Here is a 57487-nt window from a genome sequence, read left to right on the forward strand (position 1 = left end):
GCCTTCAGGGGCAGATAAGTCATGACTTGCGCAAAGACGAGTTGACCCGAGTGCATGCCTGTCCCCAGCAGATGAGATCCGCCGAGCATGCCCCAAGTCCGGAAAACGATTCAAATCGTGGACAAGGGAAAAGTCAGATTTATTTAAATAAATCATGGGGTTACGTTAAGTCTGATGGCAAACGTTGGGACACTAGTGAAAAAGGATCAATTCATGGCACGGCAATATTTCGGGACAGACGGCATTCGCGGCACAGTGGGGCAAAGCCCGATCACCCCCGATTTTATCTTGCGCTTGGCTCACGCGGTCGGCCGTGTCTTGAAGACCCAGGAGGCGCATCCTGTGGTTTTGATCGGTAAAGACACCCGCATTTCCGGTTACATGCTCGAAAGTGCTCTGGAGTCGGGCTTCAACTCGGCAGGGGTAGACGTGGTCTTGCTCGGGCCTGTGCCCACTCCCGCTGTGGCTTATCTGACACGGGCGCAACGCGCTTCCTTAGGCGTCGTCATCAGCGCCAGCCACAACCCGTTTGCAGACAACGGCATCAAATTCTTCAGCGCTCAAGGTCAGAAATTGCCTGACGTCTGGGAGGAAACGGTTGAGGCCCGGTTGCTGGAGGCTCCTGTTTGGGTGGATTCGGCCGCCCTCGGCAAGACCCGGCGTTTGGACGATGCGGCAGGCCGTTACATTGAATTTTGCAAAAGCACTTTCTCCAACGACCTGACCCTCAAGGGACTGAAGATCGTGGTGGACGCGGCCCACGGAGCGGCTTACCAGATCGCGCCCAAGGTCTTTCACGAGTTGGGGGCCGAGGTGGTCGCCATCGGTTGTGCGCCCGATGGCCTGAACATCAACAAGGGCGTCGGTGCGACCCACCCCGATGCGCTGGTGCAGGCCGTCAAGGACCACCGGGCCGATTACGGTGTGGCCCTCGATGGCGATGCTGACCGCCTTCAGCTGGTGGATGCATCGGGGCGCTTGTTCAATGGTGATGAATTGTTGTACCTGATGGTCGCCGACCGTTTGGCTCGGGACGAAGCTGTGCCCGGTGCCGTGGGCACCTTGATGACCAATCTGGCGGTAGAGATTGCCCTGCAAAAACGAGGCGTGCAATTTGTGCGGGCCAAAGTGGGAGACCGTTACGTGTTGGAGGTCTTACACGACAAAGGTTGGTTGCTCGGTGGCGAAGGCTCGGGCCACTTGCTGGCCTTGGACAAGCACACCACGGGAGATGGTCTGGTCAGTGCTTTGCAAGTGCTGCAAGCCTGTGTAAGCAGTGGTCGGACCATGGCGCAGCTGCTCGAAGGGGTCAGTCTCTTTCCGCAAACCTTGATCAATGTGCGCCTTTCGCCCGGTTTTGATTGGCAAGGTCACGCTCCTTTGTGGGCGGCCAAACAAGCCGTCGAGGCCGAGTTGGGCGATTCCGGGCGGGTTTTGATTCGTGCCAGCGGCACCGAACCCTTGGTCCGCGTCATGGTGGAGGCCCGGGATGCGGCGCAGGCGCGTCAATGCGCTGAACGGATTGCGGCGACCTTGGTATGAGGCCCCCTTAACTGTTCAGTTCCACGTTCGATTGGGGCCGGACTTGGATGTGCACGCCCAACTCATGTGGTGGGGCATGTCAAAGTTCTTTGAGGGCGTCTTTTTTAGTAGATCAGCCGGTCCGGCTTGATCTCTTGCAAGATCGTGGTGGCGATTTCTTCGATGGACTTGGTCGTAGTCGACAACCAACGGATGCCTGATCGGCGCATCATGGCTTCACCTTCAGAGACTTCCATACGGCAGTTTTCAAGGCTGGCGTAACGCGAGTTGGGGCGGCGCTCCGTGCGGATTTCTGACAGACGCTCCGGTTGAATGCTCAGGCCAAAGATTTTCGAGCGATGTGGCATCAGCGCAGGCGGCAGCTGTTTGCGCTCAAAGTCCTCCGGGATCAAAGGGTAGTTGGCCGCTTTCAAGCCGTGCTGCATCGCCAAATAAAGGCTGGTGGGGGTTTTGCCGCTGCGACTCACACCCACCAAAATGACATCCGCCGACTCCAGATCGCGATTCGATTGACCGTCGTCGTGCGCCAGCGAAAAATTGATGGCTTCGATCCGGTCGTGGTATTCCTTGCTTTTGCTCACATCTGAAAAACGTCCCACCCGGTGGTGCGACTTGATGCCGAGCTCGGCTTCGAGTGGATTGACAAATGTACCGAACATGTCGAGCAGCATGCCCTGGCAATGTTCTTGAAGCACTTTGAGGACATCCATGTTCACCAGGGTGGTGAACACAATGGGTTTGGTGCCTTCCGTATCGGCGGTGTGGTTGATCTGCCGCACCGCTTGGTGCGCTTTGTCGATGGTGTCTGTAAATGGCAATCGAACATGGCGAGACTTCATGTCGAATTGGGCCAGGATGGCGTTGCCAAAAGTTTCGGCGGTGATGCCTGTGCCGTCAGATACGAAAAATACAGTGCGTTTTGGCATGCTCGTCATTTATTTCAATTGCTGGGGTCAACATGACCCCTAAAATCAGTCAATTATCCACCGCTGTCCGCTCGGGGTTCTATTCAAAGAACAACACAACCCTGGCCTGCACCATGGAGCCGGGTTTTAACTTTGGAGCTTTGCATGTCTGATCTTTTCAGTGAGACCGCTTTGGTCGTTCCCTTTGAGTTGTTGCGCATGTCCGACGTCGAGTCGGTCGGGGGCAAAAACGCCAGCTTGGGGGAGATGATTTCCCAATTGCCTTCGGGCGTGCGTGTGCCCACGGGCTTTGCCACCACCGCTCACGCTTTTCGCCAGTTTTTGGCGTTTGGTGGCCTGACCGCGCGCATCAATGCCCGACTAGATGCCCTGGACACTGAGGACGTGCGCGCCTTGGCCGCAGCGGGTGCCGAAATCCGCGGCATGGTCGAAGCCCAGCCCTTTCCCATTGACTTGGAAAAAGCCATCCGCGATGAGTTTGTGCGCTTGCAGGGCAACAACCCGGAGTCTTCGTTTGCGGTGCGTTCTTCGGCCACTGCCGAAGATTTACCCGATGCCTCATTTGCCGGTCAGCAAGAAACCTTTTTGAACGTGGTCGGTATCGACGATGTTCTTCATAAGATGAAAGAGGTGTTCGCCTCTTTATACAACGACCGCGCCATCAGCTACCGCGTGCACAAAGGCTTTGCCCACGCCGACGTGGCGTTGTCAGCAGGCGTGCAGCGCATGGTGCGCTCTGATTTGGGTGCGGCGGGCGTCATGTTCACCATCGATACCGAGTCGGGCTTCGAAGACGTGGTGTTCATCACCTCCAGCTACGGTTTGGGCGAGACGGTGGTGCAGGGTGCAGTGAACCCTGATGAGTTCTATGTCCACAAGCCGATGCTGGCAGCCGGCAAGCGCAGCGTGATCCGTCGCAACCTGGGCTCCAAGCTCATTGAGATGGTGTTCGCCAGCGCGCAAGAAAAAGCTTCTTCGGGCAAGCTGGTCAAAACCACCGACGTGCCCACCGAGCTGCGCAACCGCTACAGCCTGACCGATGATGAGGTCGAGCAATTGGCCCGCTACGCGGTGGTCATCGAACAGCATTACGGTCGCCCCATGGACATCGAGTGGGGCAAGGATGGCACCGACGGCTTGCTTTATATTTTGCAGGCCCGCCCAGAGACCGTGAAAAGCCAGGCCAAAGGCACGCCCGAGCTGCGCTACAAACTCAAAGGTAAAAGCGCCATCTTGGCTGAGGGCAGGGCGATTGGTCAAAAGATTGGCACCGGCCCGGTTCGCCTGGTTCACCACATCAGTGAGATGGACCAAGTTCAGCCGGGCGATGTGTTGGTGACTGACATGACCGACCCCAACTGGGAACCGGTGATGAAGCGCGCCAGCGCCATCGTGACCAACCGAGGTGGACGAACTTGCCACGCCGCCATCATTGCTCGCGAGCTGGGCATTCCTGCGGTGGTCGGTTGTGGCAATGCCACCGAGCAATTGACCGAAAGCAGTCTGGTCACTGTCAGCTGCGCCGAGGGCGATACCGGGCACATTTACGATGGACTGCTCGAAACCGAAATTAGCGAGATCCAGCGTGGCGTGCTGCCTGAGATCAAAACCAAAATCATGATGAACGTGGGCAATCCCCAACTGGCCTTTGACTTTGCCCAGCTGCCCAATGCCGGCGTGGGCTTGGCCCGTCTGGAGTTCATCATCAACAACAACATTGGCGTGCATCCCAAGGCCATCCTGGATTACCCCGCCATCGATCCAGATCTAAAAAAAGCAGTGGAGTCGGTAGCCCGTGGCCACGCATCCCCCCGCGCTTTTTACGTTGACAAGGTCGCCGAAGGCGTGGCCAGCATCGCCGCGGCCTTCTGGCCCAAGCCGGTCATCGTGCGACTGTCGGACTTCAAGAGCAACGAATACCGCAAGCTGATTGGCGGCAGCCGCTACGAGCCGGAAGAAGAAAACCCGATGCTGGGTTTTCGGGGTGCTGCGCGCTACATCAGCGCAGACTTCGGCGAGGCTTTCGCCATGGAGTGCGAAGCCCTTAGGCGGGTACGAAGCGAGATGGGCCTGACCAATGTGCAGATCATGGTGCCCTTTGTGCGCACCTTGGGGCAAGCCGAGAAGGTCACGCAACTGCTGGCCAGCCAAGGTCTGCGCCGTGGCGAAAACGAGCTCAAGGTGATCATGATGTGCGAGGTGCCGAGCAACGCCATCCTCGCTGAGCAGTTTCTTGAGTTTTTTGATGGTTTCTCGATTGGTTCGAACGACCTGACTCAGCTGACTTTGGGTTTGGACCGCGACTCAGGCATGCCGCTTTTGGCTGCTGATTTTGACGAGCGTGATCCTGCCGTGACGGCCTTGATTTCTCAAGCCATCAAGGCCTGCTTGTCCAAAGGCAAATACATTGGTATTTGCGGTCAAGGCCCATCGGATCATCCGGACTTTGCGCATTGGTTGATGGACCAAGGCATCAGCTCGATCTCGCTGAACCCGGACACTGTCATCGAGACTTGGACAAATCTGGGACGCTGAACCTGAGGTCTCCACATGATTAGGACAAGGCGATGAACCAACCCCTTGACGTCGCCATGTCTTCGGCTTATCGCTGGCGACTGCACCGCAACGTCCTGATTTATGTTGTTTTTCTTCTGAGTTTGATCGGGGTGATGGCCTGGGCTGAGCGTTCAGGCCTGTCGCGCAACTTGATCGGCCCGATCTTTCTGTTCAGTACGGTCATGATCTACGCGCTGATCGGAATCGCGGGCAGAACCACGAACGAGGACGAATATTACGTGGCCGGTCGGCGTATCCCGGCCATGTACAACGGCATGGCCACGGCGGCAGACTGGATGAGCGCGGCCTCGTTCATCAGTCTGGCGGGGGCGCTGTACCTGCAAGGCTTTTCCGGCAGCGGCAACCAGCCTGGTGGCCTGGCCTATGTGATCGGCTGGACCGGCGGTTTTTGTTTGGTGGCTTTGTTGATTGCCCCTCAATTGCGTGCCATGCGCTTGTACACCTTGCCCGACTACTTCGACCAGCGCTATGGCGGTCGATGGCCACGAGTGATTGCGGCACTGGCCTCTGTGCTGTGTTCGTTCACCTATGTGGTTGCCCAGATCTATGGCATTGGTCTGATCGCTTCAAGACTCACCGGTGTGCAATTCGAAATTGGTATTTTGTTGGGCTTGGGCGGTGTTTTGCTGTGCTCTTTTCTGGGAGGGATGCGGGCCATCACCTGGACCCAAGTGGCGCAGTACATCATGCTGCTGTTGGCCTTTCTCATTCCGGTGTCCTGGCTGGCTTACAAACAGCTGGGCAACCCTGTGGCACCTTGGGTCTATGGTGCGCAGTTGTCGGCCATTGCCAGCATCGAAAAGCGCCTGATGGACGACCCGGCCGAGCTGGAAGTGCGCCGCGAATACGCTCAGCGGGCCAAACTCTATGCTGTGCGCTTGCAAGATGTGGACGCTGCCATGGTCGATCTGCGACAGGAATTGGAGGAAAAAATCCGCTTACTCAAAGCGCAGGGGGCTGACTTCGCGATCATTGCCCAAGTCCGCCGAGAGCTGCTGGCTGTGCCGAACGAAGCCTCTGCTGCACGCGAGTTGTGGACCCGTGCGAAGCACGACAACCTGGAGCGTGCGCGGCCTTTGGGCGGCATGCCGCCGCATGCGCAGGCTTTCACCGGGGAACCCGATGGCGGGCTGGCCCAGGAAAAACTGTTCAGTGAGTCGCGCTTGAATTTTTTGGCCCTGGTGTTTTGCCTAATGATTGGCACGGCAGGATTGCCGCATTTGTTGACCCGCTTCTACACCACGTCTTCGGTATCCGAAACGCGCAGTTCAGTGGCCTGGTCCTTGTTTTTCATCGGCCTCATTTACCTGAGCGTGCCCGCTTTGGCTGTTTTGGTGAAGTTCGAGGTGCTCAATACCTTGGTGGGCAGCAGCTTTGCCGACTTGCCCAGTTGGATGGCGCAGTGGGCCAGGTTGGACTCGGCCTTGCTGTCGTTTTCGGACGTCAACGGTGACGGTATTTTGCAACTGGGTGAGCTCAAACTCGGGGCAGACATGATCATGTTGGCCACGCCCGAATTGGGCGGAATGCCGTTTGTGGTGTCTGGGTTGGTGGCAGCCGGCGGGCTGGCCGCCGCTTTGTCGACAGCCGATGGTTTGCTGTTGACGATCAGCAATGCTTTGGTGCGCGACATGCGGCCCAATGGCGTCAATGGCCCCAAGTCTTCGGAAGGGCGTGTGATCCTGTCCAAGTTCGCTTTGCTGGCGGTGGCCATGCTGGCGGCGGTGGTGGCTGCTTTCAAGCCCGCAGAAATCCTGGCTTTGGTGTCGGCCTCTTTTTCGCTGGCTGCATCCGCCTTTTTTCCAGGCATGGTGCTGGGTATGGCCTGGCATCGGGTGCATCGTGCGGCGGTGGTGCTGGGTATGTTGTCGGGTTTGGGGGTGACGATTTTTTACATGGTGGTCAATGCCCCTGGTTTCCGCCATTTTTGGGATTTGGACCCTCATGGCGGCTTGTGGTGGGGTATTCAGCCCTTATCTGCAGGCGTTTTTGGGGTCCCTGTTGGTTTTGTGGTCATGGTGCTGGCCACCTGGCTGATCCCGCAGAGCCTGATGGGCCCAAACCTGCGTTCACAGGCGCCCCAGGCCGATCCGTCCAATAACTATCCGGGACTGTGATGTTCAGGCTATAATTATGGGCTTCGCCTTGCTGCACCCCGACAGACGCTGGGGGCAGCTATTCCAACCATTTGGGTTAACCTCAAGGAGTCTCAATGCGTCATTACGAAATCATTTTGCTGATCCATCCTGATCAGTCCGAACAAGTGCCGGCCATGCTGGAGCGCTACAAAGGCATGATCACTGCCGGCGGTGGCAGCATTCACCGTGTGGAAGACTGGGGCCGCCGTCAGTTGGCCTATCAGATCAACAAACTGGGCAAAGCGCACTACCTGTGCGTGAACATTGAAGCCGACCAAGCCGTGATGGCCGAACTCGAGCACGCCTTCAAGTTCAACGATGCCGTGCTTCGTCACCTGACGGTGCTGAAGAAAAAAGCCGACGCCGGTCCTTCCTCTATGATGAAGACGGTCGAGCGCGAAGAAGCCCGCAAGTCACAACAAGCCGAATTCGCCGCTTGACACGTGCCTGTTGAGGAGTGAACCGTACCGAACTGAAAGCCTGTATTGCCGAGCACGCCGCTTTGCGATATACCCCCGCTGGTTTGCCTGCTCTTGATTTGATTCTGGAGCACGCCTCTGAAGTACAAGAGGCCGGTCAAATGCGCAAAGTCCAGTTGAAACTTCGTGCCTTGGCCATCGGGTCATTGGCCGAAAGACTGGCCAAGCAAGCGGTAGGCAGTGTCTGGACGTTTCAGGGCTTTTTGGCCACCCCTCGACAAGGCAAAAGTGTCGTGTTGCATATTCAAGAGTTTCAGCAAGATTAATTTCAGGAGGCCCCATGGCCACGTTCAAAAAATTCAACAAAGACAAGCGCCCTAAGCGCAACACCCAGTCACTGCTGTTCAAGCGCAAGCGTTTTTGCCGCTTCACGGTGACTGGCGTCGAAGAAATCGACTACAAAGATGTGGACACCTTGCGTGACTTCATCGCCGAAAACGGCAAAATTATCCCTGCGCGCCTGACTGGCACCCGTGCCATTTTTCAGCGCCAGCTCAACACCGCCATCAAGCGTGCACGCTTCTTGGCCATGTTGCCCTACACCGACCAGCACAAAGTCTAAGGAGTCCAACCATGCAAATCATTCTGCTCGAAAAGGTTGTGAACCTGGGTAATCTGGGCGATATCGTCAAGGTCAAAGACGGCTACGCTCGTAACTTTCTGATCCCCCAAGGTCGTGCACGTCGTGCGACCGAAGCCAACAAGGCTGAGTTCGAAGCTCGCCGCGTTGAATTGGAAAAGGCCGCTGCTGCCAAATTGGCCGAAGCCCAGGCCCAAGGCGAGAAATTGTCTGGCCTGGTGGTCAAGTTGTCGCAAAAAGCCGGTGTGGATGGCCGTTTGTTTGGTTCCGTGACCAACCACGACATCGCCGAAGAGCTGAACAAGCAAGGCTACAAACTTGTCAAGTCCCAGATCCGCATGCCTCACGGCCCCATCAAGGTGGTGAGCGACTCCACAGTGTCGGTGGCATTGCACACCGACGTGGTGGTGGACTTGACCGTGACGGTGTACGGCGAAACAGCTTGATTTTCGTTGCGTTCTGAAAAGCCGTCGGGCCTTGTGCCTGGCGGCTTTTTTTATTTGGCATCGTGATCTGACTTTTACAGAACAGCACACCGGATGCACAGAGCTTATCCACAGCCTTATCTCAAACTTGCAGCGTTTTTGCGACTACCATGGTCTTTTGAGGCCTTTTAACCATGTCCGCCGTTTTTGCTTCTTCCTTGAATTCCTTCAACTCTGACCTTACCGGCGATAACCCGGTGGCTAAGCTGCGCGTGCCGCCGCATTCGATTGAAGCCGAGTCCAGTGTTCTGGGCGGCTTGTTGCTGGACAACGGCGCCTGGGACCGTGTGGGGGATTTGCTGGTCGACAACGACTTTTACCGGCACGAACACAAGCTGATTTATGCGGCCATTGGGGCGCTGGTCAATGCTTCCAAACCTGCCGATGTCATCACGGTGAACGAGCAGTTACAAAACCAGGGCAAGGCGGAGGAAATGGGTGGCTTGGGCTACCTGAATTCTCTGGCGCAGTACGTGCCCAGCGCCAGCAATATCCGTCGCTATGCCGAGATCGTGCGCGAGCGCTCGATTCTGCGCAAACTGGTGTCCGCCAGCGACGAGATCGCGACCAACGCCTTCAATCCCCAAGGCAAGGCGATTGACCGTATCCTGGACGAGGCCGAGCAAAAAATCTTCAACATCGGTGAAGAAGGCTCTCGAATGAAGCAGGGCTTTCAGTCGATGGACACGCTGGTGGTGGAGTTGCTCGACCGCGTGCAGGAGATGGCCAATAACCCAAATGACATCACAGGTGTGCCCACCGGTTTTTACGACCTAGACCGCATGACCTCGGGCCTGCAGCCAGGCGACATGGTGGTGTTGGCGGCCCGTCCTTCGATGGGAAAAACCGCGTTTGCAATCAACATTGCCGAGCATGTGGCCTTGAACGAGGGCTTGCCAGTGGCGGTGTTTTCGATGGAAATGGGCGCATCGCAGTTGGCGGTGCGTGTGGTGGGCTCGATTGGTCGCATCGATCAAGGTCATTTGCGCACAGGCAAGCTCAGTGATGACGAGTGGCCACGCTTGACAGAGGCCATTGAAAAACTGCGCACCGTGTCCTTACACATTGACGAAACGCCAGGCCTGACGTCGTCTGAATTGCGGGCCAATGCCCGGCGTCTGGCGCGCCAGTGCGGCAAGCTGGGACTGATTGTGGTGGACTATTTGCAGCTGATGAGTGGTTCGGGCGGTTCGGGCGGTGACAACCGCGCCACCGAACTGGGCGAGATTTCGCGGGGGCTGAAAATGCTGGCCAAAGAGCTGCAGTGCCCGGTAATTGCCTTGTCGCAGTTGAACCGCAGTGTCGAGCAACGCACCGACAAACGCCCCATGATGAGCGATTTGCGTGAGTCTGGTGCCATCGAGCAGGATGCGGACATCATCATGTTCATTTACCGCGACGACTACTACAACAAGGACTCCAAAGACCCGGGCGTGGCTGAAATCATCATCGGCAAGCAGCGTAACGGACCGACAGGCACGGTCCGCCTCACTTTCCTGAAGAACCTGACGCGTTTTGAAAGCCTGGCGTCGGGCCTGAGCGACGATTACTGAGGCCCGAAGGCATCTGGAGGGTCAGAGGGCTTCGCTGGCAAAGTCAGCCAGTCTGGAGCGCTCCCCGCGGGCCAAGGTGATGTGGCCGCCATGCGCCCAACCTTTGAAACGGTCTACTGCGTAAGTCAGGCCGGATGAGCCTTCGGTCAGGTAGGGCGTGTCGATCTGGGCGAGGTTGCCCATGCAGATGATCTTGGTGCCCGGACCTGCGCGGGTGATCAGGGTTTTCATCTGCTTGGGTGTCAAGTTTTGCGCTTCGTCGATGATCACGTACTTGTTCATGAAGGTGCGACCGCGCATGAAGTTCATGCTCTTGATTTTGATGCGGCTTTTGATCAGTTCGTTGGTCGCAGCGCGGCCCCATTCACCGGCGTTGCCTCCCTCGCCCTTGGCCAAAAACTCCAAGTTATCGTCCAGCGCCCCCATCCAGGGGCCCATTTTTTCTTCTTCGGTGCCGGGCAAAAAGCCGATGTCTTCGCCCACGCTCACAGTTGCGCGGGTCATAATGATCTCGGTGTAACGGCGATCATCCAGAACCTGAGTGAGGCCAGCGGCCAGGGCCATCAGGGTTTTGCCAGAGCCAGCGGTGCCCGCCAGCGTCACAAAGTCTACGTCCGGATCGGTCAACAAATTCATCGCGAAGTTCTGTTCTCGATTTCGTGTGGTGACGCCCCACACCGCATTCTTTTGGTGGTTGAAGTCCTTCAGGGTACGCAGCACTGCTGTTTTTCCACGAATTTCAGTGACTCGGGCATACAAGCTGGGTTCCCCGGGCGCCTCGAAATACACGAATTGATTCATGAACAGACTCGGCACGATGGGGCCGCTGATGCGGTAGAAGGTGTGGGTGCCTTGCTGCCAGCTTTCCACCGTTTTCCCATTTTTGAGCCAAAAGTCAGGCGGCAAAGCCATGGAACCTGGGTACAACAGGTCGCCGTCTTCCAGGGTCTTGTCATTTTGGTAGTCCTCTGCCTGGAGCCCCAAAGCTCGGGCCTTGACGCGCATGTTGATGTCCTTGGACACCAGCACCACTTCACGAGGTGCATGCAGTTGGCCCAGTGCCTTGACCACGCCCAGGATCTGGTTGTCGGCTTTGCCCTGCGGCAGTGCTAGGGGCAGGCTCAGGTCGAGCGCCTGAGTCTGGAAAAACAACTGCCCTGAGGCATCCGAGTGGCCTGTGACACTTAAGGGCGAGCCTTGGCTCAGGTCATGCCCTTGTCCTGAGGCCAAAGCGTCGAGCGATCGGCTGGCCTGGCGCGCGTTGCGGGCGACCTCGGTCATGCCTTTTTTGTGGCCGTCGAGCTCTTCCAGCACGATCATCGGCAAAAAGACGTCGTGCTCCTCAAAACGGAACAAGCTCATCGGGTCGTGCATCAGTACATTGGTGTCGAGAACAAAGAGTTTGCTCGGGCCATTGCGGCGTTTGGTTCTGGCCGATACGGGTTTGCTCCCCCGACGGGCTGACGCACCTGAAGCGGGCCTGGACTCGGCCTTCGACATGTTTTCGGGTGCAGTGTCTGAAGGGGGCTGTGCCTTCAAAGGGGGCATAGGCGTCATTGATATGGCTTCGTTCTTACGTGGTTTTGAGGTACGTTTTACCGAGCTGGCTTCGGGTGTCTCGCTGGCCAATCCCCTTTTCGTTTCGATTTGCACCATGACTGGTACATCGGTTTGCGTCTCGCTGCTTTCAAAGGCTGTGTGGGTCAAGCGGCTGGCGCGGTGTATGGGAGCGGGGGGCAATGGCATGAACAAAGGCCTTTAGATGATTGAAAATACGGACACCAGAAAAAAGCCGCCAGGAAACCCAGGCGGCTTGATGTAAGTGATGTAGAGGGACTGCGTTTTAGCGTCATGAAATCATTATGCATGAGACCTGTGACAACACAGGCTGGAGACATCAAACCACAGCAGTGGCTTTTTTCAGGTCCTTGACGGCCTGCAACACTTCTTCGACATGGCCGGGTACTTTTAGGCCGCGCCACTCTTGCTTTAGAGTGCCGTCGGTCCCGATCAAGAAGGTGCTGCGCTCAATGCCTTTGACCTTTTTGCCGTACATGATCTTGTTTTTCACCACACCAAACATGTGGCACATCTTTTCTTCTGTGTCGGCGATCAACTCGAAGGGCAGCTCCAGCTTGGCTTTGAAATCGTCGTGCGATTTCATGTTGTCGCGGGACACGCCAAGGACCAAGGCGCCGGCCTTTACGAAATCTTTGTATTTGTCGCGAAACTGCATGGCTTCGGTGGTGCACCCAGGGGTGTTGTCTTTGGGATAGAAAAACAAAACAACGGTTTGACCAACGTGGGAGATGTTTGAAACTTTTAGACCGCTGGTGGCATTGGCTTCAAATTCGGGAAGGGGTTTGTTGAGAACGATCGCCATTGAACTTTATCTCGCTTGACTGGTTGAGCGGGTGCCACCATTGCATGGTGTCAATTTCGCTAAAGGCCTTTGGCCTCGACAGCCTTCTATTTTACCCTGAACAGCCATTTGCATTTGTACGCAAGGAGCAGTGAAAAAAACAACGAAAGAATGCATGCTTTAGGACTCTATCAAAAGCAGGGCGACCACCTTGCGTCCTTCACTGGCCAGGATGTTGTAGGTGCGACATGCCGCTGCAGTGTCCATGGTTTCTACGCCGATGCCACGCATGATCAAGTCCTGCAGCCATTGCGGCTTGGCAAAGCGCAGTGTTTGTCCGCTGCCGAACAAGACGAGCTCGGCACCGCTTTGGGCCCATGGGCTGAAGTCGCTTGAGCCAAGTGCTTCGAAATGGCCCGTCGCCCAGGTGGAAGACGACAAATTGGGCAGGCTGCTCACGGCCAAGGACTGTGTATGCCGCACCCCATTGACTTCGATCCAAGCCCTGTCGTAAGCATTGATGGTTGGGGCATTGGATTTGTCGGGCTGGAGTTTCATGGGGTGGGACAAGTGAGGGGAAGCGCAATTAAAGGCCAAGCTCTGAAAACTGTGCCGGAGAGGCCGAAGAAATGTGGTCAAATTATAGGTTTTCCCTTATCCACACTGCCTTTGGAGGCACTTTGAAGCCCATTCAGAAATCTGCCAAGCTCGCCAACGTTTGTTATGACATTCGCGGACCCATCATGGACCGAGCGCGTCAGATGGAAGAAGACGGCCACAAGATCATCAAACTGAACATCGGCAACCTGGCGGTTTTTGGTTTTGATGCACCCGAAGAGATTCAGCAGGACATGATCCGAAACCTGCCCAATTCGGCGGGATATTCGGACAGCAAAGGCATTTTTGCCGCACGAAAAGCGGTGATGCACGAGACCCAAAAGCAAGGCATCTTGGGCGTTACGTTGGACGACATTTACTTGGGAAACGGGGCCAGCGAATTGATCGTGATGGCCACCAACGGATTGCTCGACGATGGTGACGAGTTGCTCCTGCCTTCACCTGATTACCCGCTGTGGACGGCGGCGGCCAGTTTGTCTGGGGGCTCACCTGTACATTACCGTTGCGATGAAGCCAATGGCTGGATGCCCAATTTGGACGATATCCGTGCCAAGGTCACACCGCGCACCAAAGGCATTGTGGTCATTAACCCCAACAACCCCACAGGCGCCTTGTACTCCGAAGAGCTGCTCAAGGGCATCGTGGCGATTGCCCGCGAGCATGGTTTGGTGATCTTTGCCGATGAGGTGTACGACAAGGTTTTGTACGACGGCGTCAAGCACACGCCCTTGGCCAGTTTGTCGCAAGACGTGGTGACATTGACCTTCAACTCCTTGTCCAAAAGCTACCGCTCGTGCGGTTACCGTGCGGGGTGGATGGTGATTTCGGGCGACAAGAAAAGAGCCCGTGATTACATCGAGGGCCTGAACATGCTTTCCAATATGCGTTTGTGCGCCAACGTGCCGGGCCAGTGGGCCATTCAAACAGCCTTGGGTGGACACCAGAGCATCAATGAATTGGTGGGCGAGGGCGGTCGCCTGCGCAAGCAGCGCGATTTGGCGCACCAACTGATCACGGCGATCCCGGGTGTCAGCTGCGTCAAACCCCGTGCTGCTTTGTACATGTTCCCCAAGCTCGACCCCAAAATCTACCCGGTGCAGGATGACCAGGATTTCTTTTTGCAACTCCTCGAAGAAACCAAGGTCATGCTGGTCCAGGGTACGGGCTTCAACTGGCCCGATGCCGACCATTTCCGGATCGTGTTTTTGCCCCATGAAGACGACTTGCGCGAGGCCATTGCCCGCGTCGCCCGTTTTTTAGAAGGGGCACGCCAACGTTTTGGCACCGATGTCGTGTTGGCCTGAATTCAATCCCTGCCCGAGCCATTCGGGCGCATTGCAGTAAAGAAGATAAAAATGAATCCGATCAAAGTGGGCCTCTTGGGCATGGGCACTGTAGGCAGCGGCACTTTCAATGTGCTCAAGCGCAACCAGGAAGAAATCCAGCGCCGTGCAGGCCGTGGCATTGAAATCACCATGGTGGCCGATCTGGACGTGGCGCGGGCCCAAGCCCTGGTGGGCGAAGGCGTTCAGGTGGTAGGCGATGCCCGCGCGGTGATTGCCAACCCCGAGATCGATATCGTCATTGAGTTGATTGGTGGTTACGGCATTGCCAAAGCACTGGTGATGGAGGCCATTGCCGCAGGCAAGCATGTGGTTACTGCCAACAAGGCCTTGCTGGCGGTGCACGGCACCGAAATTTTTGCAGCCGCTCAGGCCAAGGGCGTGATGGTGGCTTTCGAAGCGGCCGTGGCAGGCGGCATTCCGATCATCAAGGCGCTGCGCGAAGGCTTGACGGCCAACAGCATCCAGTGGGTGGCGGGCATCATCAACGGCACGACTAACTTCATCTTGTCCGAGATGCGCGACAAGGGCCTGGACTTTGGTGTGGTGCTCAAGGAAGCCCAGCGACTGGGTTACGCCGAAGCCGATCCGACCTTTGACATCGAAGGTGTGGATGCCGCGCACAAAGTGACCCTGATGAGCGCGATCGCCTTTGGCATTCCGGTGCAGTTTGACAAAGCCTATGTCGAAGGCATCACCAAGTTGGGCGCAGCCGACATCAAGTACGCCGAGCAGTTGGGCTACCGCATCAAGCTTTTGGGCATCACCAAGCGCACCGCGCAAGGCATTGAGTTGCGCGTGCACCCCAGCCTGGTGCCGACCCAGCGCCTGATTGCGAATGTGGAAGGCGCGATGAACGCCGTGATGGTGCAGGGTGACGCTGTGGGCACCACTTTGTATTACGGCAAGGGAGCGGGTTCAGAGCCCACCGCCAGCGCCGTGATCGCCGATTTGGTGGACATCACCCGTTTGCACACCGCCGACCCCCTCAACCGCGTGCCGCACCTGGCTTTCCAGCCGGGGGCCATGAGCAACTTGGCCGTATTGCCGATGGCCGAGGTGGTGACCAGCTATTACCTGCGTTTGCGTGTGGCCGATCAGGCGGGCGTGCTGGCCAAGCTGACAGGTTTGCTGGCCGAGGCCGACATCAGCATCGACGCGGTGTTGCAGCGAGAGGCCGACCAGGTTAGCCAAGCAGGTGAAAACCAGACCGATGTGATCATCCTGACCCACGACACGCGTGAAGGCACTCTGAACGAGGTGTTGGCCCAGATGCAAGCCTTGCCCACCGTGATGGCGCCCATCGTGCGCATTCGCAAGGAAGAGTTGAACTGATGCGTTACCTGTCGACCCGTGGTCACGCTGACCGCAAACAATTTTGTGAAATCCTGCTCGAAGGCCTGGCGCCCGACGGCGGCTTGTACCTGCCCGAATGCTACCCGCAGATTGATGCTGCGACGCTGACCCGCTTGCGCGAAGTCTGGCAAAGCCAGGGCTATGCGGATTTGGCTTTTGAGGTGCTGTCGCTCTACATCGACGACATTCCACGCGATGACTTGCAGGCTTTGTGCCGCAAGACCTACACACTTGAAGTGTTCGGCACGAAAGAAATCGTGCCGCTCAAGCCTTTGCAGGCCTCGGGTCAAGCACAGCCCGAGATGTTCCTCGAAGCCCTGTCCAACGGCCCCACTTTGGCCTTCAAAGACATGGCCATGCAGTTGTTGGGCAACTTGTTTGAGTACGAATTGGCACGGCGCGGCGAAGCGCTGAACATTTTTGGCGCCACTTCGGGTGACACGGGCAGTGCGGCCGAATACGCCATGCGCGGTAAAAAGGGCGTGCGCGTTTTCATGACCAGCCCGAATGGCCGCATGAGCCCGTTTCAGCAAGCGCAGATGTTCAGCCTGCTCGACGAGAACATTCACAACATCGCCATTGAAGGCGTGTTTGACGACTGCCAGGACATCGTCAAGGCCGTCTCCAACGATCTGGAGTTCAAGCGGAAATACAAAATTGGCACCGTGAATTCCATCAATTGGGCGCGTTTACTGGCCCAGGTGGTGTATTACTTCGCCGGTTACTTCCAGGCCACCCAAAGCAACGACCAAAAGGTCAGCTTCACGGTGCCGAGCGGCAACTTTGGCAATGTGTGTGCCGGCCATGTGGCCCGCATGATGGGCCTGCCGATTGACCGCCTCATTGTGGCCACCAACGAAAACGATGTGCTCGACGAGTTTTTCCGCACCGGCGTTTACCGTGTGCGCGGCACGGCCGACACCCACGAAACCTCCAGCCCCTCGATGGACATTTCTAAGGCCAGCAACTTCGAACGCTTTGTGTTCGACCTGCTGGGGCGCGATGCGGTCCAAACCAAAGCCATTTTTGGCGAAGGTCTGAGCCGCCTAGGCTTCTTCGACTTGTCGGGCGACCCACGCTTTGCCCAAGCTGCCACCACCTATGGTTTTGACAGCGGCCGCAGCACCCACGCCGATCGCTTGAAGACCATACAAGATGTGTTTGCCACCTATGGTGTGATGATCGACACCCACACCGCCGACGGCGTCAAGGTGGCGAAAGAGCTCTTGAACTCACGGGTGCCGATGATCGTGCTAGAAACCGCTTTGCCCATCAAGTTCGCCGCCACCATCGTGGAAGCTTTGGGCCGCCAGCCTGAGCGCCCACCGCAGTTTGAAGGCATCGAAGCCTTGCCCAAACGCGTGCAGGTCATGAAAGCCGATGTGGCTTTGGTCAAGGCCTACATCCAGCAGCACTGCGACTGACAGCCCATGAGCACCGCCCCACGCGCCCCTTTGATGTCTTTAGACGACGCGCTGCAGGCGCTGCTTGCGCGCATCAGCCCCCTGACCGACGCTGAGTCGGTAGCCACCTTTGATGCCGATGGGCGTGTGCTGGCCGAAGACCTGGTTTCGGCTTTGCAGGTGCCGGCTTTCGACAATTCCTCGATGGACGGCTACGCGGTGCGACGCGCCGATTTGTTGCCGCCTGGCGTCACATTGCGCGTGGGCCAACGCATTGCGGCCGGGCACACCGGGCAGCCTTTGCAGCCCGGGCAAGTCGCCCGCATCTTCACCGGGGCCCCTGTGCCCGAAGGCGCTGATGCCATCGTCATGCAGGAGCAAGCCGAGCCCGTGGCAGGTGAACCCGATGCCGTGCGCTTTTCGCTGGTGCCTGAGCCCGGGCAGTGGATTCGCCGCAGCGGCGAAGACATCCGCCAGGGCCAGACGGCTTTGCAACGTGGCCAAAAACTGGGACCAGCCGAACTGGGCATGGCCGCGAGCCTGGGGCTTGCGCACTTGCCTGTTTTGCGCCGCCCACGGGTGGCCTTGTTTTCGACGGGCGACGAGTTGGTCATGCCGGGCGATGTGGCCCCGCAGGACATGCCCCCGGGCAGCATTTACAACTCCAACCGCTTTTTCCTGCGCAGCTTGTTGCACCGCATGGGTTGTGAGGTGAGTGACTTGGGTATCGTGCCTGACCGGCGCGAGGCCACGGTGGCCGCGCTCAAAACCGCTGCGGACCACCACGACCTGATCCTGACCAGCGGCGGTGTGTCGGTGGGCGAAGAAGACCATGTCAAACCCGCCGTGCAGTCTTTGGGCGAGTTGAACCTGTGGCAAATCGCCATGAAACCGGGCAAACCCTTTGCCTATGGCAAGGTGCGGCGGCAGACCGCCGAGGGCGCGGCCCACTTCGTGGGCTTGCCCGGCAACCCGGTGTCGAGTTTCATGACCTTTTTGCTCTTAGTCAGGCCCTTGCTGCGCCAATTGCAAGGCATGGCGGCATCAGGTCCGCCTATTCAGCGCTTGCCTGCGCACTTCGCGTGGCTCAAGGCTGACAAGCGTCGTGAATTCTTGCGGGTGCGCCGCAATGCGCAGGGTGGCTTGGACCTGTATCCCAACCAAAGCTCTGGGGTGTTGACCTCGGTGGTCTGGGCCGATGGGGTGGTGGACAACCCGGGTGGCCAGACGATTGAGCCCGGTCAATTGGTCGATTTTTGGCCCTTTTCGGAGTGCTTGGTATGAAAGTGGAAGTTCGCTATTTCGCCTCACTGCGCGAAACCATTGGCTTGTCTCACGAAACCGTTGAAACCCAGGCGAGCGATCTGTCCGCTTTGCGCTCTGAGCTGATGGCCCGGGGCGAGCACTACCGAGTTTGCCTGATGCCCGAGCGTCCGGTGCGCATGGCCCTGAACCAAAGCATGGTGCAAGACAACGCCAGCCTGACGGAAGGCTGCGAGGTTGGCTTTTTTCCGCCTGTCACCGGAGGTTGAAGTCATGATGTCCCGAGTCAATATTCAGACCAAAGACTTTGATCTCACGCAGGAGTTGGCCACACTCAAGGGTCAGGACTTACGCGTGGGTGCCGTGTGCAGCTTTGTGGGCACCGTGCGCGACACCCGTGCATTGACCGGTCAGGCGCAAGACGAAGTCCAGGCCATGGAACTGGAGCACTACCCTGGCATGACCGAAAAATCGATCGAAGCCATGATCGACGAAGCGCACCAGCGGTTTGATTTTTATGAGGCGCGTGTGGTTCACCGCGTTGGACGCTTGCTGCCGGCTGACCAGATTGTGCTGGTGGCGGTCACCTCGGCGCACAGGGGCGAAAGCTTCAAGGCTTGCGAATTTTTGATGGATTACCTGAAAACCCAGGCCCCTTTCTGGAAAAAGGAGCAAACCCCTGAGGGCGCACATTGGGTGGACGCCCGCGTGTCAGACGATGCGGCTTTGGCCCGTTGGGGCATTCAGGCCCACAACGCTTGAATCAGGCAGGGCCCTGAACTGCGCGTTTCAATGCGCGTAGCGATGTGGTTCTGGGGCCAGCACGGGTTCCGCCTCGGTCGCTGGGATAGGGCTGCTCACAGCCAACCATTCGGCTTTTTCGCTGGCTTGACGAATCAGGTGCGCCATGCCATGGACCAGGCTGACTTGCAGGTGCAGCTGGCATGATCGGGCTCGGGCCGGGTCGGACTTGTCTTCAAAAGAAATTTCCAAAGCCCCGCCTGTTTGGATGCTCATGTGGGCATCGGTGATGAGCAGGGGTTCAGCTCCCAGCGGCCACTGGGTGGCGCGGTTTTCGAAAGGGGTGGCAAAGTCGGCTTTTTTCAAAAATGCATCGCGTTTGAGCTCGGTCAGCAGTTGTTGCGATGGGGCATCGGTGACCGCCACGCCGGGTTGCGCGGCCTCCAGACGCTTGGCCGATTGCTCGATGGCGGGCATCAAGCGCAGTGTCATGCGCCGTGTCAGCCAAAAACGGAACTCCTGCAGATCCTGGGTGTTCAATCGCAGCAACAAGCGGTCCTGCCGCTCATCGTGGTTCACAGACAGTTGGTGAATGTTCATGCTTTGATTTTAGGCAATAGTGCCCGCTTGTCTGTCCCTTGAAAACGTCATTTTCAGCACAAGATGACTTGCATTGGAGATCTACACATGCGAATTGACAAACTCACCACCAAATTTCAGGAAGCCTTGTCGGACGCCCAGTCACTGGCCTTGGGAAAAGACCATGCTTACATCGAACCCCAGCACTTGTTGGTCGCCTTGCTAAAGCAAGACGATGGCCCCAAAGCCATCTTGCAACGTGCCGGTGCTCAGGTGCCTGCCCTGCTGCAGGCGGCCGAAGCGGCTGTGGCGCGCTTACCTCAAGTGACCGGACAAGACCAGGTGCAGGTGGGTCCCGACTTGGTCAAGCTTTTGCAGGCGGCCGAAAAAGAAGCCATCAAGCGCAGCGACGCCTTCATTGCGGGCGAATTGTTCATGCTGGCCTTGGCCGAGAGCAAATCAGAGGCGGGGCGCATCGCCAAAGAGCATGGCTTGAACCGCAAGAATCTGGAAGTGGCCATCGAAGCGGTGCGGGGAGGGCAAAGTGTGGGCAGTGCCGATGCCGAAGGCCAGCGTGAAGCGCTTAAAAAATACTGCGTCGATCTAACCGAGCGGGCCCGCATTGGCAAGCTTGACCCTGTGATCGGGCGTGACGACGAAATTCGCCGAGCCATCCAGGTCTTGCAACGCCGCACCAAAAACAACCCCGTGCTGATTGGCGAGCCCGGTGTGGGCAAGACCGCGATTGTCGAAGGCTTGGCTCAGCGCATCGTTGCGGGTGAGGTGCCTGATTCACTCAAAGGCAAGCGGGTGTTGTCGCTCGACATGGCGGCATTGCTGGCCGGGGCCAAATTCAGGGGTGAGTTTGAAGAGCGCCTTAAAACCGTGCTCAGTGAGCTGGCCAAAGACGAAGGCCAGACCATTGTGTTCATCGATGAGTTGCACACCATGGTAGGCGCGGGCAAGGCCGAAGGGGCCATGGACGCGGGCAACATGCTCAAGCCGGCGTTGGCTCGGGGCGAGTTGCATTGTGTGGGCGCAACTACCTTGGACGAGTACCGCAAATACATTGAAAAAGACGCGGCTTTAGAGCGTCGTTTCCAGAAAATTTTGGTCAACGAACCCACTGTCGAGGCCACGATTGCCATCTTGCGCGGCTTGCAGGAAAAATACGAGATACACCACGGCGTGGACATCACCGATCCGGCCATCGTGGCTGCCGCCGAACTCAGCCACCGGTACATCACCGACCGCTTTTTGCCCGACAAAGCGATTGACCTCATTGACGAAGCTGCAGCCAAGATCAAGATTGAAATCGACTCCAAACCCGAGGTGATTGACAAACTGGATCGGCGCTTAATCCAGCTGCAAATTGAGCGCGAAGCGGTGCGCAAAGAAAGCGACGAGTCTTCACAAAAACGTTTTGTCTTGATCGAGGAAGAGATCGTCAAGCTGAAAAAAGAAGCCGCAGACCTGGAAGAAATCTGGAGAGCCGAGAAGTCTCAGGCCCAAGGCGGGCAGCATGTGCGCGAGCAAATCGACCAGCTCAAGCAGCAAATCGAGGAGTTGACCCGCAAGGGAGATTTCAACAAGGTGGCTGAGTTGCAGTACGGCAAGCTGCCTGCGCTGGAAAAAACCCTCAAGGAAGTCCAGGCCAAGGAAGCTGCGCCCGGCGAAAAACCGTTGCATCGCTTGCTGCGCACGCAAGTGGGTGCCGAAGAGATCGCCGAAGTCGTATCACGCGCCACCGGCATTCCGGTGTCTAAGATGATGCAGGGCGAGCGTGAAAAATTGCTGCAGATGGAAGACAAACTGCACCAGCGCGTGGTCGGGCAAGATGAGGCCATTGCAGCCGTGGCAAATGCGATTCGCCGATCGCGATCAGGCCTTTCCGACCCAAACCGCCCCACCGGCTCCTTCTTGTTTTTGGGGCCTACGGGTGTGGGCAAGACCGAGCTGTGCAAAGCGCTGGCAGGCTTTTTGTTTGACAGCGAGGACCACCTGATCCGGATGGACATGAGTGAATTCATGGAAAAGCACTCGGTGGCCCGTCTGATTGGCGCGCCACCTGGTTATGTGGGCTACGAAGAGGGAGGCTATCTGACCGAGGCTGTACGCCGCAAACCCTACAGCGTCTTGTTGCTTGATGAGGTGGAAAAAGCCCACCCAGACGTGTTCAACGTTTTGCTGCAAGTGCTCGACGATGGCCGCTTGACCGATGGCCAAGGCCGCACGGTGGACTTCAAAAACACCGTGATCGTGATGACCTCCAATCTGGGTTCTCAGTTGATACAAGCCATGGTGGGCCAACCCGCTGAGGACATCAAGGACGCGGTGTGGGATGAGCTCAAGGCCCATTTCAGACCCGAGTTCTTGAACCGCATTGACGAAACCGTGGTCTTTCACAGCCTGGATGCACAACACATCGCTGCGATTGCTGAGATCCAATTGGGCGTCTTGAAAACCCGCTTGACCCGCATGGACCTGAACTTGCAGGTCAGCCCGGCGGCTCTGTCCGAATTGGCCAAGGTGGGTTTTGATCCTGTGTTTGGCGCAAGGCCTTTGAAAAGGGCCATTCAGCAACGCCTGGAAAACCCCTTGTCCAAACTGCTGCTCGAAGGACGTTTCCCGCCCAAATGCAGCATCGAGGTCTCGGTGGATCCGGTGCGTGCGCCGGGCCAGTTTGACTTCCTGGTGGTCGAAAACCCTCTTTGATGCCCAGTGCCATGCAGGCCCTTTTTACACGGCTGGGACAGGCGGTTTTCTTGACATTGGGCACAATAGAATAGAGCATGACTTCACAAATTGCTGGCCACCTGCTCGTTGAATGCCTCTTGGCCCAAGGCGTTACCCATGCTTTCGGGGTGCCCGGTGAGAGTTATCTGGCTGTGCTCGATGGCTTTCACCTGTACCGTGACCAACTCACTTTCGTGACTTGCCGGCAAGAGGGCGGTGCGGCCTTCATGGCCGAGGCCCAGGGCAAGCTCACAGGCCGCCCTGGCATCTGCTTTGTTACGCGCGGCCCGGGGGCCACCAACGCGTCGATTGGCGTTCACACTGCGTTTCAGGATTCCACGCCCATGGTGCTGTTTGTCGGCGACGTGGCCAGCGACACCCGAGACCGCGAAGCCTTTCAGGAAATGGATTACACCCATTTTTTTGGCCCCTCGACCAAAGGCATGGCCAAGCGGGTGGAGCGTGTGGACGATCCTGAGCGTTTGCCCGAATACGTGGCCCGTGCTTTTGCCACTGCCATGAACGGACGGCCCGGTCCGGTGGTCTTGGTATTGCCCGAAGACATGCTGACCCAGCCCGTGAAGGCACAAGCCTTGGGCCGCGTGGAGCCTGTTCAGGCTTGGAGCGACCCAGGGGCCTTGCGCAACCTGCGCGACATGCTGCTGGCGGCCCGCAAGCCCTTGCTCATCGCAGGTGGCGGTGGCTGGACACCGCAAGCCGCCCAAGCCCTGCAGCGCTTTGCCGAAAACTGGCAGCTGCCTGTGACCAATGCATTCCGCTTTCAGGACACGTTTGACAACCACCACCCGCTGTATGCCGGTGATGTGGGCATTGGCATTGGTCCAGGCTTGGCGCAACGCGTTCGCGATGCCGATCTGATTGTGGCCATCGGCCCACGTTTGGGTGAAATGACCACCGGAGGCTACACCTTGCTGCAGGCCCCTAAATCACGTCAAAAATTGGTGCACATCCACGCCAGTGCCGAAGAGCTCAACCGGGTCTACCAAGCCGATTTGGCCATCAACGCCACCATGAATGCGGCCGCCCGCAGCCTTGAAGTCTTGAGTGCGCCCACCGAGTTGCCTTGGGGCGATTGGACGCAAGCCGCGCACAACGATTACTTGGACAACCTCAAGCCACAAATCTTGCCCGGCGATATCGACATGCCCGCCATCGTGGCCACGCTGCAAAAGCATCTGCCAGCAGACGCCGTTCTGACCAATGGCGCGGGCAACTTTGCCAGTTGGATGCACCGTTTTTACAAGCACCACGGCTTGGTCAAAGGCTACAAAACCCAGTTGGCCCCCACCGTGGGCGCCATGGGATATGGCGTGCCAGCTGGCATTGCGGCCAATTTGTTGACCGGGCGCTTGGCTTTCACGATCGCTGGTGATGGCGATTTTTTAATGAATGGCCAAGAGCTGGCCACGGCGGTGCAGCATGGGGGCAAAAGCATTATTGTGTTGCTGAACAACGGCATGTACGGCACCATCCGCATGCACCAAGAGCGCGAATACCCCGACCATGTGACGGGCTCTAAGCTGCAAAACCCCGACTTTGCCGCTTTGGCTTCGGCTTATGGTTATGTGGGTGTACGCATCGAGCAGACCGAAGCCTTTGAGCCGGCGCTGCTGGCTGCATTGGCCCGACCTCAGGGCACTCTCATTGAGGTCATACTCGATCCTGAGGTGATCTCTACACGCGGGACTTTGAGTGCCATCACGCAAGCCGCTTTGTCTCGCCTAGTACCCACTTGATTGCCAAGATTGGTAGTTCGTACGGCCTTGGCGATCTGGCCGTTTAGCCATAAAAAAACCCGCCGAGGCGGGTTTTTTGGGTCAAACGACTGAATTACTTCAGGTGTTTGCCGATCAAGCCAGCCATTTCGAACATGGTGACTTGCGCCTTGCCGAAAACTGCCTTGAGTTTGTCATCGGCGTTGATGGCGCGACGGTTCACGCTGTCTTGCAGCTTGTGTTTCTTGATGTAGACCCACATTTTGCTGACCACTTCGGTGCGTGGCAGAGGGGCTGCGCCCACCACGGCAGCCAGAGCGGCGCTGGGTGTCAGAGCCTTCATGAAAGCAGGGTTAGGGGTGCGCTTGGTAGCAGGAGCGGCCTTTTTGGCGGGTGCTTTGGCAGCCACCTTTTTAGCCGGTGCAGCCGCTTTTTTGGCGGGTGCAGCCTTGGTTGCCGGTGCTGCTTTTTTAGCGGGTGCTGCAGCTTTTTTGGCCGGGGTTTTTTTCGCAGTTGCCATGATGAAATTCCTTTGGTCGGAAGTTGGTTCGCCGCTGAAAAACGATGTGTTTACAGCTATAGGCATGCTAATGGAGAAAGTGGCACTTTCCAAGCATAAAAATCATTTTTCTCTTGATGTTGTTGCTGATTTGCCCTCGTTGTTTGGCTTTTGTTGGTCTTGGCAACTTTCTTCGAGCTGTTTCTACGCCATTTGTAGGACATCCAAGGGTTGGTGTGCGGCTCAGATTCACAGAGTGGAGGACTATTTGGTGGCTTTTTTTACATTTTCTTGCTCGCCCAATAAAGATGACACACGCAGTCATGCATTGAACCTGCGCCCCCAGAATTGAGTGGACTGGCTAGTCCACGTTCGCGCTCTTGGTGAATGTTCTGGTTGTTTCTCAATCATGCTGTTTCCAGGGAATTTCATAGGCCGTATTTAATTTTCATATTATAAAAAATCTCATGAATTGATTTTGACGGGCCATACCGAATGATGAATCAATATTTCATATTGAAAAAATATTAATGCAAGCTGTTGATTTTAAACATAAAAAAATATGTCTTCTATAAGACATAAGATAAAATTATAGTCTTATATAAGAGTTAAGATGAAAAAAAATGACGGGGCAGATCCCGCTGAACCGTTGCCAGTTTTTAACTTGACTATAGGAGTTTTCCATGCCAGCAGACATCACTCAACAACTCAGCCGTGCACAGCAAATTGCCGCCCTTGAAAAAGACTGGGCGACCAACCCGCGCTGGAAGGGCGTCAAGCGCGGTTATTCCGCTGCCGACGTTGTGCGCCTGCGCGGCAGCATGCCCATCGAGCACACTTTGGCCAAGCGTGGTGCAGAAAAATTGTGGGAAAAAGTCAACGGTGGTGCCAAGAAAGGTTACGTCAACTCATTCGGCGCGATCTCTGCAGGTCAAGCGATGCAACAAGCCAAAGCTGGTCTGGAGGCTGTGTACCTGTCGGGCTGGCAAGTCGCCGCTGACGGCAACACCTCAGAGACCATGTACCCCGACCAGTCGCTTTACGCTTACGATTCGGTGCCCACTATGGTCCGCCGCATCAACAACACCTTCAAGCGCGCCGACGAAATCCAGTGGGGCCGTGGTATCGAGCCAGGTTCCAAGGAGTTCATCGATTACTTCCTGCCTATCGTGGCCGATGCAGAAGCCGGTTTCGGTGGTGTGTTGAACGCTTTCGAATTGATGAAGAACATGATCTCCTCCGGCGCGGCTGGCGTTCACTTTGAAGACCAACTGGCGGCCGTTAAAAAGTGTGGTCATATGGGTGGCAAAGTGTTGGTGCCCACGCATGAAGCTTGCGAGAAGTTGATCTCTGCACGTTTTGCAGCTGACGTCATGGGCGTATCCACCATTGTGTTGGCCCGTACCGATGCTGAAGCGGCCAATCTGATTACCTCTGACCATGATGCCAACGACAAGCCTTTTCTTACGGGTGAACGCACACAAGAAGGCTTCTACCGCGTCAAGAACGGTCTGGAGCAAGCCATCAGCCGCGGCGTGGCTTACGCCCCTTACGCCGACCTGGTGTGGTGCGAAACGGGTGTACCAGACATCGGCTTCGCCCGCGAATTCGCGCAAGCCGTGCACGCAGCTTGCCCCGGCAAGCTGCTGTCGTACAACTGCTCTCCATCGTTCAACTGGAAGAAGAACCTCAACGACAGCCAGATCGCTTCGTTCCAAGAAGACCTGTCGGCGCTGGGTTACAAGTACCAGTTCATCACCTTGGCCGGTATCCACATCAACTGGTACAACACCTTCCAGTTTGCACACGCCTATGCAAACGGCGAAGGCATGAAGCACTATGTCAACATGGTTCAAGAACCTGAATTTGCAGCACGCGACAAGGGTTACACCTTTGTGTCGCACCAGCAAGAAGTAGGCGCAGGCTACTTTGATGATGTGACCACCGTGATTCAGGGTGGCTCGTCTTCGGTGAAGGCTCTGACGGGTTCTACTGAAGAAGAGCAGTTCCACTGAGCAACTAAGCCGCCCCCTGCTGCTTCTGACATTGGGTGCCCTTGGTTGGGTGCCTGGTGGGTTAAAAAGCCATCTGATACGAGCGTGTTGGGTGGCTTTTTTGGATGGTGGATAGCCATGCTCAACGCTGCTTTCCCAGTATCCGCGTTGATGAGATTGAACTGGCCAGTTAGTCAATATATCTGACGTGTTGAATGCATTGCACTGGTCAGTCGGGATGATAGACTGATCCATTGATTGACTGCGTTCCACATGAAAGTTATTGCCAGTGAATACGCCTGTTGCTGATGCTGATGCACTTGAAGAATTCCTGCAAAGGGTCCCAAAGATGGAATTGCATTGCCATCTGCTCGGTTCCGTCAGACGCCAGACATTCACTGATTTTGTTCGGCGAGCCTCGCTGAAGGCTTTATCCGATCGGGTTCAAGCGCCACTGTCGGAGGCGGACATTGAGGCCTTTTATACCCGTGGAGAAAAGCCGGTGGGCGTGTTGCGTGTGTTGCGGGCACTGGACCGCTGGCTGCTGACCACTCCGGACGATTTTTATCGCTTGACCTACGAGTATTTGCAAGACACCGCTTCGTTTGGGGTGTGTTATTCCGAATTTTTTTGGAATCCAACGGGTACCAGCCAAATCGATGGCTTGGGTTATCCCTCTGTGCTGGCTGCCATACGCCGGGCCATCGAAGACGCTCAGCATGACTGCGGTATTGTCGGACGCTTGGTGCCAGCCATTGACCGTGAAGCTGGCGCCAATGCAGCCCGGCAAATGGTGGAGTGGGTGATTGAGCACCGAGTGCATGAAGTGCCCGGTATAGGTATTGACTATCAGGAAGCTTTGGGCCCACCCGAACATTTTGTCGAGGCCTATGCCATGGCACGACGTGCAGGTCTGCGCACCACGGCTCATGCGGGGGAATTTGGTTTGCCTGCACGCAACGTTCGCTGTGCCATGGAGCAGTTGCAGGTTGACCGCATTGACCATGGCTACACCATTGTGGATGACCCGGCGCTGGTTCAACAGGCGATTGACACTGGGCTTGTTTTCACGGTGGTGCCGACCAACTCGTACTACCTTCGCACATTGGCACCCGAGCGCTGGGCCCTTGATCACCCGATTCGCCGCATGCGTGAGTTGGGGCTGCGCGTGCATCCGAACACCGATGATCCCACTTTGCACCATGTCACCCCCACCGAAGCTTGGGGGAAGATGGTGCGTGACTTTGGTTTCGATCTCGATGCTTTGCGCTTATGTATGCACAATGGTCTGGACAGTGCCTGGATTGATCAGACCACGCGTGCGCAATGGCGAATCGAGTGGGCCGCTCGTTTTGACCAGCTTCGCACTTCGCTTAAACTTTTATCTCATTGACTTTACAAAATCTCCATGTCACGTCTTAAACGATCGAATGTTATTTTTTCCTGGCTGAGTGTTTTGGTGTTTGCAAGTGCATCGGCACCTGTCACAGCGCAGGAATGGCCCACAAAACCGCTGAAAATCATTGTGCCTTTCAGCGCAGGCGGTAGTCTTGATGGCACCACACGTTTGGTGGCGCAGCGTCTTTCGGAACGTCTACAACAGCAAGTGCTTGTGGAGAACGTGACCGGTGCTGGTGGCAGCATTGGTTTTCAGCGAGCGATCCAATCCGCACCCGATGGCTATACCTTCTTCATGGCAGGAGATTCGCCACTGAACCCCAACGCACCGCCGAGTGGCCCTTATTACACGTTTGATGTGCTGAAGGATCTACAACCTGTGGTGCTGGTCAATACTGCACCGATGGTGTTGGTCACCAACCCTTCGATGCCTGTCAAAAATCTGAGCGAGTTGGTGGCGCTGGCCAAGCGCAACCCCGGCAAGTTTTCTTATGCTTCATCCGGCATAGGCACTCTGCCTCATTTGGGCACCGAGATGATCAAGCAAGCCGCGGGCTTTCACATGGTACATATCCCGTACCGGGGTGGTGGGCAAATCGCCAATGATGTGGCTGGCAAGCAAGTCGATCTTGGCATGCTGATAGCAGCCTCGGCGACGCCCTTTATTCAGGCCAAGACACTCAAGCCTCTCGCGGTAACTGGCAGCAAACGCTTGGCACTGTTGCCCGATGTACCGACAGTGGCAGAGACCCCTGGGATGGAAAACTTCAGCGTGGTGAGCTGGGCGGGACTTTATGCACCTGCCAAGACTTCTGCGGCCACGATCAAGCGGCTCAACCATGAGGTTGATGAAATTTTGAAGTCCGAAGCGGTACGCGAAACTTTAGCGCGTGCGGGCGCTTTGCCCGGGGGCGGCCCGCCAGCCGCATTCAGCAGCTTCATTGAGCAGGACCGCATCAAGATGGGCAAGATTTTGCAGGTCACCCCTTTGCGCGATTGAGGTGGGTGTGCGTTCAATTTGGCTTGACACAGATGCTGGGTTTGACGACTGGATGACGATGCTCATGCTGGCGTCCCATCCTGGGCTGCGCTGGTTGGGCGTTGGGGTGGTCGCCGGCAATGCGTCACTGCCAGTCGCCTTGGCCAATACGCTACGAATATGTCATCACTACCGGTTGAAGGTGCCCGTGTTTGCGGGTTGCGATCGCCCTTTGTCCGCACCGCTGGAGACTGCCGAGCGAGTGCTAGGCGCTCAGGGCATGCGAACCACTGGAATGCCCTTGCCGGAGATCCAAGTGGCCGCTGAAGGACTGGACGCGGTGACGGCCCTTGGCAATGCATTGCGCAACAGCCCAGAGCCAGTTACTGTGCTGGCCATTGGTCCGCTGACCAACATTGCACGCACCTTGCAAGCTGAGCCAGCTTTGGTTGATCGTATCCATGAACTGGTGTTGATGGGCGGCTCTACCGAGCGGGGTAACCATACACCTGCAGCAGAGTTCAATATTTACGTAGATCCGGAAGCCGCGGATGTGGTGTTCAACCAAGCCGGCCTCAAGCGCCGCATGTTTGGTCTCAATGTCTGTCGTCAGGTGCTGCTTGAGCGAGCCCATGTTCAGGAGGTTCAGAGTTGGCCTGGTGAGCGAGCAATGTGCTTGGCGGGTTATCTAGACGCCTATCAGCGTATTCGGCATCCCGATGGCCGTGTTCCCATGCCGCTTTATGACCCTGTGACCTCCGCCTGGCTCCTTCGGCCTGAATTGTTCACCTTTCAAAGCGCGCGTGTTGATATTGAACTGCAAGGTCGCTTTACCCGTGGCATGACGGTTTGCGATTGGCGCATCGGACAGAGCGCCTTGCCCAATACAGAGATCGCCATGACGGCGGATGGCCCAAGGGTTGTCGATGCGGTGCTGCAAGCGGTTCGACAAACATTCTGATCATGCTGTTGGTTTTTGGCTCCATCAACGTCGACATGGCCTTTGATACCGAGGTCTTACCCCGGGCCGCCGAGACCGTCATGGGTAAAGGCTACCGCATCTCACCGGGCGGCAAAGGGGCCAACCAAGCCCACGCGGCTCGCCTCGATGGTTCTGCGACCACCTTGGTCGGGGCAGTTGGCAACGACGCTATGGCAGAAATGGCCTTGCAGGCGCTAATATCAGCAGGCGTCGATTTGTCGCACATACAGCGTCTAAAGGGGCAAACCGGTTGCGCCGCCATTGTGGTGGATGGTCAAGGTGAAAATCAGATTGTGGTGGCACCCGGCGTGAACCTGGCTGCGCGTGCAGACCTTGTCCCACCGGAAGTTTTGGCCAGGGCCAATGTTCTGCTGCTCCAGATGGAGACCGATTATTCACAAAATACCGCTTTGGCTTTGCGTGCGCGACAACTCGGTTGTCCTGTGGTGCTCAACAACGCTCCGGCCAAACCTCTCGGGGTCGACTTGCTGCAGGCGCTGGATGTACTGATCGTCAATCAGCCAGAGCTGACCATGACCACCCAAATCTTGGGCATCAGCGCCAATGACCCTGGTGTTTTGGTGCAGACCCTGTCACAGCGCTGTTCATTTAGCGTTGTGCTCACTTTGGGTGGTCAAGGCTTGATCGCGTGTCGGCCGGGTGAGAAGCCCCTGATGTTGCCGGCCATGAATGTCAAGGTGGTTGATACCACGGGCGCTGGAGATACCTTTTCGGGGGTATTTGCTGCGGCCTTGGCTCGTCAGCAGTCTTTTGAACAAGCGCTGATGCGAGGTCTTGTTGCCGCTGGCCTGTCATGCACGAGGCCAGGAGCGCAACTGGCACAACCCAAGGCCGAAGATATTGATGAGGCCCTAGCCGCTTACCAGACTTTACACAGAATTTAACAATGGGCTTGGGCTGTTGGAGTTATGTTCTCGACAGGTGGACTCTCTTCAAATTCAATACCCTGTAGTTTGCTCTCGCAGACGCCCACGGCGAAGTGATGGGGCACGCCACTGAAATGTTGCAAAAGCCTGAGTTCGCAGCCCGTGAGAAGGGTTGCAACATCGTTTCCCATCAAACAGGTAGTCGTCGCAGGCTACTTTGACGATGTGTCCACCGTGATTCAGGGTGGTTCGACTTCGGTGAAGGCCTTGACAGGTTCTACTGAAGAAGAACAGTTCCACTGATCTGATTGAAAGTCGTCTGAAAGGGCGCTTAGATCAAAAGCCATCCGATGCGAAAATGTCAGATGGTTTTTTCGTTGTGTCAAAGTTCATAAAAAAAGCCACCCCTGAGGGTGGCTTTGAACTTTCAAGCTTGGGGCGCTGGCGTCAGGCAGCTGCCGCCAAAGCCGCGTTGAAAGTGGCGCTTGGGCACATGATGGCTTTGAGTTTGTCTTGGGATGGGAAAAAATAGCCCCCGATGTCCACAGCATGGCCCTGAACGGCATTGAATTCGCTCACGATTTTCTTTTCTTGTTCGGTCAGGGTTTTGGCCAGCGGTGCAAATTTGCTTTGCAACGCCAGATCGTCCGTTTGAGCGGCCAATTCCTGCGCCCAATACATGGCCAGGTAAAACTGGCTACCCCGGTTGTCAAGCTGTCCAGTCTTTGGGGAAGGATTTTTGTTGTTGTCCAGCAATTTGCCGGTAGCCGCATCCAGGGTTTTGGCCAAAACAACGGCTTTTTTGTTACCTCGCTTAAGGCCCAGGTCTTCCAACGAAACGGCCAAGGCCAGGAATTCACCTAGGGAGTCCCAGCGCAGGTGGTTTTCTTCTACCAGCTGCTGCACATGCTTGGGGGCAGATCCCCCAGCACCGGTTTCGTACATGCCGCCACCCGCCATCAAAGGCACGATGGAAAGCATCTTGGCTGAGGTTCCAAGTTCCATGATCGGGAACAGATCGGTCAGGTAGTCGCGCAAGATATTGCCCGTGGCGCTGATGGTGTCAAAGCCGCGTACCACACGCTCCAATGTGTAGCGCATCGCTCGCACCTGGCTCATGATTTGAATTTCAAGACCCGCTGTGTTGTGCTCGTGCAGGTACATCTTGACCTTGGTGATCAGCTGGGCTTCATGTGGGCGGTACTGGTCGAGCCAGAACACCACGGGCATGCCGGAGTTGCGGGCACGTGTCACGGCCAGTTTGACCCAGTCGCGGATCGCCGCGTCTTTCGTTTGGCACATGCGCCAAATGTCACCGACTTCCACGTTTTCCGACAACAACACTTCGCCCGTGTTGATGTCGGTGATGTTGGCGACGCCGTCTTCTTGGATTTCAAAGGTCTTGTCGTGCGAGCCGTACTCTTCGGCTTGTTGGGCCATCAGGCCCACGTTGGGCACGGTGCCCATGGTCTTGGGGTCGAAAGCGCCATGCCATTTGCAGAAGTTGATCATCTCCATGTAGATGCGGGCAAACGTCGATTCGGGCATCACAGCCTTGACGTCTTTCAAGCGACCATCGGCACCCCACATTTTGCCGCCGTTGCGGATCATGGCAGGCATGGAAGCGTCCACGATCACATCGTTCGGGGAATGGAAGTTGGTGATGCCCTTGGCCGAATCGACCATGGCCAGCTCAGGGCGGCCTTCGTGGCAAGCGTGCAGATCGTGCTTTATTTCGTCTTGTTTGGACTGAGGTAAGGTGGCCACCTTGGCATACAAGTCGGCCATGCCGTTGTTCACATTGACGCCCAATTCCTTGAACAAAGCGCCGTGCTTGGCAAACGCGTCCTTGTAGAAAATCTTCACGCAGTGACCGAAAACGATAGGATGGGAGACCTTCATCATCGTGGCCTTGACGTGCAGAGAGAACATCACGCCTGTCTGGTGGGCGTCTTCGATTTCTTTCTCATAGAACTCTAGCAGCGCATTTTTGCTCATGTACATGCTGTCAATGACTTCGCGATCGAGCAGCGAAACTTTGGGCTTGAGGACGATGGTTTTGCCGCTTTTAGTGATCAGCTCCATCTTGACCTCTCGGGCGCGGTCCAACGTGATGGACTTTTCTCCATGGTAAAAATCGCCTGCGTGCATGTGCGAGACGTGCGAGCGTGAGGCTTGGCTCCATTCGGCCATGCTGTGCGGGTTCTTGCGGGCAAATTCCTTCACGGCCTTGGGTGCGCGGCGGTCAGAATTGCCTTCGCGCAGCACCGGGTTCACAGCCGAGCCAATGCATTTGGAATAGCGCGCCTTGATGGCCTTTTCTTCGTCGTTCTTAGGGGCGTCCGGATAGTCGGGTAGTTCGTAACCCTTGGACTGCAGTTCTTTGATGGCGGCTGTGAGTTGGCCAACCGAGGCGCTGATGTTGGGCAACTTGATGATGTTGGTGTCGGCGCGAAGAGTCAGGCGGCCCAGCTCGGCCAGGTTGTCAGGGGCTTTTTGATCCGACTTCAAGTGATCTGAAAACTCTCCCAGGATACGGCCAGCCAGAGAGATGTCGCTGGTTTCGACCTCAATGCCTGCCTGCTGAGTGAAGGTGCGAACGATGGGCAGAAAGGCTGCGGTGGCCAACAGGGGCGCTTCATCCGTCAGGGTGTAAATGATTTTGGTGCGTGCTTCAGGCATGGTCATCGTAGTGTGTTTTTACAGGATGAAAAGAGAAGCCACCATCTTAAACCAAGCCTGCCGACATTCGCCTGACAAATGGGCAACTTCATTCAAGGTTTTTATCTCACAGCGATCTGCTGCAGTCTTCACCGACCCACCGAGCCCGACGCCAAGTGCCCAACAAGCCTGTTTCCGCTTGGATTTGTGGGAAAATAAAAGCTTGTTGACGCCTCTCCCCTTTATTCAGCGCGGTCATTGACCGCGTTTTTGTATTCAATTTCATGGTTCAGATCACGCTTCCCGACGGTTCATTGCGCGAATTTCCTGGCCCGGTCACCGTGGCAGAAGTGGCAGCCTCTATTGGCGCTGGCTTGGCCAAGGCAGCCTTGGGTGGCAAGGTCAATGGGCAGCTGGTCGACACCAGCTTCAGCATGACCGCTAATGCCCAATTGGCCATAGTGACCGTCAAGGACCCTGAAGGCCTCGAATTGATCCGTCATTCCACGGCACACTTGTTGGCTTATGCGGTCAAGGCCTTGTTTCCTGAGGCGCAAGTCACGATCGGTCCCGTCATTGAAAACGGCTTTTATTACGACTTTTCCTTCAGTCGCCCCTTCACGCCTGAGGACCTGGTCACGATTGAAAAGCGCATGACCGAGCTGGCCGCCAAAGACGAGCCTGTGATGCGTCGTGAATTGCCACGCGATGAGGCGGTGGCCCACTTCAAGGCAATAGGTGAGCATTACAAAGCGGAAATCATTGGCAGCATTCCGGCCGACCAAGCGGTCAGCCTGTACCGCGAAGGCGATTTCGAAGACCTGTGTCGCGGCCCGCACGTGCCCAACACCGGCAAGCTCAAACACTTCAAACTCATGAAGGTCGCCGGTGCTTATTGGCGTGGCGACAGCAAAAACGAGATGCTTCAGCGTGTCTACGGCACGGCTTGGGCCAGTAAAGATGACTTGCAGCAGTACCTTACCCGTCTGGAAGAAGCTGAAAAGCGAGACCACCGCAAGCTGGGGCGCGAGTTGGACTTGTTCCATATCGACGAGCATTCTCCAGGCACTGTTTTTTGGCATCCCAAAGGTTGGACAGTCTGGCAAGAGGTGGAGCAGTACATGCGGCGCGTTTACCGCGATAACGGCTACCTTGAAGTCAAAGGCCCGCAAATCTTGGACCAAAAACTGTGGGAGAAAACGGGGCACTGGGACAAATACCGCGAGAACATGTTTGTGACCGAGTCCGAAAAGCGTGATTACGCTTTGAAGCCAATGAATTGCCCGGGGCACATCATCATTTTCAAGCAAGGCATTAAGAGCTACCGCGATTTACCATTGCGTTTTGGTGAGTTTGGCCAGTGCCACCGCAACGAGCCTTCGGGCGGTTTGCACGGCATCATGCGAGTGCGAGCATTCACCCAAGATGATGGTCATATTTTTTGCACCGAAGATCAAATTCAAGATGAAGTGGTCGCTTTCACCAAACTGCTGCAAAACGTCTACAAAGACTTTGGCTTTACTGACATCATCTACAAGCTCTCCACCCGGCCGGAAAAACGCATTGGCTCGGAAGAAAGCTGGGACTTAGCAGAAACCGCATTGGCCGATGGTTTGCGTGCCTCGGCTTGCGAGTTTTCGTATTTGCCGGGTGAGGGGGCGTTTTATGGCCCCAAAATTGAATACACCTTGAAAGACGCGATTGGACGCGAATGGCAGTGCGGCACGATTCAAGTTGACCCCAACATGCCTGAGCGTTTAGATGCTGAGTTTGTAGGGGAGGACGGTTCGCGTCATCGCCCCATCATGCTGCACCGTGCCATCGTCGGTAGTTTGGAGCGTTTCATCGGTATTTTGATCGAGCAGCACTCGGGCGCCTTGCCCACTTGGCTTGCCCCGCTGCAGGTGTCGGTGCTCAACATCACCGATGCACAGTCTGATTACTGTCGTGAAATCGCTGCAAAATTGCAAAATTCGGTGTCAAATCAAGGCCTTAGGGTTCAAATGGACCTGCGCAACGAAAAAATCACGTATAAAATACGAGAGCATTCGTTGCAAAAGCTGCCTTACATCCTTGTCGCTGGCGACAAGGAAAAGGCAGCAGGTACCGTCGCTGTGCGCGCCCGGGGTAACAAAGACCTCGGTGTGATGTCGATCGATGCGTTCATTGAACTCATTGCTGCCGATATCGCTTCTAAAGCCTGAAGGTGAGTTTCGCCACAAGCTTTGGCCCGTGGGCACAAAGATGGATGGGCTGCTTTTTGCAGTTTTTTCCGTAAAGGATTGAGTCATCGCTACCGAATTTCGTGATCGTCGCCAACGCGAAGAACGTAAACACCGTTTGAACCGTGAAATCATGGCCCCTGAAGTCCGTGTTTCCGGCCCTGAAAATGAACCCATGGGCATTCTGTCACTTGCAGAGGCCTTGCGTCTTGCTGGTGAAATGGATGTGGACTTGGTTGAAATTGCCGCCACCGCCATACCGCCTGTGTGCCGTCTGATGGACTATGGCAAGTTCAAGTACCAAGAGCAAAAGCGTGCGGCAGAAGCCAAAGCCAAGCAAACGGTCATTGACATCAAGGAAGTCAAGTTCCGCCCGGGTACGGACGACGGTGATTACAACATCAAGATGCGCAACATTCGCCGTTTTTTGACCGATGGTGACAAGTGCAAAATCACTTTGCGTTTCCGTGGTCGTGAAATCACCCACCAAGAGTTGGGATTGGCACTGCTGAACCGAATTCGGGACGATTTGGCCGATTCGATCATCGTTGAGCAGTTTCCCAAACTGGAAGGCCGCCAGATGATCATGATGATCGCGCCTGGCCGTAAAAAGCCTGCTGTGGGTGGTAAAACTGCAGATATTTCTGCACCTGCAGAATCGGCTTGAAAAAGAATTTGACCGGCTTTCGGGCTTGTTGAATCAAAAGCTGCCTTAGGGCGGCTTTTGTTAAAAGTGGCTCGGGGCCAACAAGGCTGCAAATTTTTTGCAGACGCCTCACGAGCACAATTAAAGGAGCATTCACATGCCCAAGATGAAGACCAAAAGCAGCGCCAAAAAGCGCTTCCGTGTTCGTCCCGGTGGAACCGTTAAACGCGGCCAAGCCTTCAAACGTCACATCCTGACCAAGAAGACCACCAAAAACAAGCGCCACCTTCGCGGTTCGGTGTCTGTGCATGAGACCAATATGGGTCACATCGCACAAATGCTGCCGATGGCTGGCCTGTAATCACTGACGAACAAGGAGAATAAATATGCCTCGCGTTAAACGTGGTGTAACGGCGCGCGCCCGTCACAAGAAAGTTTTGGCCCTTGCAAAAGGTTTCCGCGGTCGCCGCGGCAATGTCTTCCGCATCGCCAAACAAGCGGTGATGAAGGCCGGCCAATACGCCTACCGTGACCGCCGCACCAAAAAGCGTGTGTTCCGTCAGTTGTGGATTGCCCGTATCAACGCCGCTGCGCGTGAATGCGGTCTGACCTACAGCCAATTCGCCAACGGCCTGAAGAAGGCTGCCATCGAAATCGACCGTAAGATGCTGGCGGACATCGCCGTGCACGACAAGGCCGCTTTTGCTGGCATCGTGACCCAAGTCAAAGCCAAACTGGCCGCAGCTTGAGTTCATGAGTGACATGGGCTCTCGGGCCTTTGCCACGCACTCGATCAAAGGGATTGAGGCTCACAAAAGCTTCAATCCCTTTTTTATTTTGTCACCTACGAAATTCCAATCATGAACGAGCTGGACACCCTGGTCGAATCCGCCCGCCAGAGTTTTGTGCAGGCACTGACACCTGCTGACCTGGAAAACGCCAAGGCCCAGTTTCTTGGCAAATCCGGACGCATCACCGAGTTGATGAAGGGCATGGCCGCTCTGAGCGTGGACGACAAGAAAACCCGCGGTGCCGCCATCAACATCGCCAAGCAGGCGATCGAGACGGCTTTGAACGACCGCCGTCAGGCGCTGGCCGATGCAGAATTACAAGCGCAACTCAAAGCGGAAGCGCTCGATGTGACGCTGCCAGGGCGCAGTGCCAATGTCGGCGGTTTGCACCCCGTCTCACTTACTTTGGAGCGCGTCGAAAACATTTTTGGCTCCATGGGCTTCGAAGTCGCCCAAGGCCCCGAGATCGAAACCGACTGGTTCAACTTCACCGCGCTGAATACACCCGAAGACCATCCGGCCCGCTCCATGCATGACACCTTCTATGTGGAAGGCGGTCACCTGCTGCGCACGCACACCAGCCCCATGCAAATCCGCCATGCAGTGCAGCACGTCAAGCGCTACCGCAACCAAATTGATGCCGGTCAGGCCATGCCCGAAATCCGTGTCATTGCACCGGGTCGCACCTACCGCGTAGACAGCGACGCGACCCACTCGCCCATGTTTCACCAGTGTGAAGGCCTGTGGATTGGTGAGAACGTGAGCTTTAAGGACCTCAAAGTCGTGGTCACAGATTTTTGTCGTACCTTTTTTGAGAGCGACGACTTGGTGCTGCGCTTTCGCCCGAGCTTCTTCCCCTTCACCGAACCCAGCGCCGAGATCGACATCCAGTTCCAAAGCGGCCCGCTGGCCGGTCGCTGGCTCGAAGTGGGCGGCTCCGGCCAAGTGCACCCGAACGTGGTGCGCAACATGGGCCTGGACACCGAGCGCTTCATTGGTTTTGCCTTTGGCATGGGCATGGACCGTTTCACCATGCTGCGCTACGGCGTGAACGACTTGCGCCTGTTCTTTGACGGCGATGTGCGCTTCCTGAGCCAGTTCCAGTAATTCCCTCCCAAGTCCGATACCCGAGACAAGAGTCATGCAATTTCCTGAATCCTGGTTGCGCGAGTTCTGCAACCCGTCCCTGACCACCCAGCAGCTGGCCGATACCTTGACCATGGCCGGTCTCGAAGTGGAAGAGCTCGAGCCGGTGGCCCCACCGTTCACAAAGATCGTGGTTGGCGAAATCGTGGAAGCCGTGCAGCACCCCAACGCCGACCGCCTGCGCGTTTGCCAGGTGGACGTGGGGCAGGGCAGCCTGCTGAACATCGTGTGCGGCGCGCCCAATGCCCGCGTGGGCATCCGTGTGCCTTGCGCCATGGTGGGCGCTGAATTGCCACCCGGCGAAGACGGCAAACCTTTCTTGATCAAAGTGGGCAAGCTGCGCGGCGTGGAGAGCCAGGGCATGCTCTGCTCGGCCAAAGAATTGCAGATTGCCAATGACCACGGTGGCCTGCTGGAGTTGCCTGCAGATGCGCCTTTGGGTCAGAACATTCGCCAGTATTTGAACCTGGACGACACGCTGATGACGCTGAAGCTCACGCCCAATTTGGCGCATTGCTTGAGCGTGTACGGCATCGCCCGCGAGATGTCTGCCCTGACCGGTGCGCCATTGAAGGCCCCGACTTTCCTAGCGGTGGCTGCACAGGTCAGCGACAAGCTGGCTGTGAAAGTGAACGCGACGGACCTTTGCGGCCGTTTCAGCGGCCGTGTGGTCAAGGGCGTGAACACCCAAGCCCAAACACCGCAGTGGATGGTGGACCGCCTGGCCCGTTGTGGTCAGCGCAGCGTGAGCCCCCTGGTGGACATCTCCAACTACGTGATGTTCGAGTTCGGCCGGCCTTCGCACATTTTTGACCTCGACAAGATCCATGGTGGCCTGCAGGTGCGCTGGGGCCAGACCGGCGAAACGCTCAAGCTGCTCAATGGCAACACCGTGACCGTGGACGACAAGGTGGGTGTGATCGCCGATGACAGCCAGGTCGAATCGCTGGCGGGCATCATGGGTGGTGACGCTACCGCCGTGTCCGACGACACCCAAAACATCTACATCGAAGCCGCCTTTTGGTGGCCCACCTCGATTGCTGGCCGCTCGCGGCGCTTCAACTTCTCGACCGATGCCGGTCACCGCTTTGAGCGTGGTGTGGACCCGCAGCTGACGGTCGAACACATTGAGCGCATCACCCAGTTGGTGCTCGACATTTGCGGCACGCCCGAAACAAAGGTCGGCCCGATTGACGACCAGATTTTGAACATCCCAGCGATCACCCCCGTCACCCTGCGCGTGGCCCGTGCGGTCAAGGTGATTGGCATGCCTTTGACCCAGCAGCAATGCGCTGACGCTTTGCGCGGCCTGGGCTTGCAAGTGGCCGAAGGGCAGGGCACCGTCACCGTGACGCCACCCAGCTTTCGCTTTGACCTGCAAATTGAAGAAGACCTGATTGAGGAAGTGGCCCGCATGGTGGGTTACAACAACCTGCCCACGAACCCGCCGCTGGCCCCCATCACCGCAAAGGTGCGCCGCGAGACTGAGCGCAGCCCGTCCACCGTGCGCCGTGCCATTGCCGCGCTGGGTTACCAGGAAACCATCAACTACAGCTTTGTCGAAGAAGCTTGGGAAAAAGACTTGGCGGGCAACGCCAGCCCGATCCGCCTGCTCAACCCGATTGCCAGCCAGATGAGCGTGATGCGCTCCAGCCTGATCGGCTCGCTACTCCAGGTGGTCAAGTTCAACGCCGATCGCAAGGCCGACCGCGTTCGTGTGTTCGAGTTGGGGCGAGTGTTTTTGCGCAATGCCTCTGTTCAAAGCAACGACACCACGGTAGAAGGTTTTGACCAGCCCATGAAAGTCTCAGGTATGGCTTGGGGCCCCTTGGAGCCGCTGAACTGGACCGGCAAGTCGCGGCTGGTGGATTTCTTCGACGTCAAAGCAGATGTCGAGCGCTTGCTGGCCCCGGCCCAGGCTGAATTCGTGGCCGCCGAACACCCTGCTTTACACCCTGGCCGCTCTGCCCAAGTGCTGCTTAACGGCCGTGTGATCGGTCATGTGGGTGAATTGAACCCGCGCTGGCGTCAGGCCTGGGACTTGCCGCACGCGCCTGTTGTGTTCGAGCTTGACTTGGATGCGGTTAGCCAGCGTAGCGTGCCCGTGGCCAAGCTCGTGGCCAAGTGGCAAGCGGTGGAACGCGACATCGCCGTGATCGTGCGCGAGCAGGTCACCCATGACCAGTTGATGCAGGCCATCCACAGCGCCGAGACTCAGGGTTTGCTGCGCCATGCGGTGCTGTTCGATGTCTACCGCCCCAAGGCCGAAGTGACTGGCGGTTTGGCGGAGGGCGAAAAAAGTCTGGCGGTGCGTTTGAGCTTGCACAGCGATGAGGCCACCTTGACCGATGCCCAGATCGAAGCCGCCATGGGTGCCGTCATGGCCAGCCTGTCAGAGCGAGTTTCTGCGCGTTTGCGTAGCTGAGGGCGTGCCATGCAAATCAGTTTTGAATCTCTCGAAACACCGGCCCTGACCAAGGCGCATTTGGCCGATTTGTTGTTCGAGCAGATTGGCTTGAACAAGCGCGAGTCCAAGGACATGGTTGATGCGTTCTTTGACCTGATGGTGGACAGCCTGATTGCGGGTGACGATGTGAAGATTTCCGGTTTCGGCAATTTCCAGATCCGCACCAAGGCAGCGCGTCCCGGGCGCAACCCGCGCACCGGAGAATTGATCCCGATTGATGCACGTCGTGTCGCGACCTTCCATGCCAGCCATAAGCTCAAGGCCTTGATTCAGGGCGATACCGTTGACGACGAGGGTGTGGAGACGTTGGGCCGCTGATTCATTTTGATTGGAGTGCGCATGTTGTTCAAGTTCAAATCCCAAGTGACCAGCGACCTCATCATGCTGGAGGGCGATGGGCGCAGGCTGCTGAAAATCATGTTGGGTCACGACCCTGACAAAGGCATTATTTTGGTAAAGGACCTGCCCGCGGCAATTGCCAAGCTGGAGTCGGCTGTGGCCCAGGACGAGGCGGCTCGTTTGCATCGCAGCCAGGAGGCGAAAAGAGCTTTGGCGCCAAAAGACAGCCCACAAGACGCCTTTGGCGAAGCCCTGAACCCGGTGCGTCTTGCGCAACGGGCGAGCCCCATGCTCAAGATGCTCAAGCACTGCGTGGCTGACCCGGCAGACATGGTCTGGGGCGTTTGACCTTCAGCTTGGCCGCTTGCTGAACACGGTGCCACCGAGTTTAGCGCCGGGCTTGATTTGCCGCTTGGCAAACCAGCCCTGGTTCATTTCCAGTACGAAGCGCACGGGTTTGCTGGAGCAGTGCGAGTCATCGCTTTGTGGCTGCATGTCGGCTAAGTTGACGATGGTGCCATCGTCTTCGACAAAAGCCGCAGTCAAAGGAATCAGCGTGTTGCGCATCCAAAAGCATTGGGTGCTCGCCTGCTCAAACACGAAAAGCATGCCCTCGTGAAGCGGCATGTCCTTGCGCCACATCAGACCAATCTGGCGCTGCTCGGGGGTTTGGGCCAATTGCACATCGAGGCGGTGCATGCCAGCCGTCAACTGCGTCCGAGCCAGGCCCAATTGAGGCCCGGAGCTGGACTGGGCTGACGCCAGTGATCCGGCCAGCAGCAGGCTGCAGCCGATCCAGCACTCAACGCTGAGCCTGAAAAAATCTCGTGCAATGTCGAAAAAAGAGCGATAAAGCAAAAAGAAGAGCTTGGTCATGGTCGGGGGGATGCAGTAAAGAATCAGACCTAAGGATAACCCTGGCCAGCTTGGACCCGTTCAGGAGACGGTCACAACCCGTGCAAAACCCCGCGCCATCCGCTTTTCTGTACTTAAGGGGTGCTGTTGCTGGAAACTTGGCCGTCATCCGCCTCGTCTGGCTCGCTAAGGCCTGCCAAAGCGTTGTCTGAGGGCCTTCCAGCAGATGGCAGGGCTTGTGACGCGGCCTGGATGTTCGCGGCCATCAGGCCCTTGGCGCCTTGGGTCAGCTCAAAATCGACGCGCTGGCCTTCCTTGAGGCTTTTGAAGCCCTCCATCTGGATGGCCGAGAAATGGGCAAAGGCGTCTGCGCCGCCGCCGTCGGGTTGAATGAAGCCAAAACCTTTGGCATCGTTGAACCATTTGACCGTGCCACTGGGCATACGATATCTCCGTAATTTTTATTTGAAGTCTCAGTTTGAGTAATTCAAAGCGAATTTGTCAATGTGAGGTTTTCCCGGGGTGCAGCATTTGTGCCGAAGGTGGCCAAGACTTTTCAGACCCCGGGCTCAAAGGGCTTAAAAGCACCGATAGAATGAAATCATGGCAACGAAAAAACCTTCCAATCCCACGCTGCCGATCGTGACCCCGCGTGCGCCCGATGGCGGCGACGCCGTGGTCCTCGAAAGACGTGCCCAGAAAGTAAAACCGCCCCAGTTGTATCAGGTGGCGATGCTCAATGACGACTTCACCCCGATGGAATTCGTGGTGATGGTGATCCAGGAGTTTTTCAGCAAAGACCGAGAAGCGGCCACACAAATCATGCTCAAAATCCACTTGGATGGCAAAGGCGTGTGTGGTGTTTACTCTCGCGACGTGGCCGCCACCAAGGTCGATCAGGTGCTGGACGCAGCCAAACAGGCTGGACATCCGCTGCAATGTGTCAGTGAACCCATTGAATAAGTCGGTATGCCCCCCACCTCCCATTCATCTCATTTACTCAGCAAGGCATAAGGAAATCACATGATTGCCCAAGAATTGGAAGTCAGCTTGCACATGGCCTTTGTTGAAGCCCGTCAACAGCGCCACGAATTCATCACCGTTGAGCACTTGCTGCTGGCCCTGCTGGACAACCCCAGCGCGGCCGAAGTGCTGCGCGCTTGCGCCGCCAACATCGATGATTTGCGCAAAGCCTTGAGCAATTTCATCAAGGACAACACCCCGCAGGTCGCCGGTACTGAAGAGGTGGACACGCAGCCCACATTGGGGTTTCAACGCGTGATCCAGCGCGCCATCATGCATGTGCAATCCACAGGCAACGGCAAAAAAGAGGTCACGGGTGCCAACGTGCTGGTGGCTATTTTTGGCGAAAAAGACTCGCACGCCGTGTATTACTTGCACCAGCAGGGCATCACACGTTTGGATGTGGTCAATTTCATTGCCCACGGCATTCGCAAGACCGATCCGCCCGAGGCGGCCAAATCTGATGCGCCCGCCAGCTCCGAAACCGAAGAGGCCAGCGGTGGTGAGCGCAACGAAAAAGCCTCGCCGCTGGAGCAGTTCACGAACAACCTCAATCAGGCAGCCAAAGAAGGCAAGATCGACCCGCTGATCGGCCGTGAATACGAAGTGGAACGCACGATCCAAATTTTATGCCGCCGTCGCAAAAACAACCCGCTGCTGGTCGGCGAAGCCGGCGTGGGTAAAACGGCGATTGCTGAAGGCTTGGCTTGGCGCATCACGCAAGGCACTGTGCCTGACATCCTGGCCGAAGCCACTGTGTATTCGCTGGATATGGGCGCGCTGCTCGCAGGGACCAAGTACCGGGGTGACTTCGAACAACGCCTCAAGGGCGTGCTCAAGTCTCTCAAGGAAAAACCCAACGGTATCCTCTTCATCGATGAAATCCACACCCTGATCGGTGCGGGTGCGGCCTCGGGCGGGACCCTGGACGCCTCCAACTTGCTCAAGCCAGCGCTCTCCAGTGGCCAGCTCAAGTGCATCGGCGCAACCACATTCACCGAATACCGTGGCATCTTTGAAAAAGACGCCGCTTTGTCGCGTCGTTTTCAGAAAGTGGACGTGGTCGAGCCCACGGTGTCCGAGACCGTGGACATCCTCAAAGGCCTCAAGAGCCGCTTTGAAGACCACCACAGCGTCAAATACACCAACGCGGCGTTGCAGGCTGCCGCTGAGTTGTCGGCCAAGTTCATCAACGACCGCCAACTGCCCGACAAGGCGATTGACGTGATCGATGAAGCTGGGGCTGCCCAGCGCATCCAGGTGGCCTCCAAACGCAAAAAGACGATTGGCAAGGCCGAGATTGAGGACATCGTCGCCAAGATCGCCCGCATCCCGCCGACCAACGTGTCCAACGACGACCGGAGTAAGCTGCAGACTATCGAGCGTGACCTCAAATCGGTGGTGTTTGGCCAAGACAAAGCCATTGAAGTGTTGGCCTCTGCAGTCAAGATGGCCCGCTCCGGCCTGGGCAAGACCGACAAGCCGATTGGCTCCTTCCTGTTCTCGGGCCCCACGGGCGTGGGCAAGACGGAGGCGGCCAAGCAACTGGCCTACATCATGGGCATAGAGCTCATCCGCTTTGACATGTCAGAGTACATGGAGCGCCATGCCGTGAGCCGCCTGATCGGCGCACCCCCTGGCTATGTAGGCTTTGACCAAGGCGGCCTGTTGACTGAGGCGGTGACCAAAAAGCCCCATTGCGTGCTCTTGCTCGACGAGATCGAAAAAGCCCACCCGGACATCTTCAACGTGCTGTTGCAGGTGATGGACCACGGCACCTTGACCGACAACAACGGGCGCAAGGCCGACTTCCGCAATGTGATCATCATCATGACCACCAACGCGGGGGCAGAGACCATGAACAAGGCGACCATTGGTTTCACCAACCCGCGTGCGGCAGGCGATGAAATGGCCGACATCAAGCGACTCTTCACCCCTGAGTTCCGCAACCGCTTGGATGCGATGGTCAGCTTCAAGCCTCTGGACGCACAGATCATCTTGCGTGTGGTGGATAAATTCTTGCTGCAACTGGAAACCCAGTTGGGCGAGAAAAAGGTGGAAGTCACCTTCACCGACGCCTTGCGCAAGTTTTTGGGTAAAAAGGGTTTCGATCCGCTCATGGGCGCGCGTCCGATGCAGCGCCTGATCCAAGACACGATTCGCAAGGCCTTGGCCGACGAATTGCTGTTCGGTCGCCTGACCGAGGGTGGACGCCTGACGGTGGACATCGACGACAAGGACGAGGTGTTGCTGGACATCACGCCTAACCCGAAAAAGGAAAGTCGCGCTTCGCGTTCCGAGCCTACCGAGCCAGAAGAAGCGACTGCGGATTAAGGCCCGCGCATGCGTCCTGGTCCTTTTTTCGGATACGGGATTATCAAAAAGGCCCTTCGGGGCCCTTTTTTTCTAAGTCGCAGACTGTTGGCTTGTCCTTACCTGCGCCGGCCACTTCCCAGTAAGTTGCCCAGTACCCCGCGCACGATTTCTCTGCCAATGGCCGAGCCCACCGTGCGCACGGCACTTTTGACCACCAACTGGGCCACCCCATCGCGTTGCCCACCGCGCGGGCCTGAGCTGCCAAACAGCATGTCAGACAGCCCACCCATCAGACCACCGCCGGCCGGCTCGGCCGCAGTTGCGGTTTGCCCAGTCAAGGGGTTGTTGGTGTTAGCTTGTCCGGTAACGGTAGCGGTGGCGGTGGCTTGGCCCTTGATTTTTTCGTAAGCCGAGTCCCGGTCCTGGACTTGTTCGTACACCCCGGCCACCAAAGAGCCCTGAATCAGTGACTGGCGCTGGGCGGGGGTGATGGGGCCGAGTTGGCTGCCTGGTGGCAACACAAACACGCGCTCGGTCTCGCAGGGGCGGCCCTTGGCGTCCAGAAAACTCACCAAGGCCTCGCCTACGGCCAGCTCGGTGATGGCGGCCTCGATGTCCAGTCCGGCCTTGGGGCGCATGGTTTGCGCGGTGGATTTCACGGCTTTTTGATCACGCGGAGTGTACGCTCGCAGGGCGTGCTGCACCCGGTTGCCCAACTGGCCCAGCACGCTGTCGGGGATGTCCAGCGGGTTTTGTGTGACGAAGTACACCCCCACGCCTTTGGAGCGCACCAAGCGCACCACCAGCTCAATGCGCTCGACCAGGACCGCTGGCGCGTCCTTGAACAGCAAGTGCGCTTCGTCGAAAAAGAAGACCAGCTTGGGCTTTTCCTGATCACCGATTTCGGGCAGCACCTCGAACAACTCCGACAGCATCCACAACAAGAAGGTGGCGTACAGGCGCGGCGAGTTCATGAGCTTGTCGGCCGCCAGGATGTTCACCACCCCCTGGCCCTGCGCGTCGGTCTGCATGAAGTCTTCGATGTTGAGCATGGGCTCGCCAAAGAATTGATCACCGCCCTGGGTTTCGATTTGCACCAAGCCGCGCTGGATGGCTCCGATGCTGGCGGCGCTGATGTTGCCGTACTCGGTGGTGAACTGTTTGGCGTTGTCCCCCACGTACTGCAGCATCGCCCGCAGGTCTTTCATGTCCAGCAGCAGCAAGCCGTTGTCATCTGCGATCTTGAACACCAGGTTCAGCACCCCGGCCTGGGTGTCGTTCAGGCCCAACATGCGGGTCAGCAACAAGGGTCCCATGTCCGATATGGTGGCGCGAACCGGGTGCCCTTGCTCGCCAAAGACGTCCCACAAAGTGGTGGGACAGGCCAGGGGCTCTGGCAGAGAAAGCCCCCGGTCTTTCAGCACAGCAGCCAGCTTGTCGGCGATCTTGCCCGCTTGGCTAACCCCGGTCAGGTCGCCTTTGACGTCCGCCATGAAGACCGGCACGCCCAGACGCGAAAAGTTTTCGGCCAAGGTTTGCAAGGTCACGGTTTTGCCGGTGCCGGTGGCCCCGGTGATCAAGCCGTGGCGGTTGGCCAGACCCGGCAGCAGGTGACACTGCGCTTGGGCATTTTGAGCAATCAACATGGGATCAGCCATCAAAAATCTCCTCCCCGGAGTGAAAAGTAAAATCAAGACTCTAGATTAAATCAACATTCAAGGAATTTCCGATGGCTGGCCACAGTAAATGGGCAAATATTCAGCACCGCAAGGGGCGGCAAGACGAAAAGCGCCAACGGATCTGGACCCGCGTGGTGCGTGAAATCATGGTTGCGGCCCGCACGGGCGGCGGCGACGTCAGCGCCAACCCCCGGCTACGCCTGGCCATCGAGAAGGCCAAAGCGGCCAATATGCCAGCCGACACCATCAAGCGCAACGTGGACAAGGCCACCGGCAATCTGGAGGGTGTGACTTACGAGGAAATCCGATACGAAGGCTACGGCATTGGTGGCGCGGCCATCATCGTGGACACCATGACCGACAACCGGGTACGCACCGTGGCCGAAATGCGCCATGCGCTGAGCAAACACGGCGGCAATCTGGGCACCGAGGGCTCGGTGGCGTTCCAATTCAAACACTGCGGTCAACTCATCTTCGCCCCCGGCACTTCGGAGGACCGGGTCATGGAGGTGGCGTTGGAAGCCGGTGCCCAAGACGTGCTCACCGACGAGGAGGGCGCGATCGAGGTCTTGACCACACCCGCTGATTTTGAAGCTGTGAAAAACGCGCTGGAGGCCGCTGGACTGGTGGCCGATATGGCTGAAGTCACTTGGCGTGCCGAAAATTCTGTGTCTTTGTCCGGCGATGGGGCAGCCAAAATGCAAAAATTATTGGATATATTGGAAGACTTGGACGATGTACAAAATGTGTTCCACAACGCTGAATTTGAAGATTAAGGAAGTTGGATGAAAGTATTGATCGTCGGCAGTGGTGGCCGTGAGCACGCCATGGCCTGGAAATTGGCGCAATCACCCAAACTTCAGCAGGTTTATGTGGCACCAGGCAACGGGGGCACAGCCAAAGATAAAAACTTGGTCAATGTGCCGATCACTGACTTGGTGCTGCTGCGCCAGTGGGCCTTGGACAATGGCATCGGTCTGACCTTGGTGGGGCCAGAGGCGCCTTTGGCCGCGGGCATTGTGGACGACTTTCGGGCCCATGGCTTGCGGATTTTTGGCCCCACCCGAGCCGCCGCTCAGTTGGAAAGTTCCAAGGCTTTTTCAAAGGCTTTCATGCAGCGCCACGGCATCCCCACAGCCGAATTTGAGACCTTTACCGATGCGGCATTGGCCCATGCTTACGTGGACCGCCTAGGCGCGCCGATTGTGGTCAAGGCCGACGGATTAGCAGCAGGCAAAGGCGTGGTGGTGGCCATGACGCTGGCTCAGGCGCACGAGGCGATCGACTTCATGCTGCTCGATAACGCGCTGGGTGTGGCGCACAACGCGGGCGTCGCTCGCGTGGTGATCGAAGAGTTCTTGCAAGGCGAAGAAGCCAGCTTCATGGTGCTGTGCGATGGAAAGAACGTGGCTGCCCTGGCCACCAGCCAAGACCACAAACGATTGCTGGACCGCGACGAAGGCCCCAACACGGGCGGCATGGGGGCGTATTCCCCCGCTCCAGTGGTCACGGCTGAGGTGCACGCCCGCGCCATGCGTGAGGTCATCTTGCCCACCATCCGGGGCATGGAAAAAGACGGCATCACCTACACCGGCTTCTTGTATGCCGGCTTGATGATCGACCCGCAAGGCCGAATCAAGACCCTGGAATTCAATTGCCGCATGGGCGACCCCGAGACCCAGCCTATCCTGATGCGCCTGAAGTCCGATCTGTTTGAAGTGCTGATGGCGGCGACCGGCGAGGGTCTGAATCAATTGGAAATGGAATGGGACCGGCGCGTGGCATTGGGTGTGGTCATGGCCGCAGCGGGTTATCCGCTTGACCCACGCAAGGGCGATGCCGTGACAGGTCTGCCCAAGGACTTGAACGATGTCATGGTGTTCCATGCGGGCACCACCGAAAAAGACGGTCAAATTCTGACCTCCGGGGGGCGTGTGCTGTGCGTCACAGCGCTGGCCGACTCGGTCAAGCAAGCGCAGCAAAAGGCTTACCAGGCGGCCATCCCAGTTGCCTTTGAAGGCATGCAGATGCGCCAAGACATTGGTTACCGCGCCATCAAAAACTGAAGCAACAATTCCGCCATGCGCAGTCAGCCCGACCACCCCGTGACCTTTAAGGGCTCGACCTTGGCCCGTTGGGTCTTGAAACTGCTGGGTTGGCATGTGGATTTTGAGGGTTTTCCGACCCCTCAGGGCGTGGCCGTTTTTTATCCGCACACCAGCAACTGGGACTTTCCGATCGGCGTGCTGGCCAAATGGGCTCTGGGTGTTCCGGTGCATTTTTGGGGCAAGGACTCGTTGTTCAAATTTCCACTGGTCGGTGCCTGGCTTCGGTGGCTGGGCGGCATCCCGATTGACCGCAGTTCGTCAAAGGGCGTGGTCGGTCAGATGGTCCATGTTTTCGAGCAGCACAAGCAAAACAACCAGTTTCTCTGGCTGGGTTTGGCGCCCGAGGGTACACGCAGTCATACACCGGGCTGGCGCAGCGGTTTTTACCAACTGGCCCTCGGGGCGCGGGTGCCCTTGGCCTTGGTCAAACTGGACTGGGGGAAGCGCCGCTTCTGCGTGGTCGATTTTTACGACCTGACGGGACATGTTGAGCAAGATTACGCGCACCTGGCCCAAGTCTATGCAGGGGTGACGGGCTTTCATGCGCACCAGATGGGGCCCATCATTCCGTGGCGCCCTGTTCAGCCCGTTCAGCCGTCCCCGCCAGAGACCACGACCATTTCCTAAAAAACCTTACTACGTCTGTCTCCACCATGAGCACCAGCTTTCAACTCGGAACCGTCAAGAACTATCTGCTGGGCCTGCAGTCCCGCATCACGGGGGCCTTGACGGGTCTTGATGGCACCCCTTTCCTGACAGACGCCTGGCAAAAAGACCCTGGTGAAAAACTTCAGGGCAGTGGCATCACCCAGATTCTGGAAGGTGGTCCCATTTTTGAACGGGCTGGTTGCGGGTTTTCGCACGTCACTGGGCCACAGTTGCCGCCATCGGCAACCCAGCACCGCCCTGAGTTGTCCGGTTCGGCCTTTGAGGCGATGGGCGTGTCCTTGGTGTTTCACCCGCGTAACCCCTATGTGCCCACAGTGCACATGAACGTGCGCATGATCGCGGCCAAACCCGAGGGCGGGGCGCCCGTGGCCTGGTTTGGCGGGGGCATGGACCTGACTCCTTATTACGGCTTTGACGAAGACGCTGTGCATTTTCATCAATCTTGCAAAGACGCTTTGAGCCCATTTGGCGAGGCCTTGCACCCGCGCTTCAAGACCTGGTGCGACGATTATTTTTGCAACAAACACCGCCGTGAGCAGCGCGGCGTGGGCGGCATATTCTTCGACGACTTTTCTGAACTGGGCATGGACCAGAGCTTTGCAATGCTGCAAAGCGTGGCCGATTCATTGCTGACGGCCTACATGCCCATCGTGATGCGCCGCAAGGACACCCCCTATGGCGAGCGCGAACGTGACTTTCAGCTCTACCGCCGTGGTCGCTATGTCGAGTTCAACCTGGTGTGGGACCGGGGCACACATTTTGGTTTGCAGTCCGGTGGCCGCACCGAATCGATTCTGCTGTCCATGCCGCCCGAGGTGCGCTGGTCGTATCAGCGCCAGGACGAAGCTGGGTCGCCCGAAGCACGCTTGCTCAGCCACTTTCTGGTGCCTAAGGACTGGGTTTGAGTCTGCCTGCTGCCATGCACAACGCCCAAGCCACTGTGCAGCGCCTGGGCGTTTTTGGCGGAGCGTTCGACCCGCCGCACCTGGCCCATGTGGCCTTGGTGGAAGCGGCCGTGGCCCAGTTGCAGCTTGACCAAGTGCGTGTGCTGCCCACGGGCCAAGCCTGGCACAAACCGCGCAACCTCAGCGATGCCGCGCACCGTCTGGCTATGACGCGTTTGGCCTATGCGCCTTTGCCGCAAGTGGTGGTGGACGAGCGGGAAATCTTGCGCACTGGACCCAGCTACACGGTGGACACCCTGCATGAGTTGCAGACAGAATATCCGCAGGCGCAGCTGTTTTTGCTGCTCGGCGACGACCAGCGGCGCGCCTTGCCCGCCTGGCACCAAATCGGTGAAATCGGGCGCATCGCTATAATCTGCGCCGCAGGCCGCGATATGGCCGTTCGTGCTTGGAACGAAGAATCAGGCGTTGCACCCACAAATCCACCCCTTTCAGACACGCTGCAAGAGTGCATTCGCACCCTAGACATGCCGCTGATGCCCCACAGTGCCACGGACATCCGTGTGCTGGCGGCCACAGAGCAGGCCCTGACAGGCTTGGTACCCCCCGCTGTTGAGCGCTATATTCACGAACACCACCTTTACAGGCCCCATTGATGACCGATAACGCAGCCAAAAAAGACATTCAAAAACTCCAACGAACCATTGTGGACGCGCTGGAGGACGTCAAGGCCCAAGAGATCCAGGTGTTTGACACCGAGCACCTTTCCTCTTTGTTTGAGCGGGTCATCATTGCCTCGGGTACGTCCAACCGCCAGACCAAGGCCTTGGCCGCCAGCGTGCGTGACAAAGTGCGCAACGCCGGCTTTGGCAAACCCCGCATTGAGGGCGAAGACAACGGCGAGTGGATCATTGTCGACTGCGGCCCTGCCGTGGTGCACGTCATGCAGCCCACCATTCGTACCTATTACAACCTGGAAGAAATCTGGGGCGGAACGCCCGTGCGCCTGAAGTTTGGTGCGCCCAAGCCTGCCGCAACAGCAGAGGTCAAGGGCCACATCAAGAACTCGGTGGCGAAAAAAGCCACGGGCAAAGTTGCGGCCAAATCTGCCGAGGCCAAAACACCCGCAGCCAAGAAGGTTGCCGCTAAACCCGTCGTCAAGGCCAAACCCGCGTTGAAGGCACCGGCCAAATCGATCAAGCCAGCGGCCAAGCCACCTGCTAAAACCACCACCAAATCCTCCGCTAAAACGGCAGCCAAGTCGACGCCGAAAGCCAGCAGCCCCACCAGCAAGCCCACGTTGAAGACTGTGGGCAAGCCCACGGCCAAGCCTGCTGCCAAAAAAGCCCCAGCCCGCAAGCCCGTGCAAGCGGCCACCCGCCGAAAAACCGATTGATCCTGCATGAAGCTGCTGATCGTTGCGGTCGGCCTGCGCGTGCCTGACTGGGCCCAAACGGCCTGGGACGACTACGCCAAACGTTTTCCGCCTGAGCTCAAGGTCGAGCTCAAGGCCGTGAAAACTGAGCCTCGGGGCTCCAAAACCTTGCCCAACCTGTACGCGGCCGAGCGCCAGCGCATCGAAGCGGCCATTCCGCGTGGCACCCGCATTGTGGTGCTCGACGAGCGGGGCACCTCTTTGACCACCCAGGCTCTGGCCTCGCGCTTGACCAGTTGGCAGCTCGGTGGCGCCGATGTGGCACTGGTCATTGGTGGCCCCGACGGGCTGGAGCCCGAGTTCCGGCAGGCTGCCCACGAGCGCATTCGCTTGTCTGACTTGACCCTACCCCACGCTATGGCTCGGGTGCTGCTGATTGAGCAGCTTTACCGCGCCTGGTCCATCAACGCCAACCACCCCTACCACCGCGAATGAGCGACTTCATTTACCTCGCCTCTCAAAGCCCTAGACGCAGCCAGCTCCTTGATCAGATCGGTGTGGCCCACAAGCTGCTGCTGGCCGGGCCTGACGAAGATGCCGAGTCGCTGGAAGCTGTGCGGGGCGCGGAAGCGCCTGCGCGCTATGTGGCGCGGGTGACCGGGCTGAAACTCGATGCGGCGGTGCAGCGGTTGAAGCGCCAGGGCCTGCCGGCCGCGCCCGTGCTCTGCGCCGACACCACCGTTTGCCTGGGTCGGGAAATTTTGGGTAAACCGGCGGATGAGACCGATGCCGTCCGCATCCTGAAAATGCTCTCTGGCCAGACCCACCGCGTCTTGACAGCCATTGCTGCACAAAAAGGGGTCAAACGGGTGGCGACGGTGTCCCAATCGTGGGTGCGCTTCGCGCCCATGACGCCCGCACAGATCAAGGCCTACATTTCCACAGGCGAGCCCATGGGCAAAGCCGGTGCTTACGGGGTGCAGGGCCGGGCGGCTGCCCATATTGAACAGATCCGGGGCAGTTATTCAGGCATCATGGGTTTGCCTTTGTTCGAGACTGCCGCTTTGCTGCGGTCCCTGGGCGTGCGCTGTTGAGCGTTCGTGCAAGCCAAGACGCCGATGGTGCCCTGTCGTTTTTCGAATTGTTTTTCTTTTCCCCATCTGATGCCCTCCATGCAACAAGATATTTTGGTCAATTGGTCGCCCCAAGAAACGCGGGTCGCTGTGGTCGAATTTGGCGCGGTTCAAGAGCTGCATGTCGAGCGCACGCTGGAACGCGGTTTGGTGGGGAATGTGTACCTGGGCAAAGTGGCCCGTGTTTTGCCCGGCATGCAATCGGCCTTCATCGACATTGGTCTCGACAAAGCAGCTTTTTTGCATGTGGCCGATGTTTGGCAAAAACACGCCGAAGGCGAGGCGGCCGCTGCCCGCACGGGCCAGCCGTTGGTGCCCATTGAAAAACAGGTGTTCGAAGGTCGCGCCATCATGGTGCAGGTGATCAAGGACCCCATGGGGACCAAGGGCGCCCGCCTGTCCACCCAGATCAGCATTGCAGGCCGGCATCTGGTCTTCTTGCCGCAAGACGACCACATCGGGGTGTCGCAAAAAATCCCCTCTGAGCAGCGCGATGCACTGCGCCAACGGGTGCAAGCTTTGGTCGGACCAGCCGGTGGAGGCTTCATTTTGCGCACCAACGCCGAAGACTCCAGCGACGAAGAGTTGCAAGACGACATCGCCTACCTGCGCAAGACCTGGACCCGCATCAAAGAGGCCTCTTTGCGGCGACCGCCCGCCTCCATCCTGCATCAGGACTTGACGCTGTTGCAGCGCGTGTTGCGCGACCTGGTGGGGGAGGCCACTCAAAGCATCCGCATCGATTCGCAGGAGCAATTTGCCAATCTGCAGGACTTTGGCCTCGAGTTCATGCCCAAAGCGGCCGAGCGACTGCAGCTCTACAAAGGTGAGCGCCCGATTTTTGACTTGTATGCCATCGACGAGGAAATCGCCAAGGCACTGGGCCGGCGGGTGGAACTGAAATCGGGCGGTTACCTGATCATTGACCAAACCGAGGCGCTGACCACGGTGGACGTGAACACGGGCGGTTATGTCGGTGCGCGCAATTTTGAAGACACGATTTTCAAAACCAATTTGGAGGCAGCCCAGGCCATGGCCCGGCAACTGCGCCTGCGCAACCTGGGCGGCATCATCATTGCCGACTTCATCGACATGACCCGCCCCGAGCACCAGGAGGCAGTGCTGACCGAGTTCCGCAAACAGCTGTCGCGTGACCGCGTTAAAACCATGGCGGGGGGCTTTTCGTCACTGGGCTTGCTGGAAATGACGCGCAAGCGCACCCGCGAATCTTTGGCCCACATGTTGTGCGAACCCTGCCCGAGTTGCCAGGGCAAGGGCATCGTCAAAACGCCCCGTTCGGTGGTGTACGACATCTTGCGCGAGATCCTGCGCGAAGCACGTCAGTTCAACCCGCGCGAGTTTCGCATCGTGGCCACGTCGGCGGTCATTGACTTGCTGCTGGACGAAGAAAGCCAGCATTTGGCAGGCTTGTCGGACTTCATTGCCAAGCCCATTTCACTCCAAGTCGAGGCCGCCTTGGGGCCTGAGCAATACGACATCGTGCTGCTTTAAGGCCACTCAGGCCTGCAGTTCAGGAGCCCATTCGCCTCGGTGGTGCAGTCGCGCATAAGCGCCACCGCGTGCCAGCAACTCGGCAGGCGCGCCTTGCTCGACAATGTGGCCGCGCTCCATCACGATGACCCGGTCAGCGTGCTCGATGGTGGACAGCCGGTGCGCCACGATCAAGGTCGTGCGGCCCTGCATCAGTTTTTGCAGGGCGTCCTGCACCAGCCGTTCGGATTCGTTGTCCAGTGCCGAGGTGGCTTCGTCCAGAATCAAAATCGGGGCATCCTTGTACAAGGCTCGGGCAATCGCAAGGCGCTGGCGCTGCCCCCCCGAAAGCTGGTTGGCGTTGTGGCCCAAATCGGTGTCCATGCCTTGGGGCAGAGTTTGCACATGGGACCACAAATTGGCCGCCTCCAGGCATTGCTGCACTTTGTCGCGGTCGGGCGTGTGGCCCAAGCTCACATTGGCCGCCAAGCTGTCGTTGAACATCACCACATCTTGACTGACCATGGCCAACTGGCTGCGTAAGCTGTCCAGCTGCCAAAGCGGCAGGGGCACGCCATCGAGCAGCACCAGGCCACTGGTTGGGTTCAAAAAGCGCGGCAACAGTTGGATGAGCGTGGTTTTGCCTGCCCCCGACGTGCCTACCAGGGCCACTGTTTCGCCGGGCGACACGCTCAGATGGATGTTCGCCAATGCGGGCGCAGCGTCCGGGTTGAACTGCACGGATACGTTCTGCCACTCTAGGGCGCCGTTTGACCGCTGCGTTTGGTGTTGGCCTTGGCTCTCTTCGGGCGCGTCGTGCATCAAGGCCAAACCACGCTCCAGCGCGGCCAGGCCCCGTGTGATGGGGTTGGCCACATCGGCCAGACGTTTGATGGGCGCGATCAGCATCAGCATGGCCGTGATGAAGGCCACAAAACTGCCCACGGTGGTTCCCGACCCGGCTTCGCGACTTTGCACCAGCGCGATCACCAGCACCAAGGACAGGGCAATCGCCGCCATGATTTGCGTCAGCGGTGTCATGGCGGCCGAGGCCACCGTGGATTTGAGGGCCAAACGCCGCAGTCGCTGCCCCAACGCATTGAATCGACCCATTTGTTGCGCCTGGGCCCCGTGCAAGCGCACCATGCGGTGGGCCAAGACGTTTTCTTCCACCACGTAGGCCAGATCGTCGGTGGCTTTCTGGCTTTCCTTGGTCAGCCCATACAGGCGACGAGACAGCACTTTCATGATCCAGCTGAGACCCGGGGCCACGGTGAACACCACCAGCGTGAGCTGCCAGTTTAGCCACATCAAATAGCCAATCAGGGCCAGCAGGGTGAAGCCGTCGCGGGTCAAGCCGATCAAGGCCGACACCAGCTGCGATGCCCCAATTTGCACTTCGTACACCACGGTGTTGGACAAGGCGCTGGCTGACTGGCGATTGAACAATGACAAATCGGCACGCACCAGTTTGGCAAACAAGTCGCTGCGCAGTTTTTCCATGCCGTCATTGGTCACACGCGCCAGCGCGTACTGCGCCACAAAGTGCGCCAGACCACGCAGGCCAAAAAGGCCAATGACCACCAGTGGAATGGACCACAGGGGCAAACTGTTTTCGGCGAAGCCGTTGTCCAGCAAAGGCTGGAACAGGGCAGGAATCAGGGGTTCGGTCAGGGCTGCAACCAAAGTAGCCCCAATGGCCAGCATCCAGACGCTGCGTTGACGCCAAAAATAGGGTTTCAGGCGCAACAAACGCTGGGCAATGCCAGGCTGTGGGGTGATGCCCGTGGGCGGTATGGGGGCAGTTTTGGCTTCAGACATGGATTTTGCTATTCTAAGAGGCCGGTCTGTCCCCATGTGCTCTGCAGCGCAGTCTTTGGCGCTTGAGTGCGAACATCGGCCAAAAAGAGGTCTTCACGGTGTACGATTAGCACTTTATTTAGTAACGCCCTGCTGTAGATGCACATGAACCTGTTTTGCACACCTGTCCGCCGTCTGGGTTCGCTGTCGATCTGGCTCTGGATGTTGTTGGCCGCCAGCAGCGCGCTGGCGCAGTTCCGTGTCGAGGTCACGGGCGTGGGTCTGACCCAATTGCCCGTGCTGGTGGCGCCTTTCAAGGGTGAAGTCCAGGCCGGCCAGAAGATGTCCCAGATTGTGCAAGCCGACTTGGCCCGCAGTGGCCAGTTCAAACCCTTGCCTGCAGAAAGTCTGGCGCTTGACGAAATGAGCCGACCAGACTGGTCGGCCCTGCGCCCCTTGTCGGCCGAGGCCTTGGTGGCCGGATCGGTCACGCGCCTGGCGAACGGCCGCTACGATGTTCGGGCCCGATTGTGGGACGCGGTCAAGGGACAGGAAAAGTCCGATTTCAAGGACAACGTCACAGCGGCTGATTTGCGATTGTCGGCCCACCGTGTGTCCGACTGGGTGTACCAGCAGCTGACGGGCACCCCTGGTGTGTTCACCTCGCGCATCAGCTATGTCACCAAATCCAGTGGCCGCTACAAC

General features: G+C 57.5%; 53 protein-coding genes and 1 pseudogene (1 of these 54 cut by a window edge). 43 read left to right on the forward strand and 11 right to left on the reverse strand.

Annotation, left to right across the window (positions count from 1 at the left end):
• Positions 1 to 213 precede the first annotated feature (213 nt).
• The gene (glmM, locus tag B9Z49_RS11725; RefSeq protein WP_108353772.1) at positions 214 to 1542 is read left to right on the forward strand and encodes a phosphoglucosamine mutase; all 1329 of its coding nucleotides are present in this window, start codon (positions 214 to 216) and stop codon (positions 1540 to 1542) included.
• Positions 1543 to 1646: 104 nt separating this feature from the next.
• Here glmM and B9Z49_RS11730 read toward each other — a convergent pair whose 3' ends face one another.
• Positions 1647 to 2468 (reverse strand): pyruvate, water dikinase regulatory protein, encoded by an 822-nt coding sequence (locus tag B9Z49_RS11730; RefSeq protein ID WP_108353773.1) that lies wholly within the window; start codon positions 2466 to 2468, stop codon positions 1647 to 1649.
• A 144-nt stretch (positions 2469 to 2612) separates the two neighbouring features.
• Here B9Z49_RS11730 and ppsA point away from each other — a divergent pair, with 144 nt between their 5' ends.
• The 7 genes from ppsA (at position 2613) to dnaB (ending at position 10280) form a co-directional block, all read left to right on the forward strand.
• Positions 2613 to 5003, forward strand: coding sequence for a phosphoenolpyruvate synthase (gene ppsA / locus B9Z49_RS11735; protein ID WP_108353640.1), 2391 nt, complete (start codon positions 2613 to 2615; stop codon positions 5001 to 5003).
• A 32-nt stretch (positions 5004 to 5035) separates the two neighbouring features.
• Positions 5036 to 7162, forward strand: coding sequence for a VC_2705 family sodium/solute symporter (locus B9Z49_RS11740; RefSeq protein WP_233254603.1), 2127 nt, complete (start codon positions 5036 to 5038; stop codon positions 7160 to 7162).
• A 95-nt stretch (positions 7163 to 7257) separates the two neighbouring features.
• A complete protein-coding gene (gene rpsF, locus B9Z49_RS11745; protein ID WP_108353641.1) occupies positions 7258 to 7623 on the forward strand; it encodes a 30S ribosomal protein S6 in 366 nt (121 codons plus the stop codon).
• Positions 7624 to 7640: 17 nt separating this feature from the next.
• Complete coding sequence (gene priB, locus B9Z49_RS11750; protein ID WP_108353642.1) at positions 7641 to 7928, forward strand: primosomal replication protein N; 288 nt, start codon at positions 7641 to 7643, stop codon at positions 7926 to 7928.
• A 14-nt stretch (positions 7929 to 7942) separates the two neighbouring features.
• Complete coding sequence (rpsR, locus tag B9Z49_RS11755; RefSeq protein ID WP_019427495.1) at positions 7943 to 8224, forward strand: 30S ribosomal protein S18; 282 nt, start codon at positions 7943 to 7945, stop codon at positions 8222 to 8224.
• 11 nt (positions 8225 to 8235) lie between these two features.
• The gene (gene rplI / locus B9Z49_RS11760) at positions 8236 to 8688 is read left to right on the forward strand and encodes a 50S ribosomal protein L9 (protein WP_108353643.1); all 453 of its coding nucleotides are present in this window, start codon (positions 8236 to 8238) and stop codon (positions 8686 to 8688) included.
• Between the two features lie 173 nt (positions 8689 to 8861).
• Positions 8862 to 10280 carry a replicative DNA helicase gene (dnaB, locus tag B9Z49_RS11765; RefSeq protein ID WP_199225046.1) on the forward strand — a complete coding sequence of 473 codons (1419 nt, stop codon included), beginning with the start codon at positions 8862 to 8864 and terminating at the stop codon, positions 10278 to 10280.
• A gap of 21 nt (positions 10281 to 10301) precedes the next feature.
• On the opposite strand, the gene B9Z49_RS11770 is transcribed toward dnaB, so the two are convergent.
• The 3 genes from B9Z49_RS11770 to B9Z49_RS11780 form a co-directional block, all read right to left on the reverse strand.
• Entirely contained in the window at positions 10302 to 12026 is a 1725-nt protein-coding gene (locus B9Z49_RS11770) for a PhoH family protein (RefSeq protein WP_108353775.1), read from the reverse strand.
• Positions 12027 to 12177: 151 nt separating this feature from the next.
• A complete protein-coding gene (locus B9Z49_RS11775; protein WP_108353644.1) occupies positions 12178 to 12663 on the reverse strand; it encodes a peroxiredoxin in 486 nt (161 codons plus the stop codon).
• Positions 12664 to 12822: 159 nt separating this feature from the next.
• Positions 12823 to 13200: an Mth938-like domain-containing protein gene (locus tag B9Z49_RS11780; RefSeq protein ID WP_108353645.1), complete on the reverse strand. Its 378-nt coding sequence runs from the start codon at positions 13198 to 13200 to the stop codon at positions 12823 to 12825.
• 122 nt (positions 13201 to 13322) lie between these two features.
• On the opposite strand from B9Z49_RS11780, the gene B9Z49_RS11785 reads away from it, so the two are divergent.
• From B9Z49_RS11785 to B9Z49_RS11810, 6 genes are read left to right on the forward strand one after another with little or no spacing between them, the layout of a single operon-like run.
• Positions 13323 to 14564, forward strand: a complete 1242-nt coding sequence (locus tag B9Z49_RS11785; RefSeq protein WP_108353646.1) for a pyridoxal phosphate-dependent aminotransferase — start codon at positions 13323 to 13325, stop codon at positions 14562 to 14564.
• Between the two features lie 51 nt (positions 14565 to 14615).
• The gene (locus B9Z49_RS11790) at positions 14616 to 15938 is read left to right on the forward strand and encodes a homoserine dehydrogenase (protein WP_108353647.1); all 1323 of its coding nucleotides are present in this window, start codon (positions 14616 to 14618) and stop codon (positions 15936 to 15938) included.
• Positions 15938 to 17383: a threonine synthase gene (thrC, locus tag B9Z49_RS11795; RefSeq protein ID WP_108353648.1), complete on the forward strand. Its 1446-nt coding sequence runs from the start codon at positions 15938 to 15940 to the stop codon at positions 17381 to 17383. The genes B9Z49_RS11790 and thrC overlap by 1 nt, the downstream gene beginning before the upstream one ends.
• Before the next feature lie 6 nt (positions 17384 to 17389).
• On the forward strand, positions 17390 to 18646 hold the full coding sequence (gene glp / locus B9Z49_RS11800; RefSeq protein ID WP_108353649.1) for a gephyrin-like molybdotransferase Glp: 1257 nt from the start codon (positions 17390 to 17392) through the stop codon (positions 18644 to 18646).
• A complete protein-coding gene (moaD, locus tag B9Z49_RS11805) occupies positions 18643 to 18894 on the forward strand; it encodes a molybdopterin converting factor subunit 1 (RefSeq protein WP_108353650.1) in 252 nt (83 codons plus the stop codon). The genes glp and moaD overlap by 4 nt, the downstream gene beginning before the upstream one ends.
• Positions 18895 to 18898: 4 nt before the next feature.
• Positions 18899 to 19387, forward strand: a complete 489-nt coding sequence (locus B9Z49_RS11810) for a molybdenum cofactor biosynthesis protein MoaE (RefSeq protein ID WP_199225047.1) — start codon at positions 18899 to 18901, stop codon at positions 19385 to 19387.
• A gap of 27 nt (positions 19388 to 19414) precedes the next feature.
• On the opposite strand, the gene B9Z49_RS11815 is transcribed toward B9Z49_RS11810, so the two are convergent.
• On the reverse strand, positions 19415 to 19966 hold the full coding sequence (locus B9Z49_RS11815) for a hypothetical protein (RefSeq protein ID WP_108353651.1): 552 nt from the start codon (positions 19964 to 19966) through the stop codon (positions 19415 to 19417).
• 87 nt (positions 19967 to 20053) lie between these two features.
• Between B9Z49_RS11815 and clpB the strand changes: the two genes are divergently transcribed.
• Complete coding sequence (gene clpB / locus B9Z49_RS11820; RefSeq protein WP_108353652.1) at positions 20054 to 22660, forward strand: ATP-dependent chaperone ClpB; 2607 nt, start codon at positions 20054 to 20056, stop codon at positions 22658 to 22660.
• 77 nt (positions 22661 to 22737) lie between these two features.
• Entirely contained in the window at positions 22738 to 24438 is a 1701-nt protein-coding gene (locus B9Z49_RS11825; protein ID WP_108353653.1) for a thiamine pyrophosphate-binding protein, read from the forward strand.
• 94 nt (positions 24439 to 24532) lie between these two features.
• On the opposite strand, the gene B9Z49_RS11830 is transcribed toward B9Z49_RS11825, so the two are convergent.
• Complete coding sequence (locus B9Z49_RS11830) at positions 24533 to 24937, reverse strand: SWIB/MDM2 domain-containing protein (protein ID WP_108353654.1); 405 nt, start codon at positions 24935 to 24937, stop codon at positions 24533 to 24535.
• Here B9Z49_RS11830 and B9Z49_RS21585 point away from each other — a divergent pair.
• The 7 genes and pseudogenes from B9Z49_RS21585 to B9Z49_RS22240 form a co-directional block, all read left to right on the forward strand.
• Complete coding sequence (locus B9Z49_RS21585) at positions 24936 to 25268, forward strand: hypothetical protein (protein WP_146188521.1); 333 nt, start codon at positions 24936 to 24938, stop codon at positions 25266 to 25268. The genes B9Z49_RS11830 and B9Z49_RS21585 overlap by 2 nt on opposite strands.
• Positions 25269 to 25599: 331 nt before the next feature.
• Complete coding sequence (gene aceA, locus B9Z49_RS11835; protein ID WP_108353655.1) at positions 25600 to 26931, forward strand: isocitrate lyase; 1332 nt, start codon at positions 25600 to 25602, stop codon at positions 26929 to 26931.
• Positions 26932 to 27259: 328 nt separating this feature from the next.
• The gene (locus tag B9Z49_RS11840) at positions 27260 to 28303 is read left to right on the forward strand and encodes an adenosine deaminase (protein WP_108353656.1); all 1044 of its coding nucleotides are present in this window, start codon (positions 27260 to 27262) and stop codon (positions 28301 to 28303) included.
• Between the two features lie 15 nt (positions 28304 to 28318).
• Positions 28319 to 29308 (forward strand): tripartite tricarboxylate transporter substrate binding protein, encoded by a 990-nt coding sequence (locus tag B9Z49_RS11845; RefSeq protein WP_108353657.1) that lies wholly within the window; start codon positions 28319 to 28321, stop codon positions 29306 to 29308.
• Positions 29309 to 29315: 7 nt separating this feature from the next.
• On the forward strand, positions 29316 to 30248 hold the full coding sequence (locus B9Z49_RS11850) for a nucleoside hydrolase (RefSeq protein ID WP_108353777.1): 933 nt from the start codon (positions 29316 to 29318) through the stop codon (positions 30246 to 30248).
• A 2-nt stretch (positions 30249 to 30250) separates the two neighbouring features.
• Positions 30251 to 31174: a ribokinase gene (locus B9Z49_RS11855; protein WP_108353658.1), complete on the forward strand. Its 924-nt coding sequence runs from the start codon at positions 30251 to 30253 to the stop codon at positions 31172 to 31174.
• Between the two features lie 68 nt (positions 31175 to 31242).
• Positions 31243 to 31459: pseudogene (locus B9Z49_RS22240) on the forward strand (isocitrate lyase); the annotation flags it as partial.
• Between the two features lie 144 nt (positions 31460 to 31603).
• Here the strand turns inward: B9Z49_RS22240 and B9Z49_RS11865 are convergent.
• Positions 31604 to 33838: an NADP-dependent isocitrate dehydrogenase gene (locus tag B9Z49_RS11865; protein ID WP_108353778.1), complete on the reverse strand. Its 2235-nt coding sequence runs from the start codon at positions 33836 to 33838 to the stop codon at positions 31604 to 31606.
• A 263-nt stretch (positions 33839 to 34101) separates the two neighbouring features.
• Between B9Z49_RS11865 and thrS the strand changes: the two genes are divergently transcribed.
• The 8 genes from thrS (at position 34102) to B9Z49_RS11905 (ending at position 41776) form a co-directional block, all read left to right on the forward strand.
• On the forward strand, positions 34102 to 36021 hold the full coding sequence (gene thrS, locus B9Z49_RS11870) for a threonine--tRNA ligase (protein WP_108353659.1): 1920 nt from the start codon (positions 34102 to 34104) through the stop codon (positions 36019 to 36021).
• An 85-nt stretch (positions 36022 to 36106) separates the two neighbouring features.
• A complete protein-coding gene (infC, locus tag B9Z49_RS11875; protein ID WP_108353660.1) occupies positions 36107 to 36706 on the forward strand; it encodes a translation initiation factor IF-3 in 600 nt (199 codons plus the stop codon).
• A 136-nt stretch (positions 36707 to 36842) separates the two neighbouring features.
• The gene (gene rpmI / locus B9Z49_RS11880; RefSeq protein WP_026039701.1) at positions 36843 to 37046 is read left to right on the forward strand and encodes a 50S ribosomal protein L35; all 204 of its coding nucleotides are present in this window, start codon (positions 36843 to 36845) and stop codon (positions 37044 to 37046) included.
• Between the two features lie 25 nt (positions 37047 to 37071).
• Positions 37072 to 37434 carry a 50S ribosomal protein L20 gene (rplT, locus tag B9Z49_RS11885; RefSeq protein ID WP_108353661.1) on the forward strand — a complete coding sequence of 121 codons (363 nt, stop codon included), beginning with the start codon at positions 37072 to 37074 and terminating at the stop codon, positions 37432 to 37434.
• Positions 37435 to 37545: 111 nt separating this feature from the next.
• Positions 37546 to 38583, forward strand: a complete 1038-nt coding sequence (pheS, locus tag B9Z49_RS11890) for a phenylalanine--tRNA ligase subunit alpha (RefSeq protein ID WP_108353662.1) — start codon at positions 37546 to 37548, stop codon at positions 38581 to 38583.
• 34 nt (positions 38584 to 38617) lie between these two features.
• Entirely contained in the window at positions 38618 to 41047 is a 2430-nt protein-coding gene (gene pheT / locus B9Z49_RS11895) for a phenylalanine--tRNA ligase subunit beta (RefSeq protein ID WP_108353663.1), read from the forward strand.
• Between the two features lie 9 nt (positions 41048 to 41056).
• A complete protein-coding gene (locus B9Z49_RS11900; protein ID WP_108353664.1) occupies positions 41057 to 41407 on the forward strand; it encodes an integration host factor subunit alpha in 351 nt (116 codons plus the stop codon).
• 21 nt (positions 41408 to 41428) lie between these two features.
• Complete coding sequence (locus B9Z49_RS11905) at positions 41429 to 41776, forward strand: DUF1840 domain-containing protein (RefSeq protein WP_108353665.1); 348 nt, start codon at positions 41429 to 41431, stop codon at positions 41774 to 41776.
• Positions 41777 to 41779: 3 nt separating this feature from the next.
• Here B9Z49_RS11905 and B9Z49_RS11910 read toward each other — a convergent pair whose 3' ends face one another.
• Entirely contained in the window at positions 41780 to 42304 is a 525-nt protein-coding gene (locus B9Z49_RS11910) for a DUF192 domain-containing protein (protein WP_108353666.1), read from the reverse strand.
• Positions 42305 to 42417: 113 nt separating this feature from the next.
• Complete coding sequence (locus tag B9Z49_RS22450; protein ID WP_108353667.1) at positions 42418 to 42726, reverse strand: cold-shock protein; 309 nt, start codon at positions 42724 to 42726, stop codon at positions 42418 to 42420.
• 160 nt (positions 42727 to 42886) lie between these two features.
• Here B9Z49_RS22450 and clpS point away from each other — a divergent pair, with 160 nt between their 5' ends.
• A complete protein-coding gene (gene clpS / locus B9Z49_RS11920) occupies positions 42887 to 43246 on the forward strand; it encodes an ATP-dependent Clp protease adapter ClpS (RefSeq protein WP_108353668.1) in 360 nt (119 codons plus the stop codon).
• A gap of 60 nt (positions 43247 to 43306) precedes the next feature.
• Positions 43307 to 45640, forward strand: coding sequence for an ATP-dependent Clp protease ATP-binding subunit ClpA (clpA, locus tag B9Z49_RS11925; protein ID WP_108353669.1), 2334 nt, complete (start codon positions 43307 to 43309; stop codon positions 45638 to 45640).
• Positions 45641 to 45738: 98 nt separating this feature from the next.
• Here the strand turns inward: clpA and B9Z49_RS11930 are convergent, their stop codons facing one another.
• On the reverse strand, positions 45739 to 47280 hold the full coding sequence (locus tag B9Z49_RS11930; RefSeq protein ID WP_108353670.1) for a helicase HerA-like C-terminal domain-containing protein: 1542 nt from the start codon (positions 47278 to 47280) through the stop codon (positions 45739 to 45741).
• A gap of 71 nt (positions 47281 to 47351) precedes the next feature.
• Here B9Z49_RS11930 and B9Z49_RS11935 point away from each other — a divergent pair, with 71 nt between their 5' ends.
• The 9 genes from B9Z49_RS11935 to rng all read left to right on the forward strand — a co-directional run bounded on the left by B9Z49_RS11935 (position 47352) and on the right by rng (position 55003).
• The gene (locus B9Z49_RS11935) at positions 47352 to 48077 is read left to right on the forward strand and encodes a YebC/PmpR family DNA-binding transcriptional regulator (RefSeq protein ID WP_108353671.1); all 726 of its coding nucleotides are present in this window, start codon (positions 47352 to 47354) and stop codon (positions 48075 to 48077) included.
• A 9-nt stretch (positions 48078 to 48086) separates the two neighbouring features.
• Positions 48087 to 49367, forward strand: coding sequence for a phosphoribosylamine--glycine ligase (purD, locus tag B9Z49_RS11940; protein ID WP_108353672.1), 1281 nt, complete (start codon positions 48087 to 48089; stop codon positions 49365 to 49367).
• A 15-nt stretch (positions 49368 to 49382) separates the two neighbouring features.
• Positions 49383 to 50036: a 1-acyl-sn-glycerol-3-phosphate acyltransferase gene (locus tag B9Z49_RS11945; RefSeq protein ID WP_233254605.1), complete on the forward strand. Its 654-nt coding sequence runs from the start codon at positions 49383 to 49385 to the stop codon at positions 50034 to 50036.
• Positions 50037 to 50062: 26 nt separating this feature from the next.
• Positions 50063 to 50983: an oxygen-dependent coproporphyrinogen oxidase gene (gene hemF, locus B9Z49_RS11950; protein WP_108353673.1), complete on the forward strand. Its 921-nt coding sequence runs from the start codon at positions 50063 to 50065 to the stop codon at positions 50981 to 50983.
• Positions 50974 to 51639: a nicotinate (nicotinamide) nucleotide adenylyltransferase gene (nadD, locus tag B9Z49_RS11955; RefSeq protein WP_369913549.1), complete on the forward strand. Its 666-nt coding sequence runs from the start codon at positions 50974 to 50976 to the stop codon at positions 51637 to 51639. Before hemF ends, nadD begins: the two co-directional genes overlap by 10 nt.
• A complete protein-coding gene (rsfS, locus tag B9Z49_RS11960) occupies positions 51639 to 52379 on the forward strand; it encodes a ribosome silencing factor (protein WP_108353675.1) in 741 nt (246 codons plus the stop codon). The genes nadD and rsfS overlap by 1 nt, the downstream gene beginning before the upstream one ends.
• A 6-nt stretch (positions 52380 to 52385) precedes the next feature.
• Entirely contained in the window at positions 52386 to 52853 is a 468-nt protein-coding gene (gene rlmH / locus B9Z49_RS11965) for a 23S rRNA (pseudouridine(1915)-N(3))-methyltransferase RlmH (RefSeq protein WP_108353676.1), read from the forward strand.
• Positions 52850 to 53452, forward strand: a complete 603-nt coding sequence (locus tag B9Z49_RS11970; RefSeq protein WP_108353677.1) for a nucleoside triphosphate pyrophosphatase — start codon at positions 52850 to 52852, stop codon at positions 53450 to 53452. The genes rlmH and B9Z49_RS11970 overlap by 4 nt, the downstream gene beginning before the upstream one ends.
• A gap of 78 nt (positions 53453 to 53530) precedes the next feature.
• Positions 53531 to 55003 carry a ribonuclease G gene (rng, locus tag B9Z49_RS11975; protein ID WP_108353780.1) on the forward strand — a complete coding sequence of 491 codons (1473 nt, stop codon included), beginning with the start codon at positions 53531 to 53533 and terminating at the stop codon, positions 55001 to 55003.
• Positions 55004 to 55009: 6 nt separating this feature from the next.
• Here rng and msbA read toward each other — a convergent pair whose 3' ends face one another.
• Positions 55010 to 56803 carry a lipid A export permease/ATP-binding protein MsbA gene (gene msbA / locus B9Z49_RS11980; RefSeq protein ID WP_108353678.1) on the reverse strand — a complete coding sequence of 598 codons (1794 nt, stop codon included), beginning with the start codon at positions 56801 to 56803 and terminating at the stop codon, positions 55010 to 55012.
• A gap of 201 nt (positions 56804 to 57004) precedes the next feature.
• Here msbA and tolB point away from each other — a divergent pair, with 201 nt between their 5' ends.
• Positions 57005 to 57487, forward strand: the 5' portion of a protein-coding gene (gene tolB, locus B9Z49_RS11985) for a Tol-Pal system beta propeller repeat protein TolB (protein ID WP_233254611.1). Its footprint extends 747 nt past the window's final position; only the first 483 of its 1230 coding nucleotides appear in the window; it begins with the start codon at positions 57005 to 57007; its stop codon lies beyond the right edge, outside the window.

Source organism: Limnohabitans sp. 2KL-51 (assembly GCF_003063645.1).
In the GTDB taxonomy this organism is placed as follows: Bacteria; Pseudomonadota; Gammaproteobacteria; order Burkholderiales; family Burkholderiaceae_C; genus Limnohabitans_A.

Coding starts and splice junctions, on each gene's coding strand:
- B9Z49_RS11935 (WP_108353671.1), top strand. CDS start 47,352: ATGGCTGGCCACAGTAAATGGGCAAATATTCAGCACCGCAAGGGGCGG.
- glp (WP_108353649.1), top strand. CDS start 17,390: ATGAGCACCGCCCCACGCGCCCCTTTGATGTCTTTAGACGACGCGCTG.
- B9Z49_RS11730 (WP_108353773.1), bottom strand. CDS start 2,468: ATGCCAAAACGCACTGTATTTTTCGTATCTGACGGCACAGGCATCACC.
- rng (WP_108353780.1), top strand. CDS start 53,531: ATGCAACAAGATATTTTGGTCAATTGGTCGCCCCAAGAAACGCGGGTC.
- pheT (WP_108353663.1), top strand. CDS start 38,618: ATGCAATTTCCTGAATCCTGGTTGCGCGAGTTCTGCAACCCGTCCCTG.
- rlmH (WP_108353676.1), top strand. CDS start 52,386: ATGAAGCTGCTGATCGTTGCGGTCGGCCTGCGCGTGCCTGACTGGGCC.
- B9Z49_RS11770 (WP_108353775.1), bottom strand. CDS start 12,026: ATGCCATTGCCCCCCGCTCCCATACACCGCGCCAGCCGCTTGACCCAC.
- B9Z49_RS11840 (WP_108353656.1), top strand. CDS start 27,260: ATGGAATTGCATTGCCATCTGCTCGGTTCCGTCAGACGCCAGACATTC.
- hemF (WP_108353673.1), top strand. CDS start 50,063: ATGAGCACCAGCTTTCAACTCGGAACCGTCAAGAACTATCTGCTGGGC.
- B9Z49_RS11830 (WP_108353654.1), bottom strand. CDS start 24,937: ATGGCAACTGCGAAAAAAACCCCGGCCAAAAAAGCTGCAGCACCCGCT.
- rpsR (WP_019427495.1), top strand. CDS start 7,943: ATGGCCACGTTCAAAAAATTCAACAAAGACAAGCGCCCTAAGCGCAAC.
- B9Z49_RS11740 (WP_233254603.1), top strand. CDS start 5,036: ATGAACCAACCCCTTGACGTCGCCATGTCTTCGGCTTATCGCTGGCGA.
- rplT (WP_108353661.1), top strand. CDS start 37,072: ATGCCTCGCGTTAAACGTGGTGTAACGGCGCGCGCCCGTCACAAGAAA.
- B9Z49_RS11775 (WP_108353644.1), bottom strand. CDS start 12,663: ATGGCGATCGTTCTCAACAAACCCCTTCCCGAATTTGAAGCCAATGCC.
- B9Z49_RS11945 (WP_233254605.1), top strand. CDS start 49,383: ATGCGCAGTCAGCCCGACCACCCCGTGACCTTTAAGGGCTCGACCTTG.
- clpB (WP_108353652.1), top strand. CDS start 20,054: ATGCGAATTGACAAACTCACCACCAAATTTCAGGAAGCCTTGTCGGAC.
- B9Z49_RS11970 (WP_108353677.1), top strand. CDS start 52,850: ATGAGCGACTTCATTTACCTCGCCTCTCAAAGCCCTAGACGCAGCCAG.
- clpS (WP_108353668.1), top strand. CDS start 42,887: ATGGCAACGAAAAAACCTTCCAATCCCACGCTGCCGATCGTGACCCCG.
- pheS (WP_108353662.1), top strand. CDS start 37,546: ATGAACGAGCTGGACACCCTGGTCGAATCCGCCCGCCAGAGTTTTGTG.
- B9Z49_RS11790 (WP_108353647.1), top strand. CDS start 14,616: ATGAATCCGATCAAAGTGGGCCTCTTGGGCATGGGCACTGTAGGCAGC.
- rpsF (WP_108353641.1), top strand. CDS start 7,258: ATGCGTCATTACGAAATCATTTTGCTGATCCATCCTGATCAGTCCGAA.
- thrS (WP_108353659.1), top strand. CDS start 34,102: ATGGTTCAGATCACGCTTCCCGACGGTTCATTGCGCGAATTTCCTGGC.
- rpmI (WP_026039701.1), top strand. CDS start 36,843: ATGCCCAAGATGAAGACCAAAAGCAGCGCCAAAAAGCGCTTCCGTGTT.
- glmM (WP_108353772.1), top strand. CDS start 214: ATGGCACGGCAATATTTCGGGACAGACGGCATTCGCGGCACAGTGGGG.
- B9Z49_RS11825 (WP_108353653.1), top strand. CDS start 22,738: ATGACTTCACAAATTGCTGGCCACCTGCTCGTTGAATGCCTCTTGGCC.
- rplI (WP_108353643.1), top strand. CDS start 8,236: ATGCAAATCATTCTGCTCGAAAAGGTTGTGAACCTGGGTAATCTGGGC.
- B9Z49_RS11815 (WP_108353651.1), bottom strand. CDS start 19,966: ATGAACATTCACCAACTGTCTGTGAACCACGATGAGCGGCAGGACCGC.
- B9Z49_RS11930 (WP_108353670.1), bottom strand. CDS start 47,280: ATGGCTGATCCCATGTTGATTGCTCAAAATGCCCAAGCGCAGTGTCAC.
- B9Z49_RS21585 (WP_146188521.1), top strand. CDS start 24,936: ATGATGAAATTCCTTTGGTCGGAAGTTGGTTCGCCGCTGAAAAACGAT.
- msbA (WP_108353678.1), bottom strand. CDS start 56,803: ATGTCTGAAGCCAAAACTGCCCCCATACCGCCCACGGGCATCACCCCA.
- moaD (WP_108353650.1), top strand. CDS start 18,643: ATGAAAGTGGAAGTTCGCTATTTCGCCTCACTGCGCGAAACCATTGGC.
- purD (WP_108353672.1), top strand. CDS start 48,087: ATGAAAGTATTGATCGTCGGCAGTGGTGGCCGTGAGCACGCCATGGCC.
- B9Z49_RS22450 (WP_108353667.1), bottom strand. CDS start 42,726: ATGCCCAGTGGCACGGTCAAATGGTTCAACGATGCCAAAGGTTTTGGC.
- aceA (WP_108353655.1), top strand. CDS start 25,600: ATGCCAGCAGACATCACTCAACAACTCAGCCGTGCACAGCAAATTGCC.
- dnaB (WP_199225046.1), top strand. CDS start 8,862: ATGTCCGCCGTTTTTGCTTCTTCCTTGAATTCCTTCAACTCTGACCTT.
- clpA (WP_108353669.1), top strand. CDS start 43,307: ATGATTGCCCAAGAATTGGAAGTCAGCTTGCACATGGCCTTTGTTGAA.
- B9Z49_RS11780 (WP_108353645.1), bottom strand. CDS start 13,200: ATGAAACTCCAGCCCGACAAATCCAATGCCCCAACCATCAATGCTTAC.
- ppsA (WP_108353640.1), top strand. CDS start 2,613: ATGTCTGATCTTTTCAGTGAGACCGCTTTGGTCGTTCCCTTTGAGTTG.
- B9Z49_RS11810 (WP_199225047.1), top strand. CDS start 18,899: ATGATGTCCCGAGTCAATATTCAGACCAAAGACTTTGATCTCACGCAG.
- B9Z49_RS11900 (WP_108353664.1), top strand. CDS start 41,057: ATGCAAATCAGTTTTGAATCTCTCGAAACACCGGCCCTGACCAAGGCG.
- B9Z49_RS11910 (WP_108353666.1), bottom strand. CDS start 42,304: ATGACCAAGCTCTTCTTTTTGCTTTATCGCTCTTTTTTCGACATTGCA.
- B9Z49_RS11865 (WP_108353778.1), bottom strand. CDS start 33,838: ATGCCTGAAGCACGCACCAAAATCATTTACACCCTGACGGATGAAGCG.
- B9Z49_RS11855 (WP_108353658.1), top strand. CDS start 30,251: ATGCTGTTGGTTTTTGGCTCCATCAACGTCGACATGGCCTTTGATACC.
- B9Z49_RS11845 (WP_108353657.1), top strand. CDS start 28,319: ATGTCACGTCTTAAACGATCGAATGTTATTTTTTCCTGGCTGAGTGTT.
- thrC (WP_108353648.1), top strand. CDS start 15,938: ATGCGTTACCTGTCGACCCGTGGTCACGCTGACCGCAAACAATTTTGT.
- rsfS (WP_108353675.1), top strand. CDS start 51,639: ATGACCGATAACGCAGCCAAAAAAGACATTCAAAAACTCCAACGAACC.
- B9Z49_RS11905 (WP_108353665.1), top strand. CDS start 41,429: ATGTTGTTCAAGTTCAAATCCCAAGTGACCAGCGACCTCATCATGCTG.